Here is a 55,788-nt window from a genome sequence, read left to right on the forward strand (position 1 = left end):
ACCCGTTCCCATGCCGAACACGGAAGTTAAGCTCTTCAGCGCCGATGGTAGTTGGGGGTTTCCCCCTGTGAGAGTAGGACGTCGCTAGGCACTTTGAAAAAGTCTTTCCTTTAGGGGGAAGGCTTTTTTTGTGCGTTTGGAAGGAAAAAGGCCAGTGAACTGAAGGCAAGAAGGGCAAAAGGCTAGAATCTCAAGTGCATTCAGTGCGGACGGCCAGTGACCTGAGTGCATTCAGGGCAAAGAGCCAGAATGCTAAGGACATTAAAGGAAGAGAAGGGATAAAACCCTTAGCTGAAACCACTATATAACCGAACGATCCCTCACTCATGATATTCACACAGAAACGTAAACCTAATCAAAAACCGTTTGCTTTTTAATAAACATTAATATAATATGTTTATTAATTGATAAACTTTTAAAGGAAGTGTTTGTTTTGAGTGATTTGTTTTGGGAGGCTTCTGTTGAGGAGCTTGCGCATGGGGTGAAGTTTTTGGATGGAGCTTATCACTGTTTAGTATGTGGTGAGAGCTTTATGGAGGGAGAAGTGTTTCAGGTCGATAAGCGGTTTTTTGAAGCTTACAGGGCGGCTGAGATGCATGTGAGAGCAGAACATGAGTCAATGTTTGTTTATTTGATGAATATGGATAAGAAGTATACGGGTTTGTCTGATCATCAGAAGGAGTTGCTGTCTTATTTTATGCAGGGGGTTTCTGATAAGGAGGCGGCGAAGCAGATTGGTGGAAGTCCTTCGACGATTCGAAATCACCGGTTTAAATTTAAAGAGAAGGAAAAGCAGGCGAGAGTGTTTTTAGCGTTAATGCAGTTGTTAAAAGAGGATGCGGGGCCGGAGAGTCTGGTTCAGATACACAGGGGGGCGACGATGGTGGATGAACGTTATGCGATTACGACTGAAGAGCAGGAAAAGGTGTTAAGAACTTATTTTAAAGAAGATGGAACGTTGAGTCAGTTTCCAAGTAAGGAAAAGAAGAAGATTGTAGTGCTTCAGTATTTACTGAAAAAATTTGACGCTGGACAGCAGTATACGGAAAAAGAAGTAAATGAAGTGATTAAGCAGGTATATGCTGACTTTGTGACGATTCGCCGTTATTTTATCGAATATGGTTTTATGGACAGGAACCAGGATGGCTCAGCTTACTGGGTAAAAGGATAATAACGAATAGCCATAGCAGCATATGAGAAGTTTGTTGATGAGTTTCCTTCACGTTTGAGGATAAAAAGAATAGGATAGAGAGATTACTTTTTATCCGCAGTGGCCATACTGAATGGTATGACATGCTGCGAAGTGGAGGAAATAATATGAGACATTGCCGTGCTTGCGGAAGGCGATATAACCGGGCAATCCGCCTGTCTTCAAAATTTATCTGTGTCTGGTGTGAACAGTCATTGATTCAGCTGAAGCCTGAAGATCATGGATATGATAGGTGGATTCATTTGTTAAAAGACTAAGAGCCTGCTGAACGTGCAGGCTTTTTTTATTTGTAAATGATAAAAATTTTGGCTCTGTTAAGGGTGACTGTTAATTTCCGCTGCAGGGCGTGCGATGAGCCTCCTCGCGCTGCGGGGTCTCACCCATAGCCAAAATTTTAACTAAACAGGGAGATAGGATAATGAATATAGAGTGTACCAGGTTTAAGGTTAAGGATGGGAAATCAGAACGTGTAGATGAATGGCTTACTTTTTTAAAGATGAATATAAAAGATGTGTTAATCACGCTGGAAAATGAAAAAATGTATGTCGAAACCATATTTAGAGAGCATTTGAATGGTAAAGAGTATTTGTACTGGTATTCCATACAGGGAGAAGGCGGTCTGGATGTGCAGGATTCTGAACATTGGATAGACAAAAAGCACCTGGCGTATTGGAATGAGTGCATAGATCATACATACAGACCGGTTGATTTGAAAACAGAAGTTGTGATGATTCCTGAAAATTTGAAGGAGCTTATGAGATAAGAAGTCTGGGCGTGATACAATAAAGAAATGATTTCACTAAAGGAGTACGTTTATGAATCAAAAGGAGAGGCCGCTTGTTGAGGCGCTTGAAAACCATATGAAGCAGCATCCGGTGTCTTTTCATGTGCCCGGGCATAAAAACGGATTAATGGGTAAAGTTGCAGGTCATGTCGGAGCTTGGGATCAGACAGAGATCTCCGGACTTGATGACCTGCATGCGGCGGATGGTCCAATTGCTAGTGCACAGGATCTGCTGGCCACACACGCGGGGGCTTTTAAAAGCTATTTTCTGGTGAATGGCTCGACCACCGGTAATCTTGCGATGGTGATGGGGTTATGCGAGCCGGGCAGTCATTTGATTGTGGCAGGTAATGCACACAAATCTGTCATTCATGCATGCCGTCTGGCGCGGGTGAAACCTGTTTTTTTAACACCTGACGTGCACCTTGAATCTATGACACCTTCAGGGCTTTCACCTGGTTTACTTAAGAAAGCAGCGCATGCGTTTCCTGATGCCACAGCAGTGCTGCTGACATATCCCTCGTATTATGGTCATACGGGTCAGATAAAAGCTGTCATTCAGCAGGCGAAGTCTCTCGGCCTGACAGTACTTGTAGATGAAGCACATGGTGCACATTTTTCACTACCAGGTTTTCCTGTGTCTTCTTTGACAGTGGGAGCTGACGTCGTGGTGCAATCAGCCCACAAGACGCTGCCTGCTTTGACAATGGGTTCTTATTTACATATTAGCAGTAAACAGGTTGACCATCTGAAGATTGAACAGCTGCTTGGTATGCTGCAGTCGAGCAGTCCGTCTTATCCGATTATGGCATCACTGGATGATGCGCGGCATTATGCTGCGACTTACTCGGATGAAGATGCTGCGTTTTTTAAGAAAAAACGTACTGAGCTGATCACCAGGCTGCGTGATATACCGCGTCTTAAAGTGATCGAACCCGAAGATCCGCTCAAGCTGCTCATCAGAATTGATGGCATGAGCGGACCGGATGTGCAGGCTGCCTGTGAAAAGAGAGGTATCTTTGCAGAACTTGCTGATCCGCTGCAGGTGCTGTGGATACTGCCGCTTTTAAAAGTTGGCGAGCAGGCGGAGTGGGATCGCGTAATTGAAGCACTGAGTGAGATTGCTAAAACAGCTGAATGGACAGAACAGCGTGACCTTTCTGCTTCATATACTGAAGAGATCACAACATTATCTGTTCAGAATACAGATCAGCTTCCAGCTGCAGTCGAATCGATTGATCTGGCTGCCGGAAAAATTGCGGCTGAGACCATTATTCCGTATCCACCAGGGATTCCGATTATCATTGCAGGAGAGATGTTAACGCAAAAGAAACTGTCATACCTTAAAGAACTTATTGCTGCTCACGTACGTTTTCAGGGTGGCGCTTATTTAATAGAAGGAAATATCATGATTGTCGAGGGGGGAAGTTCATGAGTAAGGGATATTTTATTACGTTAGAAGGACCTGAAGGAGCAGGAAAAACGACTGCTGCTGTTGAAATAAAGAGAGAGCTGGAAGTGCTTGGCTATGATGTGATGCTGACGCGCGAGCCGGGTGGCATTAAAATTGCTGAAAAGATCAGGGAAGTGATCCTTGATCCATCCCATACAGAGATGGACAGCCGGACAGAGGCACTTTTATATGCGGCAGCACGCAGACAGCACTTGGCTGAAAAAGTCAGACCGGCACTTGAAGCCGGAAGAATTGTGCTGTGCGACCGCTTCATTGACAGTTCACTTGCTTATCAGGGACATGCCAGAGGGCTTGGCATTGATGAAGTATGGAGTATTAATCAGTTTGCGATTGAATCGATGATGCCTGATTGTACACTGTACTTTGATATTACGCCTGCTGAAGGGCTGAAACGGATTGAACAGAATGCAGGCCGTGAAGTGAACCGCCTGGATCTTGAAGGAATGGCTTTTCATGAAAAGGTGTATGAAGGGTATCAGCTGGTACAGGCACGTTTTGCTGAAAGAATACAGCGTATTGATGCTGCCCAGACGCTTGATAAGGTCATTGAGGATTCAATCTGTATCCTGACAGACCAGTTCAAAAAATCAGGATTTCAGTAATGTTTTCGTAAAAATGACGTATTGTTGATATAATAAAGACAGAACGATTCTAAAAGGAAGAGGGTGGAATGGATGAAACTTGTTGTCGCAATTGTGCAGGATCAGGATTCAAGCCGTTTATCAACTGCTTTAATGAAAAACAATTTCCGTGCAACAAAGCTTGCCAGTACGGGTGGATTTTTAAAGTCGGGTAATACGACATTTATGATTGGTACTGAGGATGCACGCGTTGATAAAGTATTAGAAGTCATTAATGACAGCTGCCGGTCAAGAGAACAGATGGTAGCCCCTGTCTCACCAATGGGCGGGAATGCGGATTCTTACATTCCTTATCCTGTCGAAGTCGAAGTTGGCGGAGCCACGGTATTTGTACTGCCGATTGAGCAGTTTCACCAATTTTAAAGTAGCGGAGTGGGATCATGAAAATTAACCGGGATTTACGCATAGGCGTTAATCAGCCAGGTAATAGTCCACAGCCTCTGACAGGCACGCAGGCGAAGTTCGGGGAGCTTGTTGAAAAGCAGGATCAGAAGCTGCAGACAGAGCAATTGACGAGGCTGATGGGAGAAGTGACTGCAGCCGGGGACAGACTGGGCAGATCAAGAAACTTCAAGGACCTCGCAAAATTCAAGATGCTTGTAAAGCGATTTGTGAAAGAGACAGTTGAATATGGAATGAATCTTAAGCAGTCCCACTCCTGGAACGAATTCGGCGAGGGGCGTAAGCTGAGACTGGTTGAGACCATCGATGAGAAGCTTGCTGAACTGACTGAAAATGTTCTGCACGGGGAAAAGGAATCGGTTGATGTACTAGATCAGATCGGCGAAATCAAAGGACTGCTCATTAATATATATACGTAGAAAAGAGAGATAACATGGCCGACATGAACCAGGAACTGGCATCGCGTCAGCCTGTCGCAATGAAAATGCTGCAGCAGAGCCTTCAGAAAAATCGTGTGGCACATGCGTATCTGTTCGAAGGCGGACGCGGCACAGGAAAAAAAGAGATGGCACTATTTCTGGCAAAGGGACTTTTTTGCAGGCAGCCTGATCACGGCATGCCCTGTATGACCTGTGAGCAGTGCACCAGGATTGATCAGGGTAACCATCCTGACGTTCATATGATTGAGCCTGACGGGCAATCAGTGAAGAAGGAACAGGTAAAGCTTTTGCAGGAGGAGTTCAGTAAAACAGGGATGGAATCAAAAAGAAAAGCTTATATTGTAAGTGGCGCTGACAAAATGACCGTTCAGGCAGCCAACTCATTATTGAAGTTTCTTGAAGAGCCTCACCCATCCACGACAGCGATCCTGCTGACTGAGCAAATCCATCAGATGCTCCCGACTATACTTTCCAGGTGTCAGCACGTGTCTTTCCGTCCGTTGACACCTGTTTTGTTTAAAGAAAAGCTGATTTCAGAAGATGTTCATCCGACGATGGCCTCACTTGTTTCGAAATTAACGAACCAGGTGGACGAGGCAATTGAGATGAGTCATGATGAGTGGTTTGTACAAGCCAGAAAAATCATGTTAAAATTATACGAAGTGCTAAAGGATGATCCCTTTGAAGCCATGATCAGGATTCAAAGTGACTATCTTCCGCATTTTAAAGAGAAATCACAAATTGACCAATCACTCGATTTGTTTCTTCTTATATATAAGGATCTCCTATATATCCAAACGGACAAGCATGATCACCTGTCGTACCCGGACTGGCTCGATACATTTCGTACAGATGCGCTCCAGACGTCAGCGAATCAGCTTACTCACCAGCTGACAGTCATACTGGAAGCGAAAACACAGCTTCAGAGAAATATGAATACACAGCTGCTAATGGAACAGCTGATGCTTAAATTGCAGGGGGGATCTGCACTTGTATGAAGTAGTAGGCGTCCGTTTTAATAAAGCGGGCAAAATATATTATTTCGACCCGAACCAGCTTTCACTTGAGATAGATGAATATGTGATTGTAGAAACGGTACGCGGTGTCGAATATGGTAAAGTTGTCACTGAAGTCAAGAAAGTCGACAAGAATGATGTTGTGCTCCCACTGAAAAAAATCGTCCGGATTGCAGAACAGAAAGACCGTCTTTCAGTTCAGGAAAATAAGGAAGAAGCAGCACATGCTTACCAGGTGTGCTCCGATAAAATCAGTGAACATGACCTTGATATGAAGCTTGTTGACGTTGAGTATACATTCGATCGCAATAAAGTGATCTTTTATTTTACAGCAGATGGACGGGTTGATTTCAGAAATCTTGTCAAAGACCTTGCATCTGTTTTCAGAACAAGAATTGAGCTGCGTCAGATCGGCGTGCGTGACGAAGCGAAAATGCTTGGCGGTATCGGACCATGTGGACGCATGCTGTGCTGCTCAACATTTCTTGGCGATTTTGAGCCGGTTTCGATTAAGATGGCAAAGGATCAGAATCTGTCTCTGAATCCGGCAAAAATTTCAGGACTTTGCGGCCGTTTGATGTGCTGCCTGAAGTACGAGAACGATGAATATGAAGCAGCAAAAGAAGAAATGCCTGACCTTGGCGCGTTTATACAAACGCCTGAAGGAAAAGGAAAAGTGGTCGGCCTGAATATGCTTGAGCGCGTGCTGCAGATTGAAATGAAAGAGCAGGATCGCACGCTTGAGTATACGCTTGAAGAAATTATGAATCACGATATTGCGTCAATTCAAGCCACAGAGTAACGGGGTGGAGTTCGTGGATAAGAAGGAGTTCTTTGATTCAGTATCCAATATGGAGCAGCAGATTGGTCAGTTATATCAGCAACTTGGCGAACTGAAGCATCATCTTGCTGACATGATGGAAGAGAATCATTCACTGCAGATTGAGAATGAACATTTACGCAGAAGACTTGAACAGCTCGGGAGTGAGACAGAAGCTCCTGCCGGCAGGGCTGATGCCGGAAAAGCTGCAGGTCCAAGCGCAGATATTGGTGAAGGATACGATAATCTTGCCCGTCTTTATCATGAAGGTTTCCATATTTGTAATATTCATTTTGGAAGCCCGCGCAAGGATGAAGATTGCCTGTTCTGTCTTTCATTTTTAACGAAAAAATAAGGCTGGCATGTCGCCGCCTGCGCTCCCTTAACCGGAGACAGGCGCGCGTCCTGCCGGGCTTTTTTTGTGTAAGCTTTATTAAATTTGGCTGGTGATTTCCGCTCCAATCATCAACTGTGCTAAAACAACATTTAACTTTAACATATCTATTGTGTAAAGTATTAAAAGAAAAGAGGATCGTAACATGCAATTAATTGGTGATGAGCGGCTGGATTATCTGCTGGCTGAAGATTTGAGGATTATACAAAGTCCGTCAGTTTTCTCATTTTCCCTGGATGCTGTACTACTCGCACGGTTTGTACAGGTCCCGATCAGAAAAGGATCTCTGATTGACCTTTGTTCAGGAAACGGGGTCATTCCACTTCTGATCAGTACAAGAACGAACGGCACAATTACAGGGGTCGAGATTCAGGATCGGCTTACGGATATGGCAATTAGAAGCATTGATTATAATAACCTGAGCAGTCAGATTCAGATGATCTGTGAAGATTTAAATACGGTGTCACCTAAGCTTGGTTATGCAAGGCATGACGTGGTGACGTGTAACCCGCCTTATTTTACAACGCCAGGTAAGGAAGAGCTGAATGAGAATGAACATCTGACGATTGCACGCCACGAGATTATGTGTACGCTTGAAGATACAGTCCGGGTGAGCAGTGGCCTGTTAAAGCAAGGCGGAAAAGCTGCATTCGTACACCGTCCCGGCAGGCTGCTTGATCTGATTACATTGATGAGGCAGTATCGTCTTGAGCCGAAGCGCATTCAGTTCGTTTATCCGAAAGAAGGGAAAGAAGCCAATACGATTTTAGTGGAGGCTGCAAAAGATGGAAAGCCTGACGTGAAAATTCTGCCGCCACTTGTCGTATATAAAGATAATCATGAATATACCGAGGAGATGAAGGAGATTTTATATGGAAGCAGAGGCTAGCCATTTCTTCTATGTGCTGTTGTGCCGGGACGGATCTTATTACGGCGGTTATACCATTGACCTGGAACGCCGGCTGTCTCAGCATAATGACGGCACGGCATCCAAATATACAAGAACGAGACGGCCTGTCGAAATGATTCATCACGAATCATTTACCTCTAAAAGAGAAGCCATGCAGGCAGAGTACTGGTTCAAAAAGAAATCCCGGGGTCAAAAAGATCTGTATTTAAAAGAAAGAGGTGAATAGATTGGATACACAAAAAAGTTTTCAGGATGCGGGTGAAGGGCGCCTTTATCTGGTGCCGACACCGATCGGAAACCTGGAAGATATGACGTTCAGAGCCGTTAACATTCTGAAAGAAGCAGACCTGATCGCAGCTGAAGATACGCGCAACACAAAAAATCTTTGCCGTCATTTTGAAATAGAGACGAAGCTTGTCAGTTACCATGAACATAATAAAGAAGAAAGTGGACGCAAGCTGATGGCTGACCTCCATGAAGGAAAGCAGATTGCACTTGTGACGGATGCGGGCACACCGTGTATTTCAGATCCGGGATATGAGCTTGTAAAGCTGTGTGTGGAAGAAGGCGTGAATGTGGTGCCACTTCCTGGTGCGAATGCGGCAGTCACAGCATTAATTGCTTCAGGACTGAAGCCGCAGCCTTTTTACTATTATGGTTTTTTACCGCGTCAGAAAAAAGAAAAGCGTGAAGAGCTGGCATTTCTTTCAACCATTCCTGCAACATTTATTCTGTATGAATCACCTCACAGACTGAAGGAATCGTTAAAAGAGATGCAGGAGGCACTCGGAGCTGAGCGTCAGATGACAATCTCGCGGGAGCTAACGAAGAAATTTGAGGAATTTGTCAGGGGCACTATTGGGGAGTGTCTTCAGTGGGCTGAAGAAAACGAGCTGCGCGGGGAGTTCTGTCTTGTTGTTGAAGGGTCAGAACGTGATAAGTGGCAGCAGGATGAAGAGGTCTGGTGGTCTGAATTATCACTGACTGATCACGTGGAGCATTATATTCAGCAGAAGTCTATGACGTCAAAAGCAGCTATTAAAGAAACGGCAAAAGACCGGGGACTTCCGAAGCGGGATGTTTATCAGGATTATCATGTTGATCATTAGGAGAGAAAAGATCGCGGAGGCGGTCTTTTTTTGATAGTGGGGCGCCGCGGTTGTAGTGTTTTGACTGGTGACTGCAGTGTTTGGCTCTGCAGCTGTCGGATACACCCGGGTTTGCTGTAGTGAGACGGGCTGCAGGTGTAATAAAACAACCCGCAGCTGCAGTGAATGAACCGCTCAGCCATCGCGGGCCGGGCCAATAGACAATAAAAAAACTGCTCCGCAAAGGGAGCAGTGACCATTCTTATAAATTAAGCACCTTGCAGGTTGCTTTGGATTTCCTTAATAAGCATTTCAGCACCTTCACGGCTTAGGACAAGCTTTCCGCCTGCAAGCTTAAGGTTGTCATCTGACACTTCGCCAGTGATCTGGCAAGTCATGCTTGGCTTGTATTTCTTCAGGATGATTTTTTCGTCATCCACATAAATTTCAAGTGCGTCTTTCTCAGCGATTCCAAGTGTGCGGCGAAGCTCGATTGGAATAACTACTCGTCCTAGTTCGTCTACCTTACGTACAATTCCTGTTGATTTCATGATTAAAAATCCCCTCTCATAGGTGTAATGATTTTTTCTATTTGTTTTTTCGTCATGTTTCGACATTTTTCTCTCTGTTTTTATATCATACCAACGTTTCCCAAATCAGTCAATACATATTTTCTACCAAATGTTTTACCAATAGAAGTTCTTCAAGCCCTTATACATCAGTGTATGAAGCACTTTGAAAATATTACCTTCTACATTATTCACTATATCATGTAATAACTGTAAGTGGCAATCATTTTATTTTGAATTCGAGCTATTTCGTGTTTCGACAAAAGAAACAGGTTCATTCGACAAAACTGGGGAGTTTTTACTGGGAGGGCTGCGCCGGTTGCATTCACTTCCTATTTCGGGTATATTTTTTTACATATGAAAACGCGTCAGAACTGAGTTTCTGATGCTGATCGAGGAGGATTAACAGTGAGTCAGCCGAACAATACGTTTTATATTACTACACCAATTTATTACCCGAGTGGCAAGCTGCATATCGGGCATGCTTATACAACAGTAGCAGGAGACGCGATGGCACGTTATAAGCGTCTGCGCGGATTTGATGTCATGTATTTAACTGGAACGGATGAGCATGGACAGAAAATCCAGGAGAAAGCAAAAGAACAGGGTGTCTCTCCACAGGCTTATGTTGATGAGATTGTATCCGGTATTCAGGATCTTTGGAAAAAGATGGACATCTCTTATGATGATTTCATCCGCACAACAGAAGAACGCCATAAAACTGTTGTCGAAAAGATTTTTAAGCAGCTTCATGACCAGGGAGATATCTATCTGGGAGAATATGAGGGCTGGTACTCTATTCCTGATGAAACATTTTATACTGAAACGCAACTTGAAGATAAAGAGCTCGACAGTGATGGTAATGTGATCGGCGGGAAAAGTCCTGATAGCGGACATCCGGTTGAAAAGGTACGTGAAGAATCGTATTTCTTCCGTATGAGCAAATATGCAGACCGTCTTGTAAAGTATTATGAAGAAAATCCTGCATTCATCCAGCCTGAATCACGGAAAAATGAAATGCTGAACAACTTTATTAAACCGGGACTTGAAGATCTGGCTGTATCTAGAACAACTTTTGACTGGGGCGTAAAAGTACCTGGAGATCCGAAGCATGTCGTGTACGTATGGATTGATGCACTATCCAATTATATTACGGCGCTTGGCTACGGATCTGAGCATGATGAGCGTTTCCGTCAGTTCTGGCCGGCAAACGTACATTTAATGAGTAAAGAGATCGTGCGTTTCCATACAATCTACTGGCCGATTATGCTGATGGCGCTTGATCTGCCGCTGCCAAAACAGGTATTCGCACACGGCTGGCTGCTGATGAAAGACGGTAAAATGTCTAAGTCTAAAGGAAATGTTGTGGATCCTGTTACACTAATTGACCGCTACGGTCTTGATGCGCTTCGCTATTATCTGCTGCGTGAAGTACCATTCGGTTCAGACGGTATCTTTACGCCTGAAGGCTTCGTTGAAAGGGTTAACTTTGACCTTGCCAATGACCTTGGGAACCTGCTGAATAGAACAGTGGCGATGATCAATAAGTATTTTAATGGTGAAATACCTGTGTATCAGGGCTCAAATGGTCCTTTTGATAAAGAGTTGCTTCAATTGAATGAAGAGACGGTTGAAAAATTCCAGGATTCAATGGAAAACATGGAATTCTCCGTGGCGCTTGCAACAGTGTGGCAGCTGATCAGCCGTGCAAATAAATATATTGATGAAACACAGCCATGGGTGCTGGCGAAAGACGAGGCAAAGAAAGAAGAGCTTGGTAACGTCATGAACCATTTAGCAGAAACACTTAGACGTGTGGCAGTTCTGCTTCAGCCGTTTATGACACAGACGCCTGGTAACATCCTTTCCCAGCTTCAGCTTGATCACACGCATCTGAAATGGGAAACATTAGAGCAATTCGGTGCAATCCCTGCAGGCACAAAAGTCGTTGCAAAAGGAGAGCCGATCTTCCCGCGTCTTGATGTGGAGGAAGAAGCAGCTTACATTAAAGAGAAAATGTCAGGCTCAGCGCCAGCTGCAGAGCCGGTTGAACTCGAAGAAGAGATCAGCATTGATGATTTCATGAAAGTAGACCTGCGTGTCGCAACGGTGACTGGATGCGAGCCTGTGAAGAAAACAGATAAGCTGTTAAAACTTCAGCTGGACCTTGGCTTTGAGAAACGTCAGGTTGTCTCAGGAATCGCAAAGTTTTATCAGCCTGAAGACCTGATTGGCAGAAAGGTTGTCTGTGTGACAAACCTGAAGCCTGTGAAGCTTCGTGGAGAGCTTTCTCAGGGAATGATACTGGCGGGTGAAAAAGATGGAGTCTTATCACTTGCACAAGTAGCAGAAAACCTGGAAAATGGGGCACGTGTTAAATAGTTGATTGAAGAGGGGAGGTTTCATGCCTCTCTTCTTTTTATGTTCATCTATTTATTGAATTAATTGGTTTCAATGTTTCTAATGTGTCCTTAATATTACATTCATGTAACGAACTATAACAATAGAAGAAACTCGTCATTTTTTGATTCGTTTTTAGACATTTGGGCTGAAATTACCAATAAATCACCCTTTATCTAATTCATTATATCGAAATAGGCATTTTTATTAGAGAATGCTTTATTTTTGGGGTTGTATAATAAAAATTACTTTGAAAGCAATATTATCTGCTTGAGAACAGATCAATTATTATTAATGTGTATTTTAATCTGATTGTTAATTTGTTAATAGATTGTTACACGACTGTGATGTATGACATATGGTTTTTTAATACACTAAATTTGCTGTGAAGGAGAGGATACAATGTTATTCGATACACACGTTCATTTAAACGCAGATCAGTTTGAAGAAGATCTTGATGATGTGATACAGCGCGCGAAAGAAAATGATGTTGAATGGATGACTGTCGTCGGCTTTGACAGAAAGACAATTAATAAAGCGATGGAGCTTGCGGAAGCACACTCATTCATTTATGCAGCAATAGGCTGGCACCCTGTCGATGCAATTGATATGACAGATGAGGATCTGGCCTGGATTGAGGAGTTAACTGCTCATCCGAAAGTTGTTGCAATTGGTGAAACGGGGCTTGATTATCACTGGGATAAATCACCGCATGATGTCCAGCAGGAGGCATTCAGAAAGCAGATTCAACTGGCTAAGAAAGTGAAGCTTCCAATTGTCATTCATAATCGTGAAGCAACCCAGGATGTTGTCGATATCCTGAGAGAAGAAAACGCTGAAGAAGTTGGCGGTATTATGCACTGCTACAGCGGCAGTGTGGAGGTTGCCAAACAGTGTGTGGATATGAACTTTATGATTTCTCTCGGTGGACCTGTCACATTTAAAAATGCAAAGAAGCCGAAAGAGGTTGCTGAAGAGATTGACCTTGAGCATTTACTGATTGAAACAGATGCACCGTTTTTAGCGCCGCACCCCAACCGCGGTAAGCGGAATGAGCCTGCTTATGTCAAGCTTGTTGCAGAGCAGATTGCAGCGTTGAAAGGTATTTCATACGAAGAAGTTGGAAAACGCACGACAGAAAACGCAAAAAAAATTTTTCAGCTGAAATAAATAAGATCAGGCATTACAAAAAACAGTACCGTTTATGCGACACCTTTTGCGTTCATACCGGGGCGGGTTGTCGATAAAAAAACCTTTTCAGGCAGGACAAGCGTATGCATAATTGGGACATATCTCACCCTGCGCAGGGAAAAATATCTCGAATTCGAAGGTTGACAATCTGTCACTATAGTCTTTATAATCACTCGGAGTAAAGGAGGAGTTTTTCATGCAATCAGAAAATAACATGAAAAACCTGTTTCCAAAGTCTATGAGTAAGAGGAACTGGGTCTATACGTTTGTTACTTTAACAGTGTTTGTTTTAGTAATTGGTTTCCTTTTTCAAGAAGGTATGAAGAAAACTGTAGCCCTAACCTTAAACGGTGAAGAGCAACTGGTGCGCACAAACGCTGCGACTGTTGAAGATATATTTGCAGAAATGGATATGGATTTACACTCAGAGGACTATTTATACCCCTCTGGCGATACGGAGATCTATCACGATATGACCGTACGCTGGAGACCGGCGAAACAGGTGTCATTTGATTTAGGCGGGGAAACGCTTGAAATGATGACCAACGCACGTACTGTAGGAGAATTCCTGCGAAGAGAACAACTTGAAGTAAGTGACGAAGACAAGCTGTCTCACGCTTTGAATGAAAGCATTGAGGAAGATATGACCATTTCCCTTGAAAAAGCTTTCGCATGGACGCTTGTGAATGGAACTGACAAAGAAGAGGTTTGGTCGACTTCGATCACCGTCGCTGACTTTTTAAAACAGCATGAAATTGAGCTGGATCAAGATGATCGCGTAGAACCATCTGAAGACACTATGTTGACGGAGGGCGCTACTGTTAAGATCGTCCACGTTGATAAGGTCACCGATGTGGTGGAAGAAACCAAGGACTTCAGTGTGGAACAAAAAGATGACAATACATTAGCCCAGGGTACTGAAAAGGTAGTTCAGGAAGGCGAAGAAGGTCTCATTGAAAAAACATATGAAGTCGTAAAAGAAAACGGAAAAGAAGTTTCCCGTGATCTGAAAGAAGAAAAGGTTGTAAAGGAAAGCAAAAATAAAGTTGTGGCAGTAGGAACGAAGAAGCCGGTTGTTGCGAGCGTTCCACGTGAAACAACGACTAAAACTGCTGCGTCATCATCGTCAGCAACAGCATCTTCACAGCCCGTGCAGACTGCATCATCATCAGCACCAACCGGCCGTGAAATGACGATGTCATCAACCGCTTATACTGCTTCTTGTACAGGATGTTCAGGGATTACAGCGACAGGTATCAATCTGCTGGCAAACCCTGGCATGAAAGTAATCGCTGTGGATCCATCAGTGATTCCGCTCGGTTCAAGAGTATATGTTGAAGGATATGGCTATGCAATTGCCGGAGATACTGGCGGCGCAATTAAAGGAAATAAGATTGATATCTTTATCCCGGACCGCGCTTCAGCTCTTGCATGGGGAAGCAGAACCGTAAAAGTAACAGTGATGCCATAAGTGGCTACTTAAAAACAGAGAGCACGTTCTCTCTGTTTTTTGTGCGTTCAAAAACAATTTCAGCTATAATGAACCACAGAAACCATTTCGGAGGAAAACATGAAACTTAAAGAAATTATTGTGGTGGAAGGCAGAGACGATACAACTGCAGTCAAAAGGGCAGTAGACGCTGACACGATTGAAACAAACGGTTCAGCTGTTTCTGAAAAAACGCTTGAAAAAATCCGTCACGCCCAGGAAAAAAGAGGCGTTATCATTTTAACGGATCCGGACTACCCCGGTCAGCGCATTAGACAGATTGTGCAGGAGGCTGTACCTGGCTGCAGGCATGCTTTTGTCGAAAAGCATGATGCCCTGCGCAAAAAAGGCCGCGGCCTGGGCGTAGAACATGCGTCTCCTGAAGTCATCCGCCAGGCGCTGAAAGATGCCCATTTGATGACAGTGGAGCCTGTTGAATTAATTACAAAGGAAGATCTTGTTACAGCAGGGCTGATTGGCGGACCGAAAGCAAAAGCGCGCAGGGAAAAACTCGGTGCTGCGCTGAAGATCGGTTATGTGAATGGGAAGCAGCTGTATAATAGGTTAATGATGTTTGAAATAACAAAAGAAGATTTCGCTCAGGCGCTGACGCGTATTTTACAGGAGGAAGAGCATGAATAAAGATATCGCAACACCAGCACGTACGAAGGAAATTATGCAAAAGTATGGTTTTTCTTTCAAGAAAAGCCTTGGACAGAACTTTCTGATCGACCCGAATATTCTCCAGAATATCGTCGGACATGCCGGGCTGACAAAAGAGCACGGGGCAATAGAGATTGGTCCCGGTATTGGTGCGCTGACAGAACACCTTGCACGCGCTTCAAAAAAGGTTGTCGCTTTTGAAATTGACCAGCGTCTGCTCCCGATCCTTGATGATACGTTATCGCCATATGACAACATTCATATCCGTCACTCTGATGTATTGAAGGCTGACGTGAGACAGGTGATGGAAGAGGAGTTTGCTGATATCAAAGATGTCATGGTTGTTGCGAACTTGCCTTATTACGTGACGACACCGATTATCCTGAAGCTTTTAATGGAAGACCTGCCGATCAAAGGGCTTGTTGTCATGCTTCAAAAAGAAGTGGCAGACCGGATCGCAGCAAAGCCAGGCACTAAAAATTACGGCTCGCTTTCAATCGCGATCCAGTACTACACGGAAGCTTCAACTGTGATGATTGTGCCAAAAACAGTCTTTATTCCACAGCCGAATGTAGATTCCGCAGTGATTAAATTAATAAAGCGTAAAAAGCCGCCAGTTGAAGTAACAGATGAAGATTTCTTCTTTACAGTCACGCGCTCTTCATTTGCGCAAAGAAGAAAAACGATTTTAAACAACCTGACGAGTCAGCTGCCGGATGGGAAGGCAAAGAAAGAAGACATATTAAAAGCGCTTGAACAGGCAGGCATTGAACCTCAAAGACGCGGGGAAAGTCTATCAATTCCCGAATTCGCAAATCTTGCAAATGCGCTTTATCCATACTTTTCATAGTAAGAACTCCGGTTGAGATGCCGGAGTTCTTTTTAGTAGCTGTTTCTATTTCAGACAGGGCATTCACCCTTCAGCAGTCTCGGGCATATAGTGAAGTCATGAGCCTGCAGAGGAGGGGGTAGCGGAAGTGGAATGGATCAATCAGCTTGTTGGACGTCTTTCTTATAACTGTGATGTGGTATTTGTTGTCGCGGCAGTTGAAGAGCGGGAAAGTGGCTCTTACGCCATTCTATACGGCCGGGACATCCGGCTGGTTGCGGATGCCCCGCTGGAAGATCTGCAGCTGCTCGATGAAGACCGGCTGGCTGAAGCAGATCAGCAGATAAAGGAAATGAAAGCGAACCGGGCTAAAAATTCAGCTGATGCAGAAAAAGAGTCCGGCACACTTTCATTCCATTTACCGGGACGTGTGCTGCATCTTGATGGAGACGAACGTTATCTAAAGAAGTGCCTTAAAATCTATAAGGATGCAAATGTGCCCCATATAGGTGTGCACTGTCCTGAGAAAGAGATGCCTGACCGCATTCAGGAGCTGATTCTCCGCTATCAGCCCCAGATTCTCGTCTTAACAGGACACGACGCCTATTTACCGGCTCAGGGTAAAAAAAGTGATCTGCAGGCTTACAGACACTCTTCCTCATTCGTTCAGGCTGTAAAAAATGCACGTAAAATCCTGCCGTACCTCGATCAGCTGGTGATTTTTGCAGGCGCATGCCAGTCCCATTTTGAATCACTGATCTATGCGGGAGCGAATCTGGCCAGCTCTCCGCTGCGTGTAAACATTCATGCACTTGACCCCGCATATGCAGCAAGTGTCATCAGTTATACCTCTATTCATTCAATGTTCAACGTTGAAAATATCCTGCCCCACACCCTCGCTGATGAAAATGGAATTGGCGGAATTGAAACGCGCGGCGTGTTAAGAACAGGCATGCCTTACAAGAAAGAAATGTATACAGAGACACAAAACGACAGCAAATAAGCACTTTGACGGAATAAAAACATTGACATCCACTAAAGAGAATTGATAAAATAAATATTTTATTTGACCAAAACGTAATATTTTGGTATACTAATGTCAGTGAGGTGGAAGCGGAATGCCAAAAACGTTAGCTGATATTAAGAAAGCACTTGATGTGAATCTTGGAAAACGTCTATTGTTAAAAGCCAATGGTGGAAGACGCAAGACAATTGAGCGTTCAGGAGTTTTGACTGAAACATATCCATCAATTTTCATTGTGGAACTGGATCAGGACGAAAATGCTTTTGAGCGGGTATCGTATAGCTACACCGATGTACTGACTGAAGCTGTTGAACTGACTTTTATTGAAGAAGGTTCTGAAGCAGCAAGCGTAAGTTAATGAAATCATAATGATTTTTTTATGGGCGGTCTGCCCGGTTAATTGTTAACAGTTAACCGGGCAGACCGCCTTTTTGTTATGGTGAAAAAATATAACGTGTATCAGCTGAGGAATAGCTTTTCCATTATCTAGCTGGGATAGTAGTGCTCAATTTGAAACAGGCTATAGATGCATGACCAAAAAGGGGATGACAAAGATGAGCAGAAGAAGAGGCGTAATGTCAGATCAGCTCAAGGAAGAAATCGCCAGAGAACTCGGGATTTATGATACGGTTCAGCAGGAAGGCTGGGGCGGAATCAAGTCCTGGGATGCCGGTAACATGGTCAAGCGGGCTATTCAGATGGCAGAGCGTCAACTGGGCGAACAGCCTGATCAGCGTTAACCGTGGTACATGCAAAGGAGAATCGTCCGGCTGAGGCCGGGCGGTTTTTTGGTTGGGGGCGGTTGTGCGGGTATGGCGCTGGCTGGTTATATGTATCACCTTTTGGGTTTTATCTATGACCTATTGATTTAATTCCATCATCTTTTTGGATATTCAACCGTTTTGCTGTGTGTCTCTCATAAATCTAACAGCTTTCAGCATTTATCTATCACCTTTCAAATTAATCCATCACCTTTTCGCTCAATTCAGCCCGCGCGTCCGTAACCTCCCAATACAGATAAGTCCACCGCATACGCCCCTAAACGCCTACTTCCACTTTTCTCTGATCCAGTTCCAGAAGGCAGGTCCTCGAGTCATAAGCCACGGCGAGAAAATGGGGAAAGTCGCCCATTTCTCTCACCGCGTCTTATGCTTGTCGGACCTAAACGCCTGCTTCCACTTTTCAGTGATCCAGTTCCAGCAGGCAGGGGCTAGTGCGGTTCCCTCGGTTCCTTAAGATAAGTCAACATCGGCTCACTCCGTTCGCCGTGTTTCCTTTATCTCAATCCACCTCAGTCCACCGCATACGCCCCTAAACGCCTGCTTCCACTTTTCTCTGATCCAGTTCCAGCGCCCAGTCCCTCGGGTCATAAGCCACAAAGCGGTAAACGGGAAAGTGCACCCGTTTTCCGCTTCGCGTCTTATGCCTGTCGGGCTAAACGGGCGCTTCCACTTTTCGTGGTTTATTGCTACAATATCTTCAATGACTTGAAGGAAGATTGAGGTGTGTGGATTGATGATGATGGTGAAAGCTCCGGCGAAGATTAATCTTTCGCTGGATGTGCTCCATAAGAGGCCTGATGGGTTTCATGAGGTGGAGATGGTCATGACGACTGTGGATCTGGCTGACCGCATTGAGCTGAAGGAAACAAAAGGCACGCGGATCCGGATTATCTCGCATGACCGTTTTGTGCCGAGTGATCACAGGAACCTGGCCTATAAAGCGGCGGACAAGCTGCAGAGAAAATATAACGTGAAAAAGGGCGTTGATATTACGATTCATAAGCAGATTCCGGTTGCTGCGGGTCTTGCGGGCGGCAGCAGTGATGCAGCCGGTACGCTAAAAGGACTGAATGAGTTGTGGGCGCTTAATCTGTCAGCGGATGAGCTGGCTGAGGTCGGATCAGAGATCGGTTCTGATGTGGCGTTTTGTATTTATGGTGGAACAGCACTTGCGACTGGACGGGGTGAGCAGATTCAGGAGCTTCCTGCGCCGCCAAAGTGCTGGGTTGTGCTGGCGAAGCCTTCAATCGGGGTTTCAACAGCAGATATTTACCAGAACCTGAAGCTTGATCAGGTGGATCATCCGGATACAGCTAAAATGGTACAGGCGATTGAAGAGGGAGATTATCAGGGGGTTTGCGAGAACCTTGGTAACGCGCTTGAGTCTGTTACGCTTCAGCTATATCCGGAAGTGAAGCAGATTAAAGATCAGATGCAGCGGTTCGGTGCAGATGCTGTATTGATGAGTGGAAGCGGGCCGACCGTTTTTGGCCTTGTGCAGTATGAATCCAAAGTGCATCGTGTTGTAAATGGGCTGCGTGGTTTTTGTGACCAGGTATTTGCAGTAAGAATTCTTGGGAGTCGGGCACCTCTTGCTTAAAAACGTACGATAATGATATAGTTACTATACATTATTCGGGTTTTGGGAGGTTGCTCACCGCATGAAAATTAAACGAAGTGAACGCCTGATTGATATGACGCACTATTTATCTGAACATCCACGCGAGCTTGTATCGCTTACTTTTTTCGCGGAACGTTATGCTTCAGCTAAATCATCAATCAGTGAAGATTTAGTGATTGTTAAGGAAACGTTTGAGAACAGAGGAATCGGCACTTTACAGACAGTGCCTGGTGCAGCTGGCGGGGTGCGGTTTATTCCGGGCGTCAGAAAAGATCAGGCAGAAGAAGCGCTTAACGTACTATCTGAGCAGGTAAGCAGGTCTGACAGGCTGCTTCCCGGCGGTTACTTATTCATGACGGATATTCTCGGTGACATCCATCTCATGAATCATGTCGGAAAGCTGTTTGCAGGTGCGTTTGCCAATGAGCAGATCGACCTTGTGATGACAGTTGCGACTAAAGGCATCGGGATCGCTCATGCAGCTGCCCGCTACCTTGGTGTGCCGGTAGTCGTTGCAAGACGTGACAGTAAAGTAACGGAAGGCTCCACCGTGAGCATTAATTATGTCTCAGGTTCATCCAAAAGGATTCAGACAATGGTCTTATCCAAAAGAAGCGTCAAGCAGGGGGCAAGAGTCCTGATTGTTGACGACTTTATGAAGGCGGGCGGGACGGCGGCAGGCATGAAAAACCTGCTTGAAGAGTTTTCAGCGACTGTCGCAGGTGTTGGTATTTTTATCGAATCCGAACAGGAAGCCGGAGAAGAGCGTCTTGTAGAGGATTATATCTCGCTCCTGAAATTAAGAAGCGTTGATGAAAAAGGTAAAACCATTCAGATTGAACCCGGCAATTACTTTGACCGCGTCTCATCCTTTTTAAAACAATAGCCGATAGGGCGGAAATCAAAAGCCGCTTTTAATAGCAGTATCATATTTCGAGGAGGAATGATCATGAAATTTGTACAGACGAATGAAGCACCACAGGCAATTGGCCCATACTCTCAGGGGATGGTCGTTAACAATATGTTCTACAGCTCAGGGCAGATCCCGCTGACACCTGAAGGCACGCTTGTTGAAGGCAGTATTGAAGAGCAAACGCACCAGGTATTTAAAAACCTGCAGGCTGTTCTTGCAGAAGCAGGGGCTTCTCTTTCAACTGTTGTAAAAGTAATGGTCTTTCTTGATGATCTCAGCGACTTTGATGCAGTTAATGCAATTTATGCAGAATACTTCGGTGAGCATCGTCCGGCACGTTCGTGTGTGGAAGTGTCAAAGCTGCCAAAAGGTGCAGGTCTTGAAATCGAAGTCATCGCATTAGTGAAATAAAGCTATCCCATCAGGCTTTTCCCCGCAGGTTCATAACCTGTTTGGGAAAAGCCTTTTCTTTTTGGAAAAAAATATGACTATTTTCACGTTTCAGGTAGGGATATCGACCTTGCGTATAGAAATAAGAGGGAGGCTTGTACTAAGGGGGGAAAGGTGGTGGGAATCAGTGGAAGTAACAGATGTGAGACTTAGACGTGTAAGCTCGGATGGCAGGATGCGTGCGATCGCTTCCATCACACTCAGTGGTGTATTTGTTGTACATGACATCCGGGTAATTGATGGAAATAATGGACTGTTTGTTGCGATGCCGAGTAAGCGTACACCGGATGGGGAATTCCGGGATATCGCTCATCCGATTAACTCTGAGATGAGAGATGTCATTCAGCGTTCAGTACTGGCTGAGTACGATCGGGAGTCAACGATTACTTATGAAGAAGCAGGTGCTTAATGCCCTGTATATGAATGATAGAATCCGGATGCTGCTATGCATCCGGATTTTCTTTTGCAGAATTGTAACCGTTAACAGATTCTTCTGAAATTACCGCTTTCCTTGAAATGAATGAGTTTTTGTAATATATTCAAAGTGGAAAAATGTTGACTGGAGGACCGGTAATGTCGAATCGATATGCGGTAATTTTAGCTGCGGGTCAGGGTACCCGTATGAAATCCAAATTATATAAAGTACTTCATCCTGTTTGTGGAAAGCCAATGGTAGAACACGTATTAGAGCAGGTGAAAGAAGCAGATATGCAAGAAGTCATTACCGTTGTTGGTCATGGTGCTGAACTTGTTCAGTCCAAGCTTGAGGGTCGTTCGGAATTTGTTCTTCAGGCTGAACAGCTGGGGACTGCCCATGCTGTTATGCAGGCGAAAGATCGTTTGCAGAATAAAGATGGCATCACTTTAGTTGTATGCGGTGATACGCCACTTATTACTGCTGAAACAATGTCTTCGCTGATTCAGCATCATGAGGAACAACAGGCGAAAGCAACGATCCTGACAGCACATGAAGACAACCCTGCCGGCTATGGCCGGATTATTCGAGGAGAAGACGGGCTTGTGACGAAAATCGTTGAGCACAAGGACGCGAATGAGTCGGAGCTTGCCGTTCAGGAAGTAAATACGGGCACTTACTGCTTTGATAATAAAGCACTCTTTGAAACACTTGAGAAAGTGGACAATGATAACGTGCAGGGTGAATACTACCTTCCGGATGTCATTGAAATTCTGAAAAATGCAGGAGAGGCCATTGCTGCATACCAGACACCTTCATCTGATGAGGCGCTTGGTGTAAATGACCGTGTGGCTTTGTCAAAAGCGGAAAGCCTGATGCGTAAGCGTATTAACGAACAGCAAATGCGCAACGGTGTCACACTCATTGATCCTGCTTCTACTTATATCAGTGCAGATGCTGTGATCGGAAGCGATACAGTTGTGTATCCTGGTACTGTCATTGAAGGTAAGGCAGTCATTGGTGAAGAATGTACAATCGGGCCAAACAGTGAGATCAAAGACAGCAAAATCGCGGATCGCACTGTGATTAAACAGTCAGTCGTACATGATAGCGAGATCGGCTCAGATGTAAATATCGGACCGTTTGCACACATTCGTCCTCAGTCTGCGATTGAAGATGAAGTGAAGATCGGTAACTTTGTTGAAATTAAAAAAACACAGTTTGGCAAAGGAAGTAAGGCGTCTCACCTGAGCTATATTGGTGATGCTGAAGTCGGTTCAGGTGTGAATCTTGGCTGCGGGTCGATTACTGTGAATTATGACGGTCAGAAAAAGCATCTGACAAAGATTGAAGACGATGCTTTTGTAGGCTGTAATTCAAATCTCATTGCCCCTGTCACGATTGGAAAAGGTGCTTATATTGCTGCCGGGTCTACAATTAATAAAGATGTGCCGGCTGCGGCGCTGTCTATCGCCCGTGCCCGCCAGGAAAATAAAGAAGGCTACGCACAAAGAATTAACACTAAAAAATAATTGGAGGCTGTCATGTCTACTGAATATGCCAATTCTAAATTAAAAATCTTTTCACTGAATTCAAACCATAAGTTAGCAGAGGATATCGCTGAGTCAATCGGAACGAAGCTTGGGAAATGTTCAGTTACACGTTTTAGTGACGGAGAAATTCAAATTAATATTGAAGAAAGCATCCGTGGCTGTGATGTATTTGTTGTTCAGTCTACTTCAAGCCCGGTGAATGAAAACCTGATGGAGTTGTTAATTATGGTTGATGCACTGAAGCGTGCTTCTGCTAAAACAATTAACATCGTGATGCCTTATTACGGATACGCACGTCAGGACCGCAAAGCGCGTGCACGTGAGCCGATCACTGCAAAGCTGATTGCCAACCTGCTTGAAACGGCAGGCGCTACACGCGTCATCACACTTGACCTGCATGCACCGCAGATCCAGGGCTTCTTTGATATTCTGATTGACCATCTGCGCGGCGTACCAATCATCGCTGAATACTTTATGCAAAAGAACTTCAACCCTGATGAGCTGGTCATCGTATCACCGGATCACGGTGGTGTAACACGTACGCGTAAACTCGCTGAATATCTGAAGGCGCCAATCGCGATCATTGATAAGCGACGTCCTAAGCCTAATGTATCAGAAGTCATGAACATCGTTGGTAACGTTGAAGGCAAGACCTGTATTCTGATCGACGATATTATTGATACAGCAGGAACAATCACACTTGCTGCAAACGCGCTGATGAAAGTTGGCGCAAAAGAGGTATACGCAAGCTGTACGCACCCTGTCCTCTCAGGTCCGGCAATGGAGCGTATTAACGACTCTGCCATTAAAGAATTGGTTGTAACAAACTCCATCGCACTGTCAGAAGAAAAACAGGGCGGTAAAATTGTAGAACTTTCAGTAGCAGGACTGCTTGGAGAAGCCATTGTTCGCGTTTACGAACAGCAGTCTGTGAGTATGCTGTTTGACTAAAAGAAAAGCGGAAGCAGGCGTTCAGGAGCGTATGCGCTGGACTGAAGCGGATTAAGATAAAGGAAACACAGTGAACGAAGTGAGCTGATGTTGACTTATCTTAAGGAGCTGAGGGAAGCGCACTAGCCCCTGCCTGCTGGATCACGAAGAAACCGGCAGACACCACAACTCCATAACGTAATCTGGACATCCTTAAAAAGATCTTCAATTACTTTTAAGCAACAGACGTCCGGGAAAGGGCGTCTGTTGTTTTTAAATCGAAACAAAAAGTACGCTGAAGTCTTATTTAACACGGATTCCCATCAAAAAATCTCAATATTCTAGGGTTTAATTGTTCGGATGCAGGGTAATGTAGTGTATGGACAGCTAAAAAATTAAAAATTGAAATTAACTTTGGAAGGTGATTAGACATGAGTTCAGTACTAAAAGCAACGAAAAGAGAAGGATTCAAACATTCAGATTTAACAGCACTTCGCAGCGCAGGTAAACTTCCTGCTGTTGTATATGGTTATAAAGTTGAAAATACATCAATCTCAGTAGATGAAATTGATCTTGTAAAAACAATCCGTGAAGTAGGCCGTAACGGTATCATTGAACTTGATATCGAGGGTAACAAGCAAAAGGTTGTATTAAGTGATTACCAGAGCGACTTCCTTAAAGACGAAATTATTCACGCAGACTTCCTTGCAGTCAATATGTCTGAGGAATTAACTGTAGACGTAACAGTACATGTTGTTGGTGAAGCAGAAGGAGCGAGAGAAGGCGGCGTTGTACAGACAGTTCTTCATGAGCTTTCAATCTCTGCAAAACCGAACGACATTCCGGAATCATTCGAAGTGGATGTAACGGACCTGAATATTGGTGAATCATTCAGTGTGGAAGATCTGCGCAGCAAATATGACGTAACGATCAACCATGAAGATGACGAAACAATTGTTTCAGTTCTTGCCCCTCGCACAGAAGAGGAAATCGAAGAACTTGAAGAAGAAGTTGGTGCAGGTGAAGCTGGTTCTGATGATGCTGAAAGCACAGAAGAAACAGAAGGCGACGCTGAAACAGCTGAAGAAAAAGCATAAAATTCCGTTGAGGTCAGTCGTTGTTGTCTGGATAACAACAGCCAATTTCAACAGAGCAAAGATAAGCGCAACCTTTCTTATGGAGGTTGCGCTTCTTATCGTTTAAAATAGTATGTAGATTAATGTGATAGATCGTTTTAGCAAGGCTGTTGATTGGAGGTGCAGGTGGCGACTCCCTGCAGCAGAAATCAACAGCCCGACTTTAACAGCGCAAAAAAATGTTTGAACGTATACAGAGGTGTAAATAATGAAACTAATGATTGGTCTCGGGAACCCCGGGAAACCTTATGATAAAACAAAACACAATATCGGCTTCGAAGTCATTGATGAACTCGCAGAACGATGGAATGCTCCTTTAATGCAAACAAAATTTAAAGGCATCTTCAGTAAAGCAGTCGTGAACGGAGAAAAAGTCATCCTGTTAAAGCCGCTCACCTTTATGAATTTGTCAGGTGAAAGCATCCGGCCGCTGATGGACTACTTTCAGATCGAAATTGAAGATATTGTCGTCATTTATGATGATCTTGATCTTCCAATGGGTAAAATGCGCCTGCGTCAAAAGGGCAGCGCCGGTGGACATAACGGCATTAAAAGTACGATTGCCCATCTTGGTACGCAGGAGTTCAATCGAATCCGCATTGGGATTGACCGCCCGCCGCACGGTATGAAAGTGCCTGACTATGTGCTGAGCCGTTTTTCTAAAGAGGAATGGACAGAGATGGAGCAGGTGATAGCGAAAAGCGCTGTTGCATGCGAACGCTTTTTAGAAAAACCGTTTTTGGAAGTCATGAATGAATTTAATGGGGCTTAAGTGAATAACCCGCACACTTCCTGCTTATACTAGATTATCAGGCAGGACGTGAAGGGAGATGACACATTTGGCTGTTCATTATCATTGCCGGCACTGCAGAAGTGAAATCGGTACAATTGATTCGCCGCTGATGGATGCAGAGCGGCTTGGGCTGCACACCCTTTCAGCAGAGGAGCGTCGAAACATGATATCCTATACAGAAGGACATGTTCACATCCAGACAATCTGTGAGGATTGCCAGGAATCCCTTGAGAGGAATCCGGATTTTCATGAACTGGATCAATTTATACAGTAAAAGCTTTGGATCAGTATCCAAGGCATTTTTCTGTTTACATCCGGGAGGAGAACAACTTGAAAACGTTAGTAAACGGTTTAATAGAGGACCAGCAAATCAGGTCTGTTATAGAAGATTTGGATCTTGAGCGCGGGGAGCAGCTGTTATCCGGGCTTTCAGGATCTGCAAGAAGCACATTTATGGCAGCTGTCTATGAACAGCACAAGCGTCCGCTGATGATTGTGACGCCTAATTTGCTGAGCGCGCAAAAGCTGTACGATGACCTTGCGCAGTCTGTGGCTGAAGAGTCACTTTATATGTATCCAGCCAATGAACTGATCGCAGCAGAGATGAGTATCGCAAGCCCTGAGCTTCTGGCGCAGCGGCTTGAGGCGATGAATCATCTGGCTGTCAGTGGACGGGGCGTCTATATCGTACCGATGGCAGGCCTCAGAAAAATTGTACCGCCTAAAGATCAGTGGGTGAATCATCAATTCACCTTATCAATTGGACATGATATTGATGTGGACCAGACATTGTCTGCTTTAATAAAAATGGGTTATCAGCGCGCGGATATGGTAAGCAGTCCGGGCGAATTCAGCATGCGCGGAGGGATTCTCGATATTTATCCGCTGACATCTGATCCAGTCAGAGTTGAACTGTTTGATACGGAGGTTGATTCAATCCGTACATTCTCAGCGGAGGATCAGCGTTCAATTGAAACACTTCAGGAAGTCGCGATCGGACCGGCGGGCGAAATGATCATGGAAGCACCGATGCTTGAAAAGATTGCCGCCGAGCTGAGGAAGCGGCTTAAGGACAGCCTGAAAAGAGTAAAAAGCAAAGCTGTGAAAGAAACGATGGCAGAGCAGACTGAATACGATATTCACCTGCTTGAAAACGGTCGTAAACCTGATCAGCTATTTAAATATCAGTCTCTCGCTTATTCAAAAGCTGCGAGTCTCATTGATTATCTGCCTGAAGACGGCATTGTGATGTTTGATGAGATCAGCCGGATATTTGAAATGGATGAGACGCTTGAAAATGAAGAAGCAGACTGGACGGTATCGCTTCTTGAAGAAGGAAAGATGCTGCATGATATACATGTATCGCATAAGCTTTCAGAGTTGATGGCTGAGAAGCGTCAGAAGGTTTATTTTTCACTGTTCACAAGAAAGATTGCACATATGAATCCGAAGAAGGTTCATTCATTCTCGTGTAAGCCGATGCAGAGCTTCCACGGTCAGATGCATCTGCTAAAGGCAGAGATTGATAGATGGAAGAAAGGCAGATTCACAGTTGTGATGCTTGCGCCGGACGGACAGCGGATTGACAAGTTCGAACGGGTGCTCGCTGACTACGACATCGATGCTGTGATTGTCAAAGAAGGCGATCCGCTGATCCCGAATGCCGTGCAGATTGTGAGCGGTTCTCTTCAGTCAGGCTTTGAGCTGCCGATGAATAAGCTTGCGGTGATGACAGAAGAAGAGCTCTTCCGTCAGAAGACCAGAAAGAAAAAACGCCGTCAGAAGCTCTCGAATGCTGAGCGGATTAAAAGTTATTCTGAACTGAAAGTCGGGGATTTTGTCGTTCACGTCAATCACGGAATCGGAAAATACCTCGGCATTGAAACGCTTGAGATCAATGGTCTTCATAAAGACTATTTAAATATTCACTATAAAGGTAATGATCAGCTGTATGTGCCGGTGGACCAGATTGATCTGGTGCAGAAGTATGTCGGCTCTGAAGGCAAAGAACCGAAGCTTTATAAGCTTGGCGGAACTGAATGGAAGCGTGTGAAGTCCAAGGTTCAGTCAACAGTTGCTGATATCGCTGATGATCTGATTAAGCTTTATTCTGAGCGGGAGACGGCAAAAGGGTATGCGTTTACAGAAGACACTTCTGAACAGCGGGACTTTGAAGCAGCTTTCCCTTATTCAGAAACGGAAGATCAGCTGCGTTCAATTGAAGAAATTAAAAAAGACATGCAGCGTGACCGCCCGATGGACCGGCTTTTGTGCGGTGATGTTGGATACGGCAAAACTGAAGTCGCGATCCGTGCTGCTTTTAAAGCTGTGATGGATGGCAAGCAGGTTGCCATTCTTGTACCGACAACGATTTTAGCACAGCAGCATTATGAAACGATGATTGAGCGGATGCAGGACTTCCCGGTGAATGTCGGACTGATGAGCCGGTTCAGAACGAAAAAGCAGCAGGAAGAGACCATGAAAGGGCTCGCTTCAGGATCTGTCGATATTGTCGTCGGTACGCACCGTCTGCTGTCCAAGCAGATCAAGTACCGTGATATTGGCCTGTTAATCATTGATGAAGAACAGCGCTTTGGGGTAACGCATAAAGAAAAAATCAAGCAGCTGAAAACGAATATTGATGTACTGACACTGACTGCTACACCGATCCCGCGTACGCTGCATATGTCGATGCTTGGCGTAAGAGATCTTTCTGTTATTGAAACGCCGCCTGAAAACCGATTCCCGGTTCAGACGTATGTGATGGAATATAACGGTGCGCTGATCAGAGAAGCAATTGAGCGGGAAATGGCGCGGAATGGACAGGTCTATTTCCTTTATAACCGGGTTGAGGATATTACGAAAAAAGCAGATGAGATCGCTTCACTTGTACCTGATGCGCGTGTGGCAGTTGCTCACGGCCAGATGACTGAAACTGAGCTTGAATCTGTTATTTTTCAGTTCCTTGAAGGGGAATATGATGTACTTGTGACAACAACCATTATTGAAACAGGCGTGGATATTCCGAATGTCAACACGCTGATTGTGTTTGATGCAGACAGAATGGGATTATCACAGCTTTATCAGCTGCGGGGACGTGTCGGCAGGTCTAACCGAGTCGCATATGCTTACTTCACTTACAGAAAAGACAAAGTGCTGACTGAAGTGGCTGAACAGCGGCTTCAATCAATTAAAGAATTCACAGAGCTCGGTTCAGGATTTAAAATTGCAATGCGTGACTTGAGTATCCGGGGAGCCGGAAATCTCCTTGGTGCCCAGCAGCATGGCTTTATCGATTCTGTCGGTTTCGATCTGTACTCGCAGATGCTGAAGGATGCGATTGAAGAGCGTAAAGATCTTCTTCCAGGAAAGCAGCAGGATGAGAGCCGTGAAAAGCAGCAGGCAGTGGAGATTGATCTTGATATTAAGCAGGATGCGTATATTCCTGAAAGTTATATTCCCGATGGTCATCAGAAGATCGAGATGTATAAGAAATTCCGCGGTCTGACAACGATCGATGAAGTACTTGAACTCAAAGACGAAATGATCGACCGTTTCGGCGATTATCCTGATGAAGTGCATAACCTGTTTCAGGTCGCTGAAATTAAAGCGTACGGTTATGAAGTCGGGCTCGAGACGATTAATCAGACAAAAGACGAAGTTAAAATCGAGCTGAGTGAAGATGGCACACAAAAAATAGATGGTGCTAAAGCTTTCGATATCACTAATGAATACAAGCGTAATGTCGGGCTTGGTTTTGAAAACAACAGGCTCCGGATTACATTTAAAATTAAGGGTCAGAAGCCTGAAGCGTGGTTTACAATGATTCACCGCGTTCTCTCACGTCTGCCTGAAACACTCAAAGAATCCGCTTAAGGAACACCTGTTTTTACAAAAACTTTTAACAAATCGTATAAATCTCAGGATTTGCCGGATACTATCGTTAAAAGCAGCTGTAAAAGAAGGAGAGAGTCCGATGAAAGCTACTGGTATTGTGAGACGGATTGATGACCTGGGACGTGTTGTGATCCCAAAGGAAATCAGGAGAACATTAAGGATCCGTGAAGGAGATCCGCTTGAGATCTTTGTGGACAGAGACGGGGAAATCATTCTGAAAAAATATTCACCGATTCACGAGCTTGGCAACTTTGCAAAAGAGTATGCTGAATCACTGTATGACAGTCTTCACCATGCTGTGCTGATCTGTGACAGAGACCATTTTATCGCGGTCGCAGGCGCATCTAAAAAAGAATTTCTGAATCGCAGGATCAGTTCCCACACTGAAGAGATGATGGATGCGAGAAAAACGATGATGAAAGAAGAGCCGTTTTCAATGGAGCTTGTTGAACATAACGAAGAGGAGCTCGCCTCACTGGCTGCTTCCCCGATTATCGCATCGGGAGACCCGATTGGCGCAGTGCTTGTATTCTCAAAAGACCATGCGCTGACTGAAGTTGACTTAAAAGTTTGTGAAACAGCAGCCCGCTTTTTAGGGCGGCAGATGGAAACATGACCATATCCGGCACGCCGGATATGGTTTTTTTTACATATAACTGCATACTGCGGCCTGAAAAGACATTCTTTTCACCCTTTGGTATAATAAATAATCAGTGAACGTGATCGAAGTGAAAGAGAGGGCAGCTGAATGTCGCATGCTTCTCAGTCAATGATGAAAGGCGCAGCGATTTTGACATTTGCTGCGCTATTTTCAAAAGTATTAAGTGCACTCTACAGGGTGCCGTTTCAAAACCTTACAGGTGATACGGGTTTTTATATTTATCAGCAGGTCTATCCTTTTTATGGGCTGTTTATTGCGCTGTGTACATATGCTTTCCCTGTTATGATCTCAAGCATTTTAATTGAGCGGGAGCATGAACGTAAAAGAGTATTAAAACTGATGACGCTGTTTTTAACCGGAATCGGCTTTTTGCTGTTTCTTATCCTTTATACAGGAGCGGGTCTGATTGCAGATTTTATGGGAGACCCCGAGTTAAAGCCGCTTATTGCCCTTTCAGCATGGCCATTCCTGCTGCTGCCGCTTTTATCAGGAGGTAAGGGGTGGTTTCAGTCGCAAAGCAATATGATCCCGTCAGCGGCTGCCCAGGCGGTTGAGCAGACGGTGAGGGTCATTGTCATCCTTGCTGCTGCATTCGTACTGACAGGCAGCGGGGCTTCACTTTATACAGTCGGAGAAGGTGCAGTAGCCGGTTCAATTGCCGGCGTTACAGCAGGTATTGTTGTATTACTCTTTTTTGCACGCAGACAATTCTCAGGTGATAAACAGCCTCTGAAGCTGCAAAAGGGAGATATATCACTGCTGAAAGTGCTGTTGGTCAGAGGGACAGCGATTGCGATGGTCAGTATGCTGCTGGTGCTTTATCAGCTTGTTGATGCGTTGAATGTCTATTCCCTGCTGACAGGATACACCGGGGATGCCGGAGAAGCGAAGAGTTTAAAAGGGATCTATGACAGAGGTCAGCCGATCATCCAGATGGGTGTTGTAGCGGCGACTTCCCTTTCGCTGGCGATTGTCCCTGTGATTGCTGCTGATTATGAGAGAAGCAAGCATGATCAGGTAAGGCGTAAAGCAGCTCTGGCACTGAAAATGGGACTTGTCTTTGGGGCAGCTGCCTGCGTGGGACTGATCAGCATTATGAGTCCGCTGAACACATTTTTATTTCAAAACAATGATGGCACCGCTGTCTTATCAATACTTACACTCTCTGTTTTACTCACATCAGTGATTGTGACGGTAAACGCTGTATTGCAGGGAGCGGGAAGTTATCATACAGCAGCCTGGACGGCGGCGTTCAGTTTATTATTAAAGTATGGCTTGAATATGGTGCTGGTTCCATACATGGGAACTGGCGGCGCAGCTGTTGCGACTGTTTTATCATTAGCGGCAGTTGCAGCTGTGCTGATCGTGAAGTTTTATCAGAAAATCGGCTTGCGGCTGGGAAAGCCTTTTTATATCAGGCTTTCATCAGGACTTGCCGTAATGGCAGCAGGTGTGGCAGTTTTACTGTTGATATGGACACCTGAAACGCGTCTGTCGGCCGGGCTTGCTTCTGTAACATCAGCGGTTGCCGGCGCTTACTTATTTTTTATCACCAGCTGGTCCACTGGCTTATTTACAAAAGACGAACTTGGCCAGATTCCGCTTGGCGGGAAAATTGACCGTTTATTTGGCAGAAGGATAGAGAAAGGGGCAGATTAATTTGAAACAGATTACAGTGATCGGTCTTGGTGCAGGAGACCTTAATCAGCTTCCGCTTGGCATATATAAGAGGCTGACAGCAGCCAAAAAGCTGTTTGTACGTACTGCAGAACATCCCGTGCTGACTGAGCTGTCAGCTGAAGGAGTCGTATATGAGTCATTTGACGAGATCTATGAAGCGCATGACCAGTTTGAGGCGGTCTATCAGGATATTACTGACAAGCTTGTGCAGTTAGCGGCAGAAGAGCCGGTTTTATATGCTGTGCCAGGTCATCCGCTCGTAGCGGAGCAGACGGTACAAAATCTTCTCGCGCTTCACAAAGAAGGAGAGATCAGTGTCACCATTGAAGGTGGGCAGAGCTTTCTGGACCCGCTTTTTACAGCAGCCGGTTTCGATCCTGTAGACGGCTTTCAGCTGCTTGACGGCACTGCGCTCGAGAGTGAATCCATTAAGCCTGAACAACACGTCATTATCGGACAGGTATACGACGGCATGACAGCTTCAGACGTCAAGCTCGAACTGATGAATAAATATCCCGATGAGCATCTCGTAAAAGTGATCACAGCAGCCGGTTCCAAGGCAGAGGAGATCCGCACAGTGAAGCTGTATGAACTAGATCACGGCATGACGCTTTCAAATCTGACGAGTGTGTATGTACCGCCACTTCAAAAAGAAGAAGACTTTTACGGGGAATTTTCAAAGCTCAGAGAAATTATCTCGATTTTACGAAGCCCTGTAGGCTGTCCATGGGACCGTGAGCAGACACATGAATCACTGAAGCGCTATCTGATTGAGGAAACATATGAATTTCTTGAAGCTGTGGACCGCGGTGATATAGACGACATGATTGATGAGCTTGGCGACGTCCTGCTGCAGGTCATGCTGCATGCGCAAATTGGTGAAGATGACGGCTATTTTGATATCAGAGATGTCATTCAGAGCGTCTCATCTAAAATGGTCCGCCGTCACCCGCACGTATTTGCAGATGTCAAAGCAGAAACAGCAGATGATGTGAATGACCGCTGGCAAAAGATCAAAGAAGAAGAAAATGGTGGTGCACCGTCAAGATTACTTGATAAAGCCGGAACCGGACTCCCGGCACTGATCCAGGCTTATGAAATTCAGAAGAAAGCTGCGAAGGCAGGGTTTGACTGGGACGATCATGCTGACGCCTGGGATAAGTTCGAAGAGGAGTGGCAGGAGTTCCAGGAGGAAGTGGCCAATGGTGATAAAGAAGCCAGCCTTCAGGAGTTTGGAGACGTCCTGTTTGCGCTTGTTAACGTATCAAGATTCCATGGCATTTTTCCTGAAGAAGCCCTTGTTATGGCAAACCAGAAATTTATCAGCCGTTTTCAATTTGTCGAAGACAGGGTAAATGAATCAGGAAAGCCTTTTGGCGCATTCAGCCTTGGAGAGCTGGATGAATTCTGGAAGCAGGCAAAACAACACGGATTATAAAGGAGCAGATCATATGCGTTTGGATAAATTCTTAAAAGTCTCACGTCTCATTAAGCGGAGAACGCTTGCAAAGGAAGTAGCAGACCAGGGACGGATTCAGATCAATGGCAATACAGCTAAAGCAAGTGCAACAGTTAAAGAAGGCGATGAACTGGTCATCCGTTTTGGCCAGCGTATTGTCACGCTCTCAGTCGACCGCCTGATGGAAACGACTAAGAAAGAAGAAGCGGGCACGATGTATACGATTAAAAAAGAAGAAAGAGTCAACGAATAAATCACCTTCACCGGCATAAAATGAATTAAGGTTTTTAATTCAATGCGGGGTGAAGACATGCCAGTTGAGCAAAAACGCCATCACGAAGTCCGTATGACGGGAAGAGAAGATATGTCAGTCACTGGTGTGAAACAGCTTGAGCGCTTCGATCAGGATGAGTTTCTGATTGAGACCGTCGAAGGTGAGCTTTCTGTGAAGGGGAACGGCCTGAAGCTTGTGAATCTGGATCTTGATAAAGGGGTGGTGTCATTAAAGGGGAAAGTAGACCACGTCCTTTATCTCGATAGCGTCAGTAAAGAAGCTTCAAAAGGTCTGCTGGGTAAACTGTTTAAATGATCGTGGAAGAACAGCTTCGCATCTTTCTTTCAATGATGGCTGCAGGTTTTTTTACCGGTTTTTGTGTCACATGTCATGAACGCTTTATCATAAAAGAAAAAAAGGGAATGTGGCGCTTCTTCCCTGACCTGATTTTCTGGCTTGGACAAGCACTGGTCATTTTTTTGATTTTATTTGCGTTAAATGGAGCCGAGCTGCGCTTGTATATGATGGTGGCGCTCTTGATTGGCTTTGCACTTTTCTGGAAACTGGCAAGGACTTTCACGCTCAGCGTATTGAATTGGCTGGCGTGGCTGTCGATTAAAACCATCACGATTTTTCTGCTGCCTTTTAAATGGGTCTGGCTGCTGGTAGTACTGATATTAAGCGCTATGTGGCGCTTGCTGTCACTATTAGGTAGGCCTTTTCACCCGATTTCACTGTTTCTTCAAAAAAAAGCGTCAATTCTTGCGAAAAAGATAAAAATATGGCTTAATCTGTTATATAATAGGATAAATAACAGGTATGATCACTAATTGACGCAAAGGAGGTAAGCAGCTATATATGGAAAAGCCGCGCAGGAACGTGACGTCCCTTGACAATCAGTATACAGCAGAGCGGGAAAGAACCGAATCTAACCGCCAGTCCCACAAAAAGAGACTCGCCAGACGCCTGACTGCCTTTTTTATCATGGCGGCTACAGTAAGTGGCGTGCTGATCTCATCAATGGTGACGCAAGCCAGTGTACTCGAGGACAAACAAAACGAAAAAGCACAACTTGAAGAAAAAATTGTCGAACTTGGGAAACAGGAAGACCATTTAAGAAATGAAATTATTAAGCTTAATGATGATGAATACATAGCCAAGCTTGCAAGAAGAGATTATTTTCTCTCTGAAAGTGGAGAAATTATTTTCACCATCCCGGAAGACCAGCCTGCAGCTAGAAAAGAGCAGAGTGACCCGGCAGAATGATGCGGTGTGGAGTAAGTTATTTTCATCAACACAAAAAATAAAAATGGCAGATTGAGTGTCACGATGTTGACACTCTTTTTTCTGTTTGGCTATAATGGGAAGTAAGGTCTATTTTTTATTTATTCTAAGGAGGATCATTTTTTTTATGTCAATCGAAGTAGGCAGCAAAGTAAAGGGTAAAGTGACTGGGATCACTAATTTCGGGGCGTTTGTTGAATTGCCTGGCGGTTCAACAGGGCTGGTACACATCAGTGAAGTTGCGGATAATTATGTTAAGGACATCAATGACCATCTGACAGTTGGGGACGAAGTCGAAGTAAAAGTCCTGAACGTAGAGAGCGATGGCAAAATCGGCTTATCAATCCGTAAAGCAAAAGATCAGCCACAGCAAAGTCAAAGCCGCCCTCGGCCAAATCGTGGAAACGATCAGCGCGGTGGAGGCCGTGGAGGAAACTCGAGTGCACCGCCACGTGCAGAGAATTTCGAACAAAAGATGGCTCGTTTCCTAAAGGATAGTGAAGACCGTCTGACTTCTCTTAAGCGCCACACAGAATCAAAACGCGGTGGACGCGGAGCGAAAAAAGGTTAATAGCTGCCGAAAGTCATTATAAAAAGGCATCAATTACAGTGATCATACGATAGATATACAACCGGTGTGCAGGTGTGCATGCCGGTTTTTTTGTGTGTCCGGATGTAAAATAGAGGAATAAAGATGCCTGTGTCGAAGTGGATAGGAGTGAATAACCTGAGGAGGTAAACAATATGACAATTGATGAATGGCTTGATGAACATAATCAACAGTATTTCTCATGGCTTGAGGGATTAAGAGGAATGGATCGTGCAGCATTTTTTCAGCCGGTTTCAGAAGGAAAGTGGTCTCCTGCAGCGATTGTGATGCATATGGCTGCCTGGGATCATTACACACTTGATCAGAGAATTCCGAACATCAGGGAAGGCGTGAAGCTTGAGAATAATCCCGACTTTCAGCAATTTAATGAGCAGGCATGGAAAAAGGCTGATAGCGGGCTGAGTCAAAGTGACATTATTGATGAAGCCAGAAATGAACGGGAACTTTTAATGGAAACGATTCGTACAATGGATAAGGACAAGCTGGATGCTGTGTTTTCAATCGGGGACGAGTCATTGAGCTTAAAAGGGTATATCACAGATTTTGCGTGGCATGATCAACATCATATGAAACAGATTAACTGACAAAGGAGAGGTGCAGATTATGGATATTATTGGGCTGGTAACAATTGTCATGGTGTTCTCGGTTCCACTGACTGCGATTATGACGACACATTTTCGCAAACAGACGCGGTCAAAGCATGAAATCATCGACAAACAGCTTGAGCTTGAAAAGATGAAGCACGAGAATTATATGTTAGAAACGGAAAAGCTTCGTCTGGAACTTGATTTACGTCAGGGGATTAAGATGGAAGATGATTATAAGCGGCTGAGTTAGATGGTGAAGACAGTACGGGAATGGACTCCGTGCTGTTTTTTGGTTTTACCGGCTGGCGTAGTGTGCGACAGGTGAGTGAAATTTGTCTGTATGGCTGAGTGTGCTCCGGTAAGTTTTATTTCTATGGGCTTTTGAGTTAATTAAGTGACCTTTTGGAATAATAGCGTCAGCTTTAGCGATTATTCTCTCACCTCTCAGGTCGATTCGATATGCCATGATTCATTCGATCATCTTAGAGATTAATTCTACCACCAATTTCATTATTCAATCAGGTCGACTCTTTATTCGATCACCTTTTTTCTAAGGGCCGTTGCCCACTGCATAGAAAAAACGCCCGTCCAGCTCCCAGACCTGAGTCTGTCGGAGCTAAACGAGCGCCTTCCACTTTTCTATATGACCCGTACGGGATTCGAACCCGTGTTACCGCCGTGAAAGGGCGGTGTCTTAACCACTTGACCAACGGGCCTCATATGGTGGCGGCAGAGGGGATCGAACCCCCGACCTCACGGGTATGAACCGTACGCTCTAGCCAGCTGAGCTACGCCGCCATTAATTGAAGCACAAGTTATATAATACATAGCGCGTCATGAAGTGTCAATATTTTTTTCGCAAATTTATACTCGTACATTTAGCAGGAATCCGTCGAACATTTTTGTGTGCCAGCTATGCTATTTTGACAAACTCTTTTGTTCTGATCTTTTTATAATAGGCCCAATAAGAAATGAAGGAGTGGACCTGCAAGATGGCAAATGTGCATGAAGCAAATTTTGAACTCACAAACGCGCTCGCTCTTAACAGATCAAGAAAAAAAGAAGGCAGGAAACTGAATGTGATGAAATGGTTGTACGACAAAGGAATCTTTCATCTGCTGGCAGGGTTTATGCTTGGCCGTGCAGTAGTGATGGTTCAGTTTATGCCATTTGCACTGCCGTTTTTTGCTGCAGTTATGATCATGCAGCGCCAGAAGTCTCCTTATACATTTGCCGGTTTGACAGCGGGGGCTGCTGCACTTGGTCTGCTTCCCGGTCTTTACACAGCTACGATCCTGCTGCTTTACTATGTCAGCTTCGGTTTACTCAGGAAGTATGCGGGCAACCAATTTGTAGCAGCCGGTCTGGCAGCGGCTGTCACCGGGGTGGTCAGGACGTGTTATACCTGGGCGCTTCAGCCGCTTGACTGGATGACAGGATTTTATATTCTGGCAGAAGCGGCGATGACTGGTGTCCTGCTGCTGATTTTTTTGCAGAGTTTTCTCGTATTAACAAAGGGAAGGCGAAGCGCTTATTCCCATGAAGAACTTGTCGCGCTATCTGTGCTGGCTGCCTGCATTGCGCTTGGTCTGACAGGGCTCATGGCGGGGGATCTGGTCATCAGTCACGTGGCTGCGCGCTATGTTGTGCTGGCTGCTGCACTTTCAGCAGGGGCACTTGTCGGGTCTACATCAGGCGTTGTGATCGGTCTTTTATTCTGCCTGGCTTCATTTGCATTTATTCCGGAAGTGGCGCTGTTAGCAGTAGCAGGGCTTCTTGGGGGTCTGTTAAAAAGCGGCGGGCGTGTGGGCGTGGTAATTGGTTTAATGCTCGCAACGCTGCTGACTGGATTGATGATGGAGAATCCTTTACGACTCGAATATTCATTATATGAATCTGCAGTTGCTGCGCTGCTTCTTTTTCTGACGCCTTCAGTATGGGTGCGTGCTTTAGCTCGGCACATTCCCGGTTCTGAAGAATATGCAGAAGAACAGCAGCAGTATGCCAAAAATGTGAGGGACACGACAGCTGAAAAAGTGGAGCACTTCTCAGCTGTTTTCAAAAAACTCTCAGATAGTTTTTCCGATACAGAGCCGCCGGCAGAATTTGAAGGCGCGGCTGATCAGCTGATTGGACAGGTCACGCAGCAGACGTGTGATCATTGCTTCAGAAAAGAATTCTGCTGGTCTGAGCATTTTGACCGTACATATGAATGGATGACCTCGCTTGCAACCAGGGGTGAACCTGAATCTGACTGGACCTCTTACTGCGTGAAATCTGTTGTGATGAAGCAGGAGTTTGAGCGATACCACCAGGAAAAAGCCGTCAGTCAGCTGATGCAGCAGCATATGCAGGAAGGAAACCGGTTTGTCGCCAGACAGCTTTCAGGGCTTGCGGATGTCATGAATCAATTCGCAAGCGAGCTTCAGCGTGAGACGATGCAAAATGATGAGCAGGAAGAGAAAATTATAGAGGAACTGCAGGAGTATGGGGTGCGGGCTGATCAGGTGACGATTCATTGTCTGGAGACGGGGAGGGTGGACCTGGATATATTACTGCCGTTTCAGGAAAAGCACGGTGAGTGTGACAAGCTGATTGCGCCAATGCTGTCTTCTATTTTGCATGAAACTGTTGTGGTCTATCAAAAAGGGGACCTCCCGCCGCCGTATTACGGTACGGCCGCTACTTTCCGGTCCGCTAAAGCCTTCCTGGTTCAGTCAGGTGTTGCGCATGCCGCCTACGCAGGAGGACTTGTATCAGGGGACAGCTGTACCGCTGTGCCCATTCACGAAGGTAAGTTTGCCGCTGCGATCTGTGACGGGATGGGTAACGGGCAGAAAGCCAGGAAGGAAAGTGAGGAGACGATCGGGCTTTTAGAAGAAATGCTGAAAGCTGGGATAGAAGAAGAACTGGCTATCAAATCAGTTAATTCTATTTTGACTGCTAAAAGAACGGGTGATATGTATTCAACTGTTGATCTAGCGATGATTGATCTACAGCATGCAGGGGCAAGGTTTTTGAAGGTGGGGGCTGTTCCTAGTTATGTGAAGCGGGGCAGGCAGATTCAAATGATTGAGGCTGCCAATCTGCCGCTTGGTTTCTTTCATGAAATGGAGATGGACGTGCTTGAGTATCAGTTAAAGGCTGGGGATATGCTGTTTATGATGAGTGACGGGCTGATGGATGGCCTGCGTTCCATAGAGAATTCGGAGAGGTGGATGCGGCGTCAGATCTCAGAGCTTGTGACAGCAGATCCCCAGGAAGCCGCTGATCTACTTGTGGAGGCCGCCGTGCGGGCAGCAGGCGGGTCCATCAATGATGATATGACAGTAGTGGCTGTAAAAGTGGATCATCAGCAGCCGAAATGGGCAGCCATTCCTTTAAAAAGGAGTACAGGATAAGATTTGCATGACCCTCTCTGTCTTCCTGTATACTAATGAGAAACAAAGGATCAGAAAGGGTATCAGTATGGATGAATTTCAACTGAAAGTGATGAAGTATTGCAGGGAGCATCAGATGGTCTTACCGGAGGACCATGTGCTGATCGGTGTCTCGGGCGGACCGGATTCACTCGCGCTTCTTCATTTTTTCATGCATAGCGGTCTGAATGTGAAGGTGGGAGCCGTGCACGTTGACCATGGGTTAAGAGATGGTTCGGCAGAAGATGCCGCCTTTACTGAAGCATTCTGCCAAAAGCATGATCTTCCGTTTTACTTATTAAAAGCGAATGTGAAGGAGAGAATGAACCAGACCGGAGAAGGTGTGCAGGAGGCCGCGCGAAAAGTCCGCTATGACTATTTTGAAAAAATAATGACTGAGACAGGTGCAGAGGTGTTCATGACAGGTCAGCACGCAGATGACCAGGTTGAGACGATTTTATTCAGGCTGATGCGCGGCACCTCTATGCGGGGAGCTGCCGGTATCCAGCCTGTCAGAAGGTTTGCGGCTGGGAGGCTGGTGCGGCCTTTTTTAGCTGTGACGAAAAGTGAAATCGAACAATATTGTGAACAGCATGACCTGCAGCCAAGGAGAGATCCGACGAATGAGCGTGATGCTTATACGAGAAACCGTCTGAGAAACCATGTGATTCCACTGCTGAAAAAAGAGAACCCGCTCCTTCATGAAGCGTTTGGACGCTTTTCTGAAGAGCTTAGTGAAGATCAGTGGTATCTTGAGTACCAGGCTGAAAAAGCATTGGGTGATGTATGTCTTTCAAAGTCACGCGAACGTATTCACTTTTCTGTAGAAAAATTTCGGAGTTATGGTCTTCCTTTACAAAGAAGAATGATTCATCTAATATTAAATTATCTGTATGCAAAAGTACCCACATCATTATCTTCAGCGCATACGCGCGCGATACTCGATCTGCTGAAACAAGCGCATCCGTCCGGGGATCTTCACTTGCCTGAATCACTGACTGTAACCCGCTCATATGAAGACGGTTATTTTCATTTTCAGCGCGAAACAAAAGCTCAGCCTTACACTTTTACAATCGATAAGGCTAAGCTGACAGATCTGCCTGATGGACATCAGCTTGAAGTGCGGAATGGAGAGGTCGTGCCGGATAAGCCGTATCTGGACCTGATCTATGTATCTGAATCATCTATGCCACTGACGGTGAGAAGCCGCAGAGAGGGTGACAGGATACAGCTGCCCCATGGCAACGGGTCTAAGAAGATAAAAGATGTCTTTATAGAAAAGAAAGTACCTGTGCATCTGCGACATCAGCACCCGGTTATTACGGACGCTGACGGAAAGGTACTTTGGCTTCCGGGACTGCGTAAAGCGCCGTCTGCCGGAAAACCTGCTGCATATACGTTAATTTACTATTAAGATCTTCTAGGAGGACATTGTTCGTGTTAAATAAAGACATCGAGAAAGTATTGTATACCGAGGAACAGCTTCAGGAAAAAATCAAGGAGCTTGGCACTGAGCTGACAGCTGAGTACCAGGACAAATATCCGCTTGCAATCGGCGTACTAAAAGGTGCTATGCCTTTTATGGCTGATTTGATCAAGCGTATGGATGTATATCTTGAGATGGATTTCATGGATGTTTCAAGCTACGGGAACTCAACTGTTTCTTCAGGTGAAGTGAAGATTGTCAAAGACCTGAACACGAAAGTGGAAGGCCGTGACATTCTGATCCTTGAAGATATCATCGACAGCGGATTGACACTGAATTATCTTGTCGACCTGTTCAAATACCGTAAAGCAAAATCAATCAAAATTGTGACACTGCTTGATAAGCCAAGCGGACGTAAAGCTGACATCAAAGCAGATTACGTTGGATTCATTGTGCCGGATGAGTTTGTTGTAGGATATGGACTTGACTATGCGGAACGTTATCGTAACCTCCCATACATCGGTGTATTGAAGCCTGAAATTTATACAGATTCCGAGTAAAATAGAGTCAGAGGCAAAGCATGCTGTGAGCAGGCTTATTGGTTGTCACTCTTTATTTTACTGTGATAGTATTGGTATTAGTTTTCTTGACCGTGGGAGGAGGTAAGGGATGAACCGTATATTTCGAAATACGATATTTTATTTAATTATTTTCCTCGTCATTATTGGTATCATTGGCCTATTTAACAATGGGAACCAGCCAAATGAGGAACTCACATATGGTGAATTTTTAAATGCACTGGACAGTGGGGAAGTAACGGAGATTGAAATCCAGCCGGACAGAAGTGTGTACAATGTACGCGGACAGCTCGAAGGCTATGAAGAAGCTGAGTATTTCCTTACAAATATTCCATTTGAAAGTTCAGCGCTTGAAACAATTGATGAAGTAGCACAGGCGAATAATACTGAGGTAACTGTTCTGAAAGCCCCTGAGACAAGCGGCTGGGTAACATTCCTGACAACGATTATTCCATTTGTGATCATCTTCATTCTATTCTTCTTCCTGCTTAACCAGGCTCAGGGAGGCGGCGGTGGCCGTGTCATGAACTTTGGTAAGAGTAAGGCGAAGCTTTATACTGAAGAAAAGAAAAAAGTCCGCTTTAAGGACGTTGCAGGAGCTGACGAAGAGAAGCAGGAACTTGTCGAAGTTGTTGACTTCCTGAAGGATCCCCGTAAATTTACTGATGTTGGTGCACGTATTCCTAAAGGGATTCTGCTTGTCGGGCCTCCGGGTACCGGTAAAACACTTCTTGCCCGTGCGGCAGCAGGTGAAGCAGGCGTACCATTCTTCTCGATTTCCGGTTCAGACTTCGTTGAGATGTTTGTCGGTGTCGGGGCATCACGTGTACGTGACCTGTTTGAAAATGCAAAGAAAAATGCACCATGTATCATCTTCATTGATGAAATTGATGCAGTTGGACGTCAGCGTGGCGCCGGTCTTGGCGGCGGACACGATGAGCGTGAGCAGACATTGAACCAGCTTCTTGTTGAGATGGATGGTTTCGCAGGTAACGAAGGAATCATCATGATCGCAGCAACAAACAGACCTGACATTCTGGACCCTGCATTACTGCGTCCTGGCCGTTTCGACCGTCAGATCACAGTAGACCGTCCTGATGTAACAGGCCGTGAAGCTGTCCTGAAAGTCCATGCAAGAAACAAACCGCTCGCAGATAACATTGACCTTAAAGCGATTGCTCAGCGTACACCGGGCTTCTCAGGTGCAGACCTTGAGAACCTGCTGAACGAAGCTGCCCTTGTTGCAGCACGTCGTGATAAGAAGAAAATTGATATGGGTGATATCGATGAAGCAACAGACCGCGTCATTGCCGGTCCTGCGAAGAAGAGCCGCGTTATCTCTAAAAAAGAGAGAAAAATCGTTGCCTTCCATGAAGCAGGTCATACAATTATCGGTGTTGTACTCGATGAAGCTGATATGGTTCACAAAGTAACGATTGTCCCTCGCGGCCAGGCTGGCGGTTATGCCGTTATGCTTCCGAAAGAGGATCGTTACTTCATGACAAAACCTGAATTACTGGATAAAATCACAGGCCTTCTTGGTGGTCGTGTGGCGGAGGATATTATCTTCGGAGAAGTATCAACCGGTGCGCATAATGACTTCCAGCGTGCGACAGGCATTGCCCGCCGCATGGTAACTGAATTTGGTATGAGTGATAAGCTTGGACCGCTTCAGTTCGGTCAGGCACAGGGTCAGGTATTCCTTGGCCGTGACTTTAACAGTGAGCAGAACTATTCTGATCAGATCGCTTATGATATTGATACAGAAATTCAGCGTATTATTAAAGAGTGTTATGCACGTGCGAAGACGATTCTTACAGAGAACCGTGAAAAGCTTGAGCTTGTAGCTGAAACGCTTCTTGATATTGAAACACTTGATGCTGAACAGATCAGACACCTTGTGGATCACGGAAAACTGCCTGAGCGTGACTACGGTCATGACGAAGATAATGACCGTAAAGATATTACTGATGAGTCAAAAGAACTTGAATCAGACGAAACATCTGTTACGACTGATGAAGAGATCAACGCAGAAGAGAAATCTTCAGAGGATCTTTTGAAAGAAACTAAAGAAGACACGCCTTCTGATGAAGATAAGCGAAATAAAGAATAATCACCTGATCTAAGGTGCAGGATCCGCGGTTCCGCGTAAACGGGGCCGCGGATTTTTTGACGCATTGGCGAGGTATAGTGGGGGAGGTCTTGCCGGACTTTTACAGGTCAGAACTGAGTGTTTTCCGGTCAGATTCACTGATTTACCGGTCACCAGCAACGACTTTCGGGTCACATTCACCTGTTTACCGGTGATAATTGTTATGACAGGCTTCTACCGTTAATGCGCCCTCACCCATTTCAGACTATGGTAAAATAATTTCAGTGTGTACTCTAATAAGGCGTGGTGAATATAGATGTTATTTGTATTGGATGTTGGAAATACCAACACAGTTTTAGGTGTGTACGATGGAGAGGAACTCCGCTATCATTGGCGCGTGGAGACGAACCGTCATAAAACAGAGGATGAATATGGCATGCTTGTAAAAAATCTGTTTGAGCATGTCGGATTGACATTTTCTGATTTCGACGGGATTATTATTTCCTCTGTTGTACCGCCTGTGATGTTTCCGCTTGAAAGAATGAGTCAGAAATACTTTCACCTGAAGCCGCTTGTTGTCGGTCCGGGGATGAAGACAGGTCTGAATATCAAGTATGACAACCCGAAAGAAGTCGGGGCAGACAGAATTGTTAATGCGGTTGCCGGTATAAAGGAGCATGGCGGTTCACTGATCATTGTCGATTTTGGAACGGCGACAACTTATTGCTATATTAATAAAAACCGTCAGTACATGGGTGGTGTGATTGCACCGGGGATTGGGATCTCAACTGAAGCACTGTATGCAAAAGCAGCCAAGCTTCCGCGGATTGAGATTGCCCGTCCTGAAATGGTCGTGGGGAAAAGTACAGTTTCTGCGATGCAGGCAGGTATTGTCTATGGCTATGTCGGCCAGGTTGAAGGAATTGTCTCACGTATGAAAAAAGAAGCCGGTGAGCACGTGACTGTCATTGCCACAGGCGGTCTCGCTTCACTTATTGCCAAGGAATCAGATATTATAGATATTGTTGATCCGTTTTTAACACTAAAAGGACTTCAGTTAATATACAAACGCAACGTTGAATGAAAGGAGATTTTTTAACATGAAAGATTATATGGTACGCGCGCTTGCTTATAATGATCAGGTGCGTGCATATGCTGTAAATACGACAGCTGCTGTGCAGGAAGCGCAGGACCGTCACTATACGTGGCCGACTGCTTCTGCTGCACTGGGCAGAGCAATGACTGCAGGTGTCATGATGGGCGCAATGCTTAAAGGTGATAATAAACTCACTGTGAAAGTGGAAGGAAACGGTCCGCTTGGCATGATCCTTGTTGACAGTAACGCAAAAGGTGAAGTAAGAGGATATGTAACAAATCCTCAGACACACAAAGAACTGAATGAACAGGGGAAGCTTGATGTTAAAGGTGTTGTCGGTACTGAAGGAACACTGACGATCGTAAAGGACCTTGGTATGCGTGATAACTTCACAGGTCAGGTACCAATTGTCTCAGGTGAAATTGGTGAAGACTTCACTTACTACTTCGCATCTTCAGAACAGGTGCCTTCATCTGTTGGCGTTGGCGTCCTTGTCAATCCGGACAATACAATTTTAGCAGCGGGCGGCTTTATCATTCAGCTGATGCCTGGTGCTGATGAAGAAACGATTGAAAAGATTGAGAAGCGCCTTGGCACCATTCCGCCTGTATCGAAAATGATCCAGGAAGGCCTGGCTCCAGAGCAGGTGCTGAACACTGTGCTGGGTGAAGGAAATGTAAGAATTCTTGATTCTATGCCGGTTGCTTTTGAGTGTAACTGTTCAAAAGAGCGCTTCGGCAATGCCATCATCGGTCTCGGGAAAGAAGAGATCCGGGCAATGATCGAAGAAGACGGTAAAGCAGAAGCGGAGTGTCACTTCTGCCGTGAAAAGTACGAGTATACGAAAGAAGAATTAGAAGCTTTTTCACAAGAGGCAAACTAGGATATGGCTGAGATTCGTAAAAGACGACTTAAGGCTAAGCCGCTTTTATATATCATTGGTTTTCTGATGGTGACGAATCTGATTTTCCTGATTGGCTGGATCACAAAAGACGGAGCACCACCTGATGCTGAGGCAGAGGTGGTGGCTCAGGTCGGTGATGAAGAAATCACGCGTCAGGAGTGGCTGCACGCAATTGAAGTGCGCCATGGAAAAGAAATCCTCCAGCAGCTGATTAATCAGTCAGTTATGGAACAGTCAGCTGATAAATATGATGTCGCTGTGTCAGAAGAAGAACTTGATCAGGAGCTGTCTATGCTGCGATCGGTTCTCAATGTCTATGATCAGGCATCTCTCCCAAATGAAAGTGTATTGAAGGAAGAGCTGAAAACAGATCTGATACTTGAAAAACTGATTGCAACTGAAGCAGAAATTTCCGAAGAAGATCTTCGTACATATTACGATGAAAATGAAGAACTCTATTCAGTACCTGAGATGTACAGACTATCTCAGATTGTGCTGCCGACAGCTGAGGATGCTGCTAAAGCCATGGAAGAACTTGAAAACGGTTCCTCATTTGAAGCAGTAGCAAGAGAGCGCTCGATCGATCCTGTTACAGCAAGCCAGGGCGGGCAACTGGGTTTTATTCCTGAAAACACGGAGTCAGTCGATGCGACTGTTTTGAATGCTGCAGCCAGCGTGTCACCGGGTGAATATACGGATGTTTTTCAGACGCAGGATGGATACGCGATTCTTTATGTTCACGAAACGGTCCCAGGGGTGAAATTTGAATTTGAAGAAGTCCGCGGGAAAATTGAACGTCAGCTGGCGCTTGAAAAAATGACAACGCCCGTGACAGCAGAATCTTTCTGGGATGAATATTCAATCGACTGGTTCTACGGCCCTGCGGAATAATCAAAATAGTTGAAATTTAACAGTTCTCTTGTTACATTTGCATTATGTTAAACCGATCACATTACTAGGGATTAGGAGTGAGACAATATGGTACGCATTGCAAATAATATTTCTGAATTAGTAGGTCAGACACCAATCGTTAAACTGAACCGCCTGACAGATGAAAACTCAGCAGAGGTCTATCTGAAGCTTGAGTATATGAACCCTGGCAGCAGCGTGAAAGATCGTATTGCTCTTTCAATGATTGAAGCGGCAGAACGCGATGGCAATCTGAAAGAAGGCGACACGATTATCGAACCGACAAGCGGGAACACGGGTATCGGTCTTGCCATGATTGCTGCTGCAAAAGGCTATCGCTCGGTGCTTGTGATGCCTGAGACAATGAGTATGGAAAGAAGAAACCTGCTTCGCGCTTACGGAGCAGAGCTAGTACTCACGCCGGGACCGGACGGCATGAAAGGCGCGATCAAAAAAGCAGAAGAGCTGGCAGAGGAAAAAGGATACTTTATGCCTCAGCAGTTCAAAAATGAAGCAAATCCTGAAATCCACCGCCGCACAACTGGTAAAGAAATCGTGGAACAGATGGATCAGCTTGATGCATTTGTATCTGGTATTGGAACCGGTGGAACGATTACAGGTGCAGGTCAGGTGCTTAAAGATCACTACAAAGATGTAAAAATCTATGCAGTAGAGCCTGCGGACTCACCAATCCTGTCAGGTGGGAACCCCGGCCCTCATAAAATCCAGGGAATCGGTGCAGGCTTTGTACCGGATATCCTGGACACAAAAATTTACGACGAAGTCATCCAGGTGACAAATGAGCAGTCATTTGAAACAGCCAGAAGAGCAGCCCGTGAAGAAGGTATCCTCGGAGGTATTTCTTCAGGTGCAGCGATCTATGCAGCACTTGAAGTAGCGAAGAAGATGGGTAAAGGTAAAAAAGTGCTGGCTGTGATTCCAAGTAACGGTGAACGTTACCTGAGCACTCCGCTTTATCAGTTTGAAGATTAATTTTTGGGCAGTCTCCTGACGGGGGCTGCTTTTTGTTTGTGCGTGGGTGGTTCAGGAGATTACAACTGGTGTACCGTAAATAACGGTGGATGTTCCGGACATATTGCAGGAGGTTCATGAAATAACCACAGCTGTTCAGAAGATTTCGGCGCCGTTCCATGAAATCAGGTATAATGAACTATTCTCGTTAACAGCCCTCCGATTCACCTCTTACGCAAACAAAAAACCGGAACCCGCCCCCAAAAGGATAAATTCCGGTCTTCGCATTAAGCCCGCCCGATCACACGGACTTCTTTCTCCAAATCAACGCCAAACTTCTCTTTAACTGTTTTTTGCACGTGCTGCACAAGGTTCAGGTAATCTTTTGCTGTTGCATCGCCTTTATTGACGATAAATCCGGCATGCTTCAGTGACACCTGGGCACCCCCGATTTGAACACCCTGCAGGTTTGAGTCCTGAATCAGTTTTCCGGCAAAGTGGCCCGGTGGTCTTTTGAATACACTGCCGCATGATGGGTATTCAAGCGGCTGCTTAGACTCCCTCAGGTAAGTGAGTTCATCCATTTTTGCCTTGATGACGTGCTGCTCACCCTCTTCAAGGGCGAATTCTGCTTCAAGGACGATCCAGTTTTTATCCGGGATTGCACTTGTGCGGTAATCAAACGCCATTTCTTCAGCAGGCAGTCTTTTCACTTCGCCTTCAGGTGTGAGAACGGTGACGTGTGTACAGACGTCTTTGATTTCGCCGCCGTACGCACCGGCATTCATATAGACTGCGCCGCCCACGCTTCCCGGGATTCCGCATGCGAATTCGAGTCCGCTGAGCGAGTGGTCATGTGCGGTTCTTGATACGTCGATGATTGGGGCACCTGCTTCTACTGTAATCAGCTGATGCTCAATCGTCATATTCGTCAGTGACGTGGTTAAAATGACAAGCCCTTCAATGCCGCCGTCCTGGATCAATACGTTTGATCCGTTACCGAGCACCATCCATGGCAGGTTATTCTTTTTTGCAAAGGTAACGGCTTTCGTCAATTCTTCAATTGACTCAGGAATCGCAAGGTAATCTGCATTTCCGCCGATTTTTGTATACGTATAATCTTTCAAAGGTACATTCTTTTGAATCATATTGTGCCTCCTGTGTGTTTCTGCTTTCTGTAAGTATAGTCACAGTTTGCAAGGGACGTTCGTCATTTACATACAAAAGCTCCTCCTCCAGAAAAGAGCCTGGCAAAAGGAGCTGCTTTAATGAATAAAGTATATGGAAATTCAGCGTAAACGTCAATTTTTTATCAGATGTCCCTGTACCACCTGATGAATTGTTTCGTGTATGATTGAGGAAGAGTCTGCTTACTGGGAGTGAAACTTCTTGAGTTCATACACAATTACTTATCAAACCACAAAAACAACGTTAGATACGTTTTATTATACAGCTCAGAAAATGGCTGAGCATGAAGAACGCCATCTGTTTTTAGAAAGTGGCAGAGGCGGCCGGTACAGTATTGCCGGTATTAAACCGTTTGCCTGGGCGAGCGGGAAAGAGAAGCGCCTGACTGTTGTCGAAAATGGTGAAGAAACAGTGTTCGAGGGGGACGTACTGAAAAGTCTGCTTGACTGGATGGCGCCTTACCGCACCGAACCGAATCCTGAGCTGCCGGATTTTCAGGGAGGGGCAATCGGTTATATCAGCTATGATTATGTCCGCTCGATTGAAAAGCTGCCTGAGTCAGCAGTGGATGACCTCGGCTTACCTGATGTCTGCTTTTTAATTTTTGATGAGTGGATGGTATTTGACCACCATACAGATACGCTCTACTTTATGATTCTTCATCATTATGAGGAGCCGGCTGATGCAAAGCTTGAGCAGCTGATCAATCAGTGGAAGGAATCGTTCACGCAGGAAGCGCCTGAACGTAGTATGCCGGTTAACCCATCTGATGACATGACAGTGTCAATGGAGGAAGCCTCGTTTTGTGAGGCGGCGGAAGCGATTCGCACGTATATCGCACAGGGTGACGTCTTTCAGGTGAATCTGTCTGTGCGGCAATCCAAGGCGCTTGCTGTAAAAGCTTCAGAGGTATATGAGGAAGTGCGAAAGCTGAATCCTTCCCCTTATATGTCTTACCTGCATTTACCTGATATGCAGATTGCGTCTGCATCGCCGGAGCTTTTGGTGAAAAAAGCTGGAACAGAGCTCAGCACACGGCCGATTGCCGGGACACGCTCGCGCGGGAAGACTTCTGAAGAAGATCAGTCGCTTGCCAATGAATTAATTCATAACGAAAAAGAACGCGCTGAACATGTGATGCTTGTAGACCTTGAACGTAATGACCTGGGCAGAGTGAGTCAATATGGCAGTGTTGAGGTCAATGAATTCATGGTGATCGAAAAGTACTCACACGTGATGCATATCGTATCCAACGTCCGCGGTACGCTTGATGAAAAGTACGATGAAGCGGACGTGATCAGAGCGGTATTTCCGGGAGGCACGATCACAGGAGCACCGAAAGTCCGCACCATGGAGATCATTGAAGAACTAGAACCGGTCAGAAGAGGGCTGTATACAGGCTCAATCGGCTGGATTGGCTTTAATGGGGACCTCGAATTGAATATCGTGATCCGTACGATGCTTGTCAAAGGTGGACAGGCCCACGTCCAGGCAGGTGCCGGCGTCGTGATTGATTCCCACCCGAATAGAGAGTATAAGGAATCGCTGAAAAAAGCGCGTGCGCTCTGGCAGGCGAAAGATCAGGCGGAAGGAGTGACCACGCAGTGATTTTGATGATTGATAACTATGATTCATTTACGTATAACCTCGTTCAGTTTTTAGGCGAGCTTGGTGAGGAGCTCGTTGTAAAGCGTAACGATGAAATTACCATTGATGAAATTACACAGATGAACCCCGACTTTCTGATGATCTCACCCGGGCCGTGCAGTCCGGATGAAGCGGGTATCAGCCTTGAAGCGATCCGCGCATTTGCCGGGAGGATTCCGATCTTTGGCGTATGTCTCGGCCACCAGGCGATTGCACAGGTATTTGGCGGCAATGTTGTCCGTGCAACGCGGCTGATGCACGGAAAAACCTCAGATATATACCATGACGGTAAAGGTGTCTATAAAGATTTGCCGATGCCGTTTACTGCAACGCGATACCATTCACTGATCGTTGAAAAGCATACGCTGCCTGATGAACTGCTCATTACGTCCTGGACAGATCAGGGCGAGATCATGGGCATCCGTCACACAGAACTCGCGGTTGAAGGAGTGCAGTTTCATCCGGAATCGATTATGACAGACCAGGGTAAAAAGCTGCTGCAGAATTTTCTCGATGCCTACCGTGTGCGTGAGGCTGAGCGTGTATGAAGCTCTGGCTGGATGGACAGGTCATAGAGGAAGCGGATGCGCGTATATCTCCGTTTGATCACGGCTTTTTATATGGAATGGGCGTTTTCGAGTCATTTCGAACATATGATGGTTTTCCGTTTTTAATTGGGGATCATATAAAGAGGCTGCAGTTTGCGCTGGATGAAATGAATATAGAGACTGAACTGAGCGTTCAGTACGTGAAGCGAATAATAGAGGAACTGAGAATGGCCAACGGTGGGGAGGACGGATACTTCCGTCTGAATGTGTCTGCCGGTGAGCGGGGAATCGGGCTTGACCCGTCTCCTTATACGCGGCCAATGTTAATGCTGTTACAAAAGACGCTTACAGCACATCCGTCAGAACGCCATGCGCAGTGGCTCAAGCTGCCGCGCAACTCACCGGAAACGGCTGTCAGATTGAAGTCACATCATTATTTTAATAACCTTGCTGCAAGAAGAGAAGTACCTGATGCGAAAACAGAAGGGATTTTTCTGACGACTGACGGCGTGATTTCTGAAGGACTTGCCTCTAATGTGTACTGGGTAAAAGACGGCACGCTTTATACGCCGGACGAAACGACTGGTATGCTTGCTGGCGTTACACGAAAAATGGTGCTCGCACTTGCGCGTACTGAAGGCATTCCGGTTCGGGAAGGGCGTTTCACGCAGGCAGATGCTGAAGGTGCAAGTGAATGGTTCGTGTCTAACTCCATTCAGGAAATCGTGCCGATCACACAGTTTGAAGAGCGAGTGTTTCCTGACAGCGGTCCTGTATTCAGCAGGTTACAGCATTTATATAAAAAAAAGACCAGGCTGCCCGTAGAATCAGTTGAATGAGGTGAAAGAACATGAAAGCTGGCGCATATACGCTGGATTTTAAGAAGAAAACATATGTCATGGGTATTTTAAATGCCACGCCGGATTCATTTTCGGATGGCGGGAAGTTCAATACTACTGAAGCGGCGGTTGCGCGTGCAAAGCAAATGGCTGCTGAAGGTGCTGACATCATTGATATCGGTGGGGAATCAACGAGACCGGGCTATACACCTGTATCCATAGAGGAAGAAATCGAGCGGGTCGTGCCGGTGATTGAAGCGGTTAAACGCGAAGTAGACCTGCCAATTTCAATTGACACCTTCAAAGCGCAGACGGCTGAAGCTGCTGTCAAAGCAGGTGCAGATATCATTAATGATATCTGGGGCGCTACATACGACCCGAAAATCGCTGAAGTTGCTGCGCAGCACAACGTTCCGATTATTTTGATGCATAACCGGGAAAAGCGTGATTATAAGCATTTTCTATCTGATGTCGTGAGTGACCTTGAGCAAAGTATCACAATCGCCCGGGATGCAGGCGTCAGAAAAGAGCAGATCGTGCTTGATCCGGGTGTGGGGTTTGCAAAAACATTTGAACAAAACGTTGAAGTTACAAGGCATGTGGACCGTATTGTTGAAATGGGGTACCCTGTGCTGCTGGGCACCTCAAGAAAATCGATGATCGGCAATATCCTTGGCCTGCCTGCAGATGAGCGGACAGAAGGAACCGGTGCAACTGTATGCTACGGTATACAAAAAGGCTGTCATATTGTCCGTGTTCATGACGTGAAAGAAATTGTCCGCATGAGTCGTGTAATGGATACGTTAATCGGAAAGGGTGAATGACGTGGATAAAATTAAAGTAAATGAAATGGAGTTTTACGGCTACCATGGTGTGTTTACTGAAGAAACAAAGCTTGGCCAGCGTTTTCGCGTGAATGCAGTACTTGAACTGGATCTCTCCAAGTCTGCTGAGTCAGATAATGTGGATGACTCCATTAACTATGCAGATGTCTACAATGTGTGTAAAGAAGTCGTGGAAGGGGAGCCGCTGAAGCTTGTGGAAGCAGTAGCGGACAGAATCGCTTCACGTATGCTCAGTGAATTTGATATCCTTGACCGCATAACCATTGAAGTCGTGAAGCCTGACCCGCCTATTCCTGGGCATTATAACTCTGTTGCCATCGAATTGACCCGGAGCAGAAGCTGAATGCCTACAGCATATCTCTCACTTGGCTCAAATATCGGGGATGCAAAACGTAATCTTCAGGAAGCAGTAAAGATGCTTGATGCATCTCCTTCTATAGAAGTAACGAAGGTATCCTCCATTTATGAAACAGATCCGGTCGGCTTTACAGATCAGCAGGTATTTTTAAATATAGCCGCGGAAGTGAAAACTGAGCTTTCCGCTGAAGGACTGCTGGATGAGGCGCAAGGGGTTGAGCAGTCGCTTGGCAGGGAGCGTAAAATCCACTGGGGACCGCGTACAATAGACCTTGACATTTTGCTCTATGATACAGACAATATACAATCAGAAAGACTGACAGTTCCGCATCCATACATGCACGAACGCAGCTTCGTCCTTGTCCCGCTAAATGAAATTGCTGCAGGAGCTGTGCACCCTGTATCAGGGAAGTCAGTTCGTGAACTGCTTAGTCATACTGGCAGTGAAGGAGTACGTTTATGGAAGGAAACTGTCTATCAGGATAAACAAAGCTTCTTTATGCTATAACCAAACTGCCGAAACCCATTGGCAGTTTTTTTGTTGAGACGAAGCCACTACAGGAAAAAAGCCTTTAGGGGTGTACGCGCGTTATATATTGTGTAAAATAGACAGGTATTCAAAAAGACCAGAGACAATATTTGAATCATAGATAAAACAATGTAAAAGGAGTGACGAACATGAGTCAGGAAGAAATTAATGACCAGTTCCGCGTCAGACGCGAGAAAATGGAAGCGATTCGTGAGCAGGGGAACGACCCGTTCGGTAAACGTTTCGACCGCACGCACGCTTCAGAAGAAATCAAAAGCGAATTCGGAGAGCTTTCAAAAGAAGACCTTGATGAAACACCGCACGAAGTAACCGTAGCAGGCCGTATCATGACAAAGCGTGGTAAAGGAAAAGCAGGCTTTGCGCATATTCAGGATCTGCAGGGACAGATTCAGCTTTATGTCCGTAAAGACGGTGTGGGTGAAGACGCGTATGAGCTTTTCAACACAGCTGACCTTGGAGATATCGTAGGGGTAAACGGCACAGTTTTCCGTACAAAAGTAGGCGAACTTTCTATTAAAGCGACAAGCTTTGAGCTCTTATCAAAATCACTTCGTCCGCTGCCTGAAAAATTCCACGGCTTAAAAGACGTTGAGCAGCGCTACCGTCAGCGTTACCTTGACCTGATTACAAGTGAAGACAGCAAAAACACTTTTATCGCACGCAGTAAAATCATCCAGTCAATGAGACGTTATCTGGATAACAACGGCTACCTTGAAGTCGAAACACCAATGCTGCATTCTATCGCAGGTGGAGCGGCAGCCCGTCCGTTCATCACTCACCACAATGCGCTTGATATGGAACTTTATATGCGTATCGCGATTGAGCTTCATCTTAAGCGCCTGATTGTCGGTGGACTTGAAAAAGTGTATGAAATCGGACGCGTATTCCGTAACGAAGGGATCTCAACGCGCCACAACCCCGAGTTCACAATGATTGAGCTGTATGAAGCGTATGCGGATTACAATGACATCATGGACCTGACTGAAAACATGGTTGCGCATATCGCACAGGAAGTCCTGGGCTCAACAGTCGTTCCTTACGGGGAATTCGAAGTTGATCTGACACCTAAATGGACACGCCTCCATATGGTAGATGCAATCAAAAAGGAAACAGGTGTAGACTTCTGGCAGGAGATGTCCAATGAAGAAGCACATGCACTTGCTAAAGAACACGGTATCGATGTAAAAGACAATATGGAATACGGCCATATCGTTAATGAATTCTTCGAACAGAAAGTAGAAGAAACGCTTATTCAGCCAACATTCATTTATGGTCACCCGGTAGAGATCTCTCCTCTTGCGAAGAAAAATCCAGAGGATGAGCGCTTCACTGACCGTTTTGAACTGTTCATTGTAGGCCGTGAGCATGCCAATGCCTTCACGGAGCTGAATGATCCTATTGATCAGCGTGAACGTTTTGAAGCACAGATGAAAGAAAAGGCAGAAGGAAACGATGAAGCGCACGAAATGGATGACGATTTCATTGAAGCGCTTGAGTACGGTATGCCACCAACAGGCGGACTCGGAATCGGGATCGACCGTCTGGTGATGCTGCTGACGAATTCTCCTTCTATTAGAGACGTACTGTTATTCCCGCTTATGCGTCATAGAGACTAAATGGTTTGGGCCGCTGCTTTTAAGCAGCGGCTATTCTTTTAGTATGAGCATTGTGCCAGGACTGATCGCTTCCGCGGTGATCTGAAAGCTACTTACTTCAGGTGTAATGAGAGTGAATCATACAATCTTTAAATTAATTTTACCTTTTTGATAAAAAACTATTGTCACATTGTAAATGCCGTGATATATTATTATTCGTTGCCGCGATAACACACGGCAGCAACAAAAAAGAAAGCGAAAAAAGTTGTTGACATCAAGTCGGAAGACATGGTAAGATAACTGAGTCGCCAAAAACGACAAACGCTTTTAAAGAAGTACTTGAACCTTGAAAACTAAACAACCAAACGTCAACGTTTTAAGATTTTAAGTCTTTTTCGAACAAAAAAGACAATGAGCTTTTCAAACACTTTACG

The 55,788-nt window shown here is 45.4% G+C and carries 57 protein-coding genes, 2 tRNA genes, 1 rRNA gene and 1 pseudogene; 57 read left to right on the top strand and 4 right to left on the bottom strand.

What is annotated here, in order from left to right:
- The 14 genes from rrf to rsmI all read left to right on the top strand — a co-directional run.
- Positions 1-90 (top strand): 5S ribosomal RNA (rrf, locus tag JOD21_RS16230); the annotation flags it as partial.
- Between the two features lie 334 nt (positions 91-424).
- Entirely contained in the window at positions 425-1,171 is a 747-nt protein-coding gene (locus JOD21_RS16235) for a DUF2087 domain-containing protein (protein WP_204730622.1), read from the top strand.
- Positions 1,172-1,317: 146 nt separating this feature from the next.
- Entirely contained in the window at positions 1,318-1,467 is a 150-nt protein-coding gene (locus JOD21_RS16240; protein ID WP_084218530.1) for a sigma factor G inhibitor Gin, read from the top strand.
- Positions 1,468-1,628: 161 nt separating this feature from the next.
- Positions 1,629-1,973, top strand: a complete 345-nt coding sequence (locus JOD21_RS16245) for a DUF6176 family protein (protein ID WP_204730623.1) — start codon at positions 1,629-1,631, stop codon at positions 1,971-1,973.
- A 52-nt stretch (positions 1,974-2,025) separates the two neighbouring features.
- A complete protein-coding gene (locus JOD21_RS16250; RefSeq protein WP_204730624.1) occupies positions 2,026-3,429 on the top strand; it encodes an aminotransferase class I/II-fold pyridoxal phosphate-dependent enzyme in 1,404 nt (467 codons plus the stop codon).
- Complete coding sequence (gene tmk, locus JOD21_RS16255; RefSeq protein WP_204730625.1) at positions 3,426-4,070, top strand: dTMP kinase; 645 nt, start codon at positions 3,426-3,428, stop codon at positions 4,068-4,070. Before JOD21_RS16250 ends, tmk begins: the two co-directional genes overlap by 4 nt.
- Before the next feature lie 72 nt (positions 4,071-4,142).
- Positions 4,143-4,472 (top strand): cyclic-di-AMP receptor, encoded by a 330-nt coding sequence (locus JOD21_RS16260; protein WP_204730626.1) that lies wholly within the window; start codon positions 4,143-4,145, stop codon positions 4,470-4,472.
- Positions 4,473-4,489: 17 nt separating this feature from the next.
- Complete coding sequence (locus tag JOD21_RS16265; RefSeq protein WP_204730627.1) at positions 4,490-4,930, top strand: YaaR family protein; 441 nt, start codon at positions 4,490-4,492, stop codon at positions 4,928-4,930.
- A 14-nt stretch (positions 4,931-4,944) separates the two neighbouring features.
- Positions 4,945-5,949, top strand: a complete 1,005-nt coding sequence (holB, locus tag JOD21_RS16270) for a DNA polymerase III subunit delta' (RefSeq protein WP_204730628.1) — start codon at positions 4,945-4,947, stop codon at positions 5,947-5,949.
- Positions 5,942-6,769 (top strand): PSP1 domain-containing protein, encoded by an 828-nt coding sequence (locus tag JOD21_RS16275; RefSeq protein ID WP_204730629.1) that lies wholly within the window; start codon positions 5,942-5,944, stop codon positions 6,767-6,769. Before holB ends, JOD21_RS16275 begins: the two co-directional genes overlap by 8 nt.
- Before the next feature lie 13 nt (positions 6,770-6,782).
- On the top strand, positions 6,783-7,142 hold the full coding sequence (gene yabA / locus JOD21_RS16280) for a DNA replication initiation control protein YabA (protein ID WP_204730630.1): 360 nt from the start codon (positions 6,783-6,785) through the stop codon (positions 7,140-7,142).
- Positions 7,143-7,326: 184 nt separating this feature from the next.
- Positions 7,327-8,070 carry a tRNA1(Val) (adenine(37)-N6)-methyltransferase gene (locus JOD21_RS16285; RefSeq protein ID WP_204730631.1) on the top strand — a complete coding sequence of 248 codons (744 nt, stop codon included), beginning with the start codon at positions 7,327-7,329 and terminating at the stop codon, positions 8,068-8,070.
- Positions 8,054-8,317, top strand: a complete 264-nt coding sequence (locus JOD21_RS16290) for a GIY-YIG nuclease family protein (RefSeq protein WP_204730632.1) — start codon at positions 8,054-8,056, stop codon at positions 8,315-8,317. Before JOD21_RS16285 ends, JOD21_RS16290 begins: the two co-directional genes overlap by 17 nt.
- A gap of 1 nt (position 8,318) precedes the next feature.
- Positions 8,319-9,200 carry a 16S rRNA (cytidine(1402)-2'-O)-methyltransferase gene (rsmI, locus tag JOD21_RS16295; protein WP_204730633.1) on the top strand — a complete coding sequence of 294 codons (882 nt, stop codon included), beginning with the start codon at positions 8,319-8,321 and terminating at the stop codon, positions 9,198-9,200.
- 248 nt (positions 9,201-9,448) lie between these two features.
- Here the strand turns inward: rsmI and JOD21_RS16300 are convergent, their stop codons facing one another.
- Complete coding sequence (locus JOD21_RS16300) at positions 9,449-9,730, bottom strand: AbrB/MazE/SpoVT family DNA-binding domain-containing protein (RefSeq protein WP_039806138.1); 282 nt, start codon at positions 9,728-9,730, stop codon at positions 9,449-9,451.
- Positions 9,731-10,156: 426 nt separating this feature from the next.
- Between JOD21_RS16300 and metG the strand changes: the two genes are divergently transcribed.
- The 28 genes from metG (at position 10,157) to JOD21_RS16440 (ending at position 36,639) form a co-directional block, all read left to right on the top strand.
- Positions 10,157-12,130, top strand: a complete 1,974-nt coding sequence (metG, locus tag JOD21_RS16305; RefSeq protein ID WP_204730634.1) for a methionine--tRNA ligase — start codon at positions 10,157-10,159, stop codon at positions 12,128-12,130.
- A gap of 420 nt (positions 12,131-12,550) precedes the next feature.
- On the top strand, positions 12,551-13,318 hold the full coding sequence (locus JOD21_RS16310; protein ID WP_204730635.1) for a TatD family hydrolase: 768 nt from the start codon (positions 12,551-12,553) through the stop codon (positions 13,316-13,318).
- A 217-nt stretch (positions 13,319-13,535) separates the two neighbouring features.
- The gene (locus JOD21_RS16315) at positions 13,536-14,810 is read left to right on the top strand and encodes a G5 and 3D domain-containing protein (RefSeq protein WP_052473886.1); all 1,275 of its coding nucleotides are present in this window, start codon (positions 13,536-13,538) and stop codon (positions 14,808-14,810) included.
- A 99-nt stretch (positions 14,811-14,909) separates the two neighbouring features.
- Positions 14,910-15,470, top strand: a complete 561-nt coding sequence (gene rnmV / locus JOD21_RS16320; RefSeq protein ID WP_204730636.1) for a ribonuclease M5 — start codon at positions 14,910-14,912, stop codon at positions 15,468-15,470.
- Positions 15,463-16,341 (top strand): 16S rRNA (adenine(1518)-N(6)/adenine(1519)-N(6))-dimethyltransferase RsmA, encoded by an 879-nt coding sequence (rsmA, locus tag JOD21_RS16325; protein WP_204730637.1) that lies wholly within the window; start codon positions 15,463-15,465, stop codon positions 16,339-16,341. Before rnmV ends, rsmA begins: the two co-directional genes overlap by 8 nt.
- A gap of 127 nt (positions 16,342-16,468) precedes the next feature.
- Entirely contained in the window at positions 16,469-17,323 is an 855-nt protein-coding gene (gene yabG, locus JOD21_RS16330) for a sporulation peptidase YabG (protein WP_204730638.1), read from the top strand.
- Between the two features lie 115 nt (positions 17,324-17,438).
- Entirely contained in the window at positions 17,439-17,702 is a 264-nt protein-coding gene (gene veg, locus JOD21_RS16335) for a biofilm formation stimulator Veg (protein ID WP_041120769.1), read from the top strand.
- Positions 17,703-17,898: 196 nt separating this feature from the next.
- Positions 17,899-18,084 (top strand): small, acid-soluble spore protein, alpha/beta type, encoded by a 186-nt coding sequence (locus tag JOD21_RS16340; RefSeq protein WP_204730639.1) that lies wholly within the window; start codon positions 17,899-17,901, stop codon positions 18,082-18,084.
- A gap of 772 nt (positions 18,085-18,856) precedes the next feature.
- Positions 18,857-19,726 (top strand): 4-(cytidine 5'-diphospho)-2-C-methyl-D-erythritol kinase, encoded by an 870-nt coding sequence (gene ispE / locus JOD21_RS16345; RefSeq protein ID WP_204730640.1) that lies wholly within the window; start codon positions 18,857-18,859, stop codon positions 19,724-19,726.
- Positions 19,727-19,787: 61 nt separating this feature from the next.
- Positions 19,788-20,633 (top strand): pur operon repressor, encoded by an 846-nt coding sequence (gene purR, locus JOD21_RS16350; RefSeq protein ID WP_204730641.1) that lies wholly within the window; start codon positions 19,788-19,790, stop codon positions 20,631-20,633.
- A gap of 63 nt (positions 20,634-20,696) precedes the next feature.
- Positions 20,697-21,071, top strand: a complete 375-nt coding sequence (locus tag JOD21_RS16355; RefSeq protein WP_204730642.1) for a RidA family protein — start codon at positions 20,697-20,699, stop codon at positions 21,069-21,071.
- A 166-nt stretch (positions 21,072-21,237) separates the two neighbouring features.
- Entirely contained in the window at positions 21,238-21,519 is a 282-nt protein-coding gene (gene spoVG / locus JOD21_RS16360) for a septation regulator SpoVG (RefSeq protein ID WP_204730643.1), read from the top strand.
- A gap of 164 nt (positions 21,520-21,683) precedes the next feature.
- Complete coding sequence (gene glmU / locus JOD21_RS16365) at positions 21,684-23,057, top strand: bifunctional UDP-N-acetylglucosamine diphosphorylase/glucosamine-1-phosphate N-acetyltransferase GlmU (protein WP_204730644.1); 1,374 nt, start codon at positions 21,684-21,686, stop codon at positions 23,055-23,057.
- 12 nt (positions 23,058-23,069) lie between these two features.
- Entirely contained in the window at positions 23,070-24,029 is a 960-nt protein-coding gene (locus tag JOD21_RS16370; protein WP_204730645.1) for a ribose-phosphate diphosphokinase, read from the top strand.
- Positions 24,030-24,439: 410 nt separating this feature from the next.
- Positions 24,440-25,105: a 50S ribosomal protein L25/general stress protein Ctc gene (locus JOD21_RS16375; protein ID WP_204730646.1), complete on the top strand. Its 666-nt coding sequence runs from the start codon at positions 24,440-24,442 to the stop codon at positions 25,103-25,105.
- 247 nt (positions 25,106-25,352) lie between these two features.
- Positions 25,353-25,916, top strand: a complete 564-nt coding sequence (pth, locus tag JOD21_RS16380; RefSeq protein WP_204730647.1) for an aminoacyl-tRNA hydrolase — start codon at positions 25,353-25,355, stop codon at positions 25,914-25,916.
- 67 nt (positions 25,917-25,983) lie between these two features.
- Positions 25,984-26,211, top strand: coding sequence for an anti-sigma-F factor Fin (locus JOD21_RS16385; protein ID WP_041120779.1), 228 nt, complete (start codon positions 25,984-25,986; stop codon positions 26,209-26,211).
- A 56-nt stretch (positions 26,212-26,267) separates the two neighbouring features.
- On the top strand, positions 26,268-29,813 hold the full coding sequence (gene mfd / locus JOD21_RS16390; RefSeq protein ID WP_204730648.1) for a transcription-repair coupling factor: 3,546 nt from the start codon (positions 26,268-26,270) through the stop codon (positions 29,811-29,813).
- 100 nt (positions 29,814-29,913) lie between these two features.
- Positions 29,914-30,450 (top strand): stage V sporulation protein T, encoded by a 537-nt coding sequence (gene spoVT, locus JOD21_RS16395; RefSeq protein WP_204730649.1) that lies wholly within the window; start codon positions 29,914-29,916, stop codon positions 30,448-30,450.
- A gap of 132 nt (positions 30,451-30,582) precedes the next feature.
- Positions 30,583-32,154, top strand: coding sequence for a putative polysaccharide biosynthesis protein (locus JOD21_RS16400; protein ID WP_204730650.1), 1,572 nt, complete (start codon positions 30,583-30,585; stop codon positions 32,152-32,154).
- A 1-nt stretch (position 32,155) separates the two neighbouring features.
- Positions 32,156-33,613: a bifunctional methyltransferase/pyrophosphohydrolase YabN gene (gene yabN, locus JOD21_RS16405; protein ID WP_204730651.1), complete on the top strand. Its 1,458-nt coding sequence runs from the start codon at positions 32,156-32,158 to the stop codon at positions 33,611-33,613.
- A 13-nt stretch (positions 33,614-33,626) separates the two neighbouring features.
- A complete protein-coding gene (locus JOD21_RS16410) occupies positions 33,627-33,887 on the top strand; it encodes an RNA-binding S4 domain-containing protein (protein ID WP_041120784.1) in 261 nt (86 codons plus the stop codon).
- 57 nt (positions 33,888-33,944) lie between these two features.
- Positions 33,945-34,223, top strand: a complete 279-nt coding sequence (gene yabP, locus JOD21_RS16415; protein ID WP_239581652.1) for a sporulation protein YabP — start codon at positions 33,945-33,947, stop codon at positions 34,221-34,223.
- The gene (gene yabQ / locus JOD21_RS16420; protein ID WP_204730653.1) at positions 34,220-34,738 is read left to right on the top strand and encodes a spore cortex biosynthesis protein YabQ; all 519 of its coding nucleotides are present in this window, start codon (positions 34,220-34,222) and stop codon (positions 34,736-34,738) included. Before yabP ends, yabQ begins: the two co-directional genes overlap by 4 nt.
- A 28-nt stretch (positions 34,739-34,766) precedes the next feature.
- Entirely contained in the window at positions 34,767-35,174 is a 408-nt protein-coding gene (locus tag JOD21_RS16425; RefSeq protein WP_204730654.1) for an FtsB family cell division protein, read from the top strand.
- A gap of 145 nt (positions 35,175-35,319) precedes the next feature.
- On the top strand, positions 35,320-35,763 hold the full coding sequence (locus JOD21_RS16430; RefSeq protein WP_041120788.1) for a S1 domain-containing RNA-binding protein: 444 nt from the start codon (positions 35,320-35,322) through the stop codon (positions 35,761-35,763).
- Between the two features lie 173 nt (positions 35,764-35,936).
- On the top strand, positions 35,937-36,386 hold the full coding sequence (locus JOD21_RS16435) for a DinB family protein (protein WP_204730655.1): 450 nt from the start codon (positions 35,937-35,939) through the stop codon (positions 36,384-36,386).
- A gap of 19 nt (positions 36,387-36,405) precedes the next feature.
- On the top strand, positions 36,406-36,639 hold the full coding sequence (locus JOD21_RS16440) for a hypothetical protein (RefSeq protein WP_239581653.1): 234 nt from the start codon (positions 36,406-36,408) through the stop codon (positions 36,637-36,639).
- Between the two features lie 394 nt (positions 36,640-37,033).
- On the opposite strand, the gene JOD21_RS16445 is transcribed toward JOD21_RS16440, so the two are convergent.
- Positions 37,034-37,105, bottom strand: a tRNA-Glu gene (locus JOD21_RS16445).
- A 5-nt stretch (positions 37,106-37,110) separates the two neighbouring features.
- Positions 37,111-37,187: transfer RNA gene (locus tag JOD21_RS16450), tRNA-Met, on the bottom strand.
- Positions 37,188-37,381: 194 nt separating this feature from the next.
- Here JOD21_RS16450 and spoIIE point away from each other — a divergent pair.
- The 8 genes from spoIIE (at position 37,382) to cysK (ending at position 47,806) form a co-directional block, all read left to right on the top strand.
- Entirely contained in the window at positions 37,382-39,790 is a 2,409-nt protein-coding gene (gene spoIIE / locus JOD21_RS16455; protein WP_204730656.1) for a stage II sporulation protein E, read from the top strand.
- Positions 39,791-39,857: 67 nt separating this feature from the next.
- Positions 39,858-41,222, top strand: coding sequence for a tRNA lysidine(34) synthetase TilS (gene tilS, locus JOD21_RS16460; RefSeq protein ID WP_204730657.1), 1,365 nt, complete (start codon positions 39,858-39,860; stop codon positions 41,220-41,222).
- A 23-nt stretch (positions 41,223-41,245) separates the two neighbouring features.
- The gene (gene hpt / locus JOD21_RS16465; RefSeq protein WP_041120790.1) at positions 41,246-41,794 is read left to right on the top strand and encodes a hypoxanthine phosphoribosyltransferase; all 549 of its coding nucleotides are present in this window, start codon (positions 41,246-41,248) and stop codon (positions 41,792-41,794) included.
- Between the two features lie 109 nt (positions 41,795-41,903).
- Positions 41,904-43,925: an ATP-dependent zinc metalloprotease FtsH gene (gene ftsH / locus JOD21_RS16470; protein ID WP_204730658.1), complete on the top strand. Its 2,022-nt coding sequence runs from the start codon at positions 41,904-41,906 to the stop codon at positions 43,923-43,925.
- 295 nt (positions 43,926-44,220) lie between these two features.
- Positions 44,221-44,988 (top strand): type III pantothenate kinase, encoded by a 768-nt coding sequence (locus JOD21_RS16475; RefSeq protein WP_204730659.1) that lies wholly within the window; start codon positions 44,221-44,223, stop codon positions 44,986-44,988.
- Positions 44,989-45,004: 16 nt separating this feature from the next.
- Positions 45,005-45,883 (top strand): Hsp33 family molecular chaperone HslO, encoded by an 879-nt coding sequence (hslO, locus tag JOD21_RS16480; RefSeq protein ID WP_204730660.1) that lies wholly within the window; start codon positions 45,005-45,007, stop codon positions 45,881-45,883.
- Between the two features lie 3 nt (positions 45,884-45,886).
- Positions 45,887-46,795 carry a peptidyl-prolyl cis-trans isomerase gene (locus JOD21_RS16485; RefSeq protein ID WP_204730661.1) on the top strand — a complete coding sequence of 303 codons (909 nt, stop codon included), beginning with the start codon at positions 45,887-45,889 and terminating at the stop codon, positions 46,793-46,795.
- Positions 46,796-46,882: 87 nt separating this feature from the next.
- On the top strand, positions 46,883-47,806 hold the full coding sequence (gene cysK / locus JOD21_RS16490) for a cysteine synthase A (protein ID WP_204730662.1): 924 nt from the start codon (positions 46,883-46,885) through the stop codon (positions 47,804-47,806).
- Positions 47,807-48,072: 266 nt separating this feature from the next.
- On the opposite strand, the pseudogene murB reads toward cysK, so the two are convergent.
- Positions 48,073-48,972: pseudogene (gene murB / locus JOD21_RS16495) on the bottom strand (UDP-N-acetylmuramate dehydrogenase); the annotation flags it as partial.
- A gap of 217 nt (positions 48,973-49,189) precedes the next feature.
- On the opposite strand from murB, the gene JOD21_RS16500 reads away from it, so the two are divergent.
- From JOD21_RS16500 to lysS, 7 genes are all read left to right on the top strand, one after another.
- A complete protein-coding gene (locus JOD21_RS16500; protein WP_380270004.1) occupies positions 49,190-50,581 on the top strand; it encodes an anthranilate synthase component I family protein in 1,392 nt (463 codons plus the stop codon).
- Positions 50,578-51,168 carry an aminodeoxychorismate/anthranilate synthase component II gene (gene pabA / locus JOD21_RS16505; protein ID WP_204730664.1) on the top strand — a complete coding sequence of 197 codons (591 nt, stop codon included), beginning with the start codon at positions 50,578-50,580 and terminating at the stop codon, positions 51,166-51,168. Before JOD21_RS16500 ends, pabA begins: the two co-directional genes overlap by 4 nt.
- Positions 51,165-52,007 carry an aminodeoxychorismate lyase gene (gene pabC / locus JOD21_RS16510; RefSeq protein WP_204730665.1) on the top strand — a complete coding sequence of 281 codons (843 nt, stop codon included), beginning with the start codon at positions 51,165-51,167 and terminating at the stop codon, positions 52,005-52,007. Before pabA ends, pabC begins: the two co-directional genes overlap by 4 nt.
- A gap of 11 nt (positions 52,008-52,018) precedes the next feature.
- Positions 52,019-52,831 carry a dihydropteroate synthase gene (folP, locus tag JOD21_RS16515; RefSeq protein WP_204730666.1) on the top strand — a complete coding sequence of 271 codons (813 nt, stop codon included), beginning with the start codon at positions 52,019-52,021 and terminating at the stop codon, positions 52,829-52,831.
- 1 nt (position 52,832) lies between these two features.
- The gene (folB, locus tag JOD21_RS16520) at positions 52,833-53,195 is read left to right on the top strand and encodes a dihydroneopterin aldolase (RefSeq protein ID WP_204730667.1); all 363 of its coding nucleotides are present in this window, start codon (positions 52,833-52,835) and stop codon (positions 53,193-53,195) included.
- The gene (gene folK / locus JOD21_RS16525) at positions 53,196-53,717 is read left to right on the top strand and encodes a 2-amino-4-hydroxy-6-hydroxymethyldihydropteridine diphosphokinase (protein WP_204730668.1); all 522 of its coding nucleotides are present in this window, start codon (positions 53,196-53,198) and stop codon (positions 53,715-53,717) included.
- A gap of 170 nt (positions 53,718-53,887) precedes the next feature.
- On the top strand, positions 53,888-55,375 hold the full coding sequence (gene lysS / locus JOD21_RS16530; RefSeq protein WP_204730669.1) for a lysine--tRNA ligase: 1,488 nt from the start codon (positions 53,888-53,890) through the stop codon (positions 55,373-55,375).
- The last annotated feature ends 413 nt before the right edge of the window (positions 55,376-55,788 follow it).

This window comes from Jeotgalibacillus terrae (assembly GCF_016908195.1).
In the GTDB taxonomy this organism is placed as follows: Bacteria; Bacillota; Bacilli; order Bacillales; family Jeotgalibacillaceae; genus Jeotgalibacillus; species Jeotgalibacillus terrae.

Bases quoted from the DNA above. Each gene is read 5' to 3' on its own strand.
- JOD21_RS16240 (WP_084218530.1), top strand. From the start codon at position 1,318: ATGAGACATTGCCGTGCTTGCGGAAGGCGATATAACCGGGCAATCCGC.
- JOD21_RS16245 (WP_204730623.1), top strand. From the start codon at position 1,629: ATGAATATAGAGTGTACCAGGTTTAAGGTTAAGGATGGGAAATCAGAA.
- JOD21_RS16250 (WP_204730624.1), top strand. From the start codon at position 2,026: ATGAATCAAAAGGAGAGGCCGCTTGTTGAGGCGCTTGAAAACCATATG.
- tmk (WP_204730625.1), top strand. From the start codon at position 3,426: ATGAGTAAGGGATATTTTATTACGTTAGAAGGACCTGAAGGAGCAGGA.
- JOD21_RS16260 (WP_204730626.1), top strand. From the start codon at position 4,143: ATGAAACTTGTTGTCGCAATTGTGCAGGATCAGGATTCAAGCCGTTTA.
- JOD21_RS16265 (WP_204730627.1), top strand. From the start codon at position 4,490: ATGAAAATTAACCGGGATTTACGCATAGGCGTTAATCAGCCAGGTAAT.
- holB (WP_204730628.1), top strand. From the start codon at position 4,945: ATGGCCGACATGAACCAGGAACTGGCATCGCGTCAGCCTGTCGCAATG.
- JOD21_RS16285 (WP_204730631.1), top strand. From the start codon at position 7,327: ATGCAATTAATTGGTGATGAGCGGCTGGATTATCTGCTGGCTGAAGAT.
- JOD21_RS16290 (WP_204730632.1), top strand. From the start codon at position 8,054: ATGGAAGCAGAGGCTAGCCATTTCTTCTATGTGCTGTTGTGCCGGGAC.
- JOD21_RS16300 (WP_039806138.1), bottom strand. From the start codon at position 9,730: ATGAAATCAACAGGAATTGTACGTAAGGTAGACGAACTAGGACGAGTA.
- JOD21_RS16310 (WP_204730635.1), top strand. From the start codon at position 12,551: ATGTTATTCGATACACACGTTCATTTAAACGCAGATCAGTTTGAAGAA.
- JOD21_RS16315 (WP_052473886.1), top strand. From the start codon at position 13,536: ATGCAATCAGAAAATAACATGAAAAACCTGTTTCCAAAGTCTATGAGT.
- rnmV (WP_204730636.1), top strand. From the start codon at position 14,910: ATGAAACTTAAAGAAATTATTGTGGTGGAAGGCAGAGACGATACAACT.
- rsmA (WP_204730637.1), top strand. From the start codon at position 15,463: ATGAATAAAGATATCGCAACACCAGCACGTACGAAGGAAATTATGCAA.
- veg (WP_041120769.1), top strand. From the start codon at position 17,439: ATGCCAAAAACGTTAGCTGATATTAAGAAAGCACTTGATGTGAATCTT.
- JOD21_RS16340 (WP_204730639.1), top strand. From the start codon at position 17,899: ATGAGCAGAAGAAGAGGCGTAATGTCAGATCAGCTCAAGGAAGAAATC.
- purR (WP_204730641.1), top strand. From the start codon at position 19,788: ATGAAAATTAAACGAAGTGAACGCCTGATTGATATGACGCACTATTTA.
- JOD21_RS16355 (WP_204730642.1), top strand. From the start codon at position 20,697: ATGAAATTTGTACAGACGAATGAAGCACCACAGGCAATTGGCCCATAC.
- glmU (WP_204730644.1), top strand. From the start codon at position 21,684: ATGTCGAATCGATATGCGGTAATTTTAGCTGCGGGTCAGGGTACCCGT.
- JOD21_RS16370 (WP_204730645.1), top strand. From the start codon at position 23,070: ATGTCTACTGAATATGCCAATTCTAAATTAAAAATCTTTTCACTGAAT.
- JOD21_RS16375 (WP_204730646.1), top strand. From the start codon at position 24,440: ATGAGTTCAGTACTAAAAGCAACGAAAAGAGAAGGATTCAAACATTCA.
- pth (WP_204730647.1), top strand. From the start codon at position 25,353: ATGAAACTAATGATTGGTCTCGGGAACCCCGGGAAACCTTATGATAAA.
- spoVT (WP_204730649.1), top strand. From the start codon at position 29,914: ATGAAAGCTACTGGTATTGTGAGACGGATTGATGACCTGGGACGTGTT.
- JOD21_RS16400 (WP_204730650.1), top strand. From the start codon at position 30,583: ATGTCGCATGCTTCTCAGTCAATGATGAAAGGCGCAGCGATTTTGACA.
- JOD21_RS16410 (WP_041120784.1), top strand. From the start codon at position 33,627: ATGCGTTTGGATAAATTCTTAAAAGTCTCACGTCTCATTAAGCGGAGA.
- yabP (WP_239581652.1), top strand. From the start codon at position 33,945: ATGCCAGTTGAGCAAAAACGCCATCACGAAGTCCGTATGACGGGAAGA.
- yabQ (WP_204730653.1), top strand. From the start codon at position 34,220: ATGATCGTGGAAGAACAGCTTCGCATCTTTCTTTCAATGATGGCTGCA.
- JOD21_RS16425 (WP_204730654.1), top strand. From the start codon at position 34,767: ATGGAAAAGCCGCGCAGGAACGTGACGTCCCTTGACAATCAGTATACA.
- JOD21_RS16430 (WP_041120788.1), top strand. From the start codon at position 35,320: ATGTCAATCGAAGTAGGCAGCAAAGTAAAGGGTAAAGTGACTGGGATC.
- JOD21_RS16435 (WP_204730655.1), top strand. From the start codon at position 35,937: ATGACAATTGATGAATGGCTTGATGAACATAATCAACAGTATTTCTCA.
- JOD21_RS16440 (WP_239581653.1), top strand. From the start codon at position 36,406: ATGGATATTATTGGGCTGGTAACAATTGTCATGGTGTTCTCGGTTCCA.
- spoIIE (WP_204730656.1), top strand. From the start codon at position 37,382: ATGGCAAATGTGCATGAAGCAAATTTTGAACTCACAAACGCGCTCGCT.
- tilS (WP_204730657.1), top strand. From the start codon at position 39,858: ATGGATGAATTTCAACTGAAAGTGATGAAGTATTGCAGGGAGCATCAG.
- ftsH (WP_204730658.1), top strand. From the start codon at position 41,904: ATGAACCGTATATTTCGAAATACGATATTTTATTTAATTATTTTCCTC.
- JOD21_RS16475 (WP_204730659.1), top strand. From the start codon at position 44,221: ATGTTATTTGTATTGGATGTTGGAAATACCAACACAGTTTTAGGTGTG.
- hslO (WP_204730660.1), top strand. From the start codon at position 45,005: ATGAAAGATTATATGGTACGCGCGCTTGCTTATAATGATCAGGTGCGT.
- JOD21_RS16485 (WP_204730661.1), top strand. From the start codon at position 45,887: ATGGCTGAGATTCGTAAAAGACGACTTAAGGCTAAGCCGCTTTTATAT.
- cysK (WP_204730662.1), top strand. From the start codon at position 46,883: ATGGTACGCATTGCAAATAATATTTCTGAATTAGTAGGTCAGACACCA.
- pabC (WP_204730665.1), top strand. From the start codon at position 51,165: ATGAAGCTCTGGCTGGATGGACAGGTCATAGAGGAAGCGGATGCGCGT.
- folP (WP_204730666.1), top strand. From the start codon at position 52,019: ATGAAAGCTGGCGCATATACGCTGGATTTTAAGAAGAAAACATATGTC.
- folK (WP_204730668.1), top strand. From the start codon at position 53,196: ATGCCTACAGCATATCTCTCACTTGGCTCAAATATCGGGGATGCAAAA.
- lysS (WP_204730669.1), top strand. From the start codon at position 53,888: ATGAGTCAGGAAGAAATTAATGACCAGTTCCGCGTCAGACGCGAGAAA.